Below are 55,824 nucleotides of genomic sequence, written 5' to 3'. Positions count from 1 at the left end.
CCGCCCGACCACGCGGCGGCCGCTGCCGCCGCGCTCGCCGAGGAACTGCAGCGCGTGCGCGACGCCGCGCACGCCGAAGGCCATGCGGCCGGCCACGTCGAAGGCCAGGCGCTCGGCTACCAGGCCGGTTTCGAGCAGGGCCGCGAACAGGGTTTCGAGGCCGGCCAGGCCGACGCCCGCGAACAGTCCGCGCAGCTCGCGGCGCTCGCCGCGTCGTTCCGCGAAGCCGTGTCCGCCGTCGAACACGATCTCGCATCCGAGCTCGCGCAGCTCGCGCTCGACATCGCGCAGCAGGTCGTGCGCCAGCACGTGAAGCACGACCCGGCCGCGCTGGTCGCCGCCGTGCGCGACGTGCTCGCGGCCGAACCCGCGCTGTCCGGCGCGCCGCATCTCGCGGTGAATCCGGCTGACCTGCCCGTCGTCGAAGCGTATCTGCAGGACGATCTCGACACGCTCGGCTGGACCGTGCGCACCGACGCGTCGATCGAGCGCGGCGGCTGCCGCGCGCACGCCGCGACCGGCGAGGTCGACGCGACGCTGCCCACGCGCTGGCAGCGCGTCGCCGCCGCGATCGGCAAGGTGAGCACGTGGTGACGCGCTCGCCCGACGCGTTCGCGCACGACGGCATGACGCCGCTCGAACGCGAGCTCGCGCTCGCGTCGTTCGGGCCGGCGGCCGCGCACGATCCCGCGGACGACGCCACGCCGCACGCCGCATCCGAGGCTGCCGACGCCGCCCCGCGCGCGCCGCACAATCCGCATCTCGCGCACTGGCGCACGCACCTGAACGGGCTCGCCGCGCGCAGCCACCGCGCGCTGCCGCTGCGGCCGTGCGGACGCCTCACGCGCGCGGCCGGCCTCGTGCTCGAGGCGATCGGGCTGCGCCTGTCGGTCGGCGCCGAATGCACGATCGAACTGCCGCCCGGCAGCACGCTGCCGCACGCGGAAGCCGAAGTCGTCGGCTTCGCCGGCGACCGCCTGTTCCTGATGCCGACCACCGACGTCGCCGGCGTCCTGCCCGGCGCCCGCGTGTGGCCGCGCGAAAGCGCGCCCGTCGCCGATCCGCTCGCGGGCGCGAAGCGGCTGCCGGTCGGCTGGGAGATGCTCGGGCGCGTCGTCGACGCGTCGGGCCGCCCGCTCGACGGCCTCGGCCCGCTCGCGTCGAAAGTCGATGCGCCGCTGTCGGCGCCGTCGATCAATCCGCTCGATCGCGAGCCGATCCACCACGTGCTCGACGTCGGCGTGCGCGCGATCAACGCGCTGCTCACCGTCGGCCGCGGCCAGCGGATGGGCCTGTTCGCCGGCTCCGGCGTCGGCAAGTCGGTGCTGCTCGGCACGATGGCGCGCTATACGAGCGCGGAAGTGATCGTGATCGGCCTGATCGGCGAACGCGGCCGCGAAGTGAAGGAATTCATCGAACAGATCCTTGGCGAGGACGGGCTCGCGCGCTCGGTCGTCGTCGCGGCGCCGGCCGACGTGTCGCCGCTGTTGCGGATGCAGGGCGCCGCGTACGCGACGTCGCTCGCCGAGTATTTCCGCGACCAGGGCAAGCACGTGCTGCTGCTGATGGATTCGCTGACGCGCTATGCGATGGCGCAGCGCGAGATCGCGCTGGCGATCGGCGAGCCGCCCGCGACGAAAGGCTATCCGCCGTCGGTGTTCGCGAAGCTGCCCGCGCTCGTCGAGCGCACCGGCAACGGCCCCGAAGGCGGCGGCTCGATCACCGCGTTCTACACGGTGCTGACCGAGGGCGACGACCAGCAGGACCCGATCGCCGATTCGGCGCGCGCGATCCTCGACGGCCACATCGTGCTGTCGCGTACGCTCGCCGAGGCCGGCCACTATCCCGCGATCGACATCGAGGCGTCGATCAGCCGCGCGATGACCGCGCTGATCGACGAAACGCATCTCGACCACGTGCGGCAGTTCAAGCAGATGCTGTCGCGCTACCAGCGCAATCGCGACCTGATCGCGGTCGGCGCCTACGCGCCCGGCCGCGACGCGCAGCTCGACCGCGCGATCGCGCTCTACCCGCGCATCGAAGCGTTCCTGCAGCAGGGCTTTCGCGAATGCGCGCCGTTCGCATCGAGCCTCACTGCGCTCGATGCGCTGTTCGACGCTTACGGAGGCTGATCCCGATGGCCCACGGCTTTCCCCTTCAGCTGCTGCTCGACCGCGCGCAGGAAGACCTCGACTCGGCCGCGAAGCAGCTCGGCGCAGCGCAGCGCGACCGCACCGCGGCGGCCGAACAGCTCGACGCGCTGCTGCGCTATCGCGACGAATACCACGCACGCTTCGCGCAATCCGCGCAAAGCGGGATGCCGGCCGGCAACTGGCGCAATTTCCAGGCGTTCATCGACACGCTCGATGCCGCGATCGCGCAGCAGCGCAGCGTGCTCGCCGCGGCCGAAGTCCGCATCGACGAGGCGCGCCCGAACTGGCAGCAGAAGAAGCGTACCGTCGGCTCGTATGAAATCCTGCAGGCGCGCGGCGTCGCGCAGGAAGCGCAGCGCGACGCCCGGCGCGAACAGCGCGACGCCGACGAACACGCCGCGAAGATCCTGCGCATGCGGGCCGACGCGGCCCGCTCGTCGTAACCGACCACCGCCTTCGAACGAGAGAACCGTCATGCCTCCCCTGCCCCTGCTCGGCGCGCTGCTCGACACCGCCGGCGCCGCACTCAAGGTCGCCCGTGGCTCGGGTGCGTCCGCCGCCGGCGCCGATGCGGCCGCTGCCACGAGCGCCGTGCCGTTCGCTCAGACGCTCAAGCAAAGCGTCGCCACGCGCGGCGATACGGCCAACGCCGGTACGCCGGACGCGTCGACCAGACCGGCTTCGTCGAAGCCGGCCGCCGGCGCGAAACCGTCCGGCACCGACGACGACAAGGCGACCGACGACACGCCCGCGAACGCCGCCACCGCCAACCCCGACGCCGTCGCCCTCGCGGCCGCCGCGGCCGTGCAGGCGCAACTGCAGGCGCGCCCGGACACCGCGACGCCGGCCGACGCGGCGACCGCCGCCGCGGCCGCCACCACGCAAAAGACGGCCGTGTCCGGCCAGCCGGACGCCACGGCGACGCTCGCCGATCATGCGGCCAAGGACGCGACCGCGCAGCCGACCGACCCGGCATCGAGCCGCGACGCGCTGCAAGCGGCGCTCGCCAAGCTGACGGGTGGCGCGGGCGCGATCACGATGCCGGCGACCGGCACGAGCGCCGCCGCCACGCCGACGACGCCGGCAGCGACCGCGTCGAACGCCGCCGCCCCGCTGACACCGAAAGTGCCGACGTTCGACCGCACGCTCGCCGACGCGAAAGGCGCGCTCGCCACCCAGCCCGCGCCGACCCAGGTCACGCCGCAAACGCTGCAGGCCGACGCGAACGCGCAGTCCGGCGCCCAGCACGCGCTCACGGCAGCCAGCAACGCGACGGCCCCGGCCGCCAGCGCGACGCTCGCGGCGGGCGCCACGGCTGCCGCCGCCGCGCAGGCGAACCTGCAACTGTCGCCGGCCGCCGGCGCGATCGCCGCCGCCAACGCACACGCGCTCGCGCCGCACGTCGGCACGGCCGACTGGACGGATGCACTGAGCCAGAAAGTGGTGTTCCTGTCGAACGCGCACCAGCAGAGCGCCGAGCTGACGCTCAACCCGCCCGATCTCGGGCCGCTGCAGGTCGTGCTGCGCGTCGCGGACAACCATGCGCACGCGCTGTTCGTGTCGCAGCACGCGCAGGTGCGCGACGCGGTCGAAGCCGCGCTGCCGAAGCTGCGCGAAGCGATGGAAGCAGGCGGACTCGGGCTCGGCAGCGCAACCGTCAGCGACGGCGGCCTCGCGTCGCAGCAACAGCAGCCCAACCCGCAGCAGACTTTCGCCGGCGGCCAGTCGTCGCGACGCGGGAACGGCGGACCGTCAGCCGTCGATGCACCTGTCGACGCCGCGCAATCCGCACCGGTCGCCGCGCGCGCGAGCCGCGCCGGCCTCGTCGATACGTTTGCCTGAGCATGGCCGCTGCCGTGCCGTGCGCGCGCCGCGCCTAGCGGCCGTGCACCGCGGTAGCCGCCTCGCCGCGCGGCACACCGCCGCGGCGCGCCGCGACGATGAAGTCCGCCGCGCGTTCGCCGATCATCACCGACGGCGCATTCGTGTTCCCGCCCACCAGCGTCGGCATCACCGACGCATCCACCACGCGCAACCCGTCGACGCCGCGCACGCGCAGTTGCGGATCGACGACCGCGCGCGCATCGGAGCCCATCCGGCAGGTGCCGACCGGGTGATAGATCGTGTCCGCATGCGCGACGATCGTCGCGCGCAACTCCGCTTCGCTCTGGTCCGGCCGCGTGTACAGCTCGCGCCCGCCCTGCGACGCGAGCGGCGCCTGCGACAGGATGCTGCGCATCGCCTGCGCGCCGCGCACCAGCAGGTCGAGATCGCGTGAATCGCTGAAGAAGCGCGGATCGATCAGCGGCGCGTCGCGCGCATCGCCGCTCGCGAGCGCGACCGTGCCGCGGCTGAACGGCCGCAGCGCGCACACGTGCAGCGAATAGCCGAAGCCCCAGTGCATCTTGCGGTTGTGGTCGTCGACGAGCGCCGTGCAGAAATGCAGTTGCAGGTCGGGACGCGCGAGCGACGGATCGCTCTTGATGAAACCGCCGGCCTCCGCGACGTTGCTCGTCATCATCCCGGTGCGGCTCGAGAAATAGCGCGCGAGCGCCGGCGTCATCTTCGCGATGCCGCGCACGCACACGCCGACCAGCTCCGACGAATTCACGCGCGTGTTGATGATGAAATCGATGTGGTCGATCAGGTTCGTGCCGACGTCCGGCGCATCCTGCACGACCGCGATCCCGTGGCGGCGCAGTTGCTCCGCCGGGCCGACTCCCGAACACATCAGCAGTTGCGGCGAATTGAACGCGCCGGCCGACAGGATCACTTCCGCGCGCGCGCCGAGCGTCTCGACCCGCCCGTTGCGCGACACCACGACGCCGACCGCGCGCTTGCCGTCGAAGCCGACGCGCAGCACCGTCGCATCCGTGAGCACGTGCAGGTTCGGCCGGTTGCGGCCGTAGATATACGCGCGCGCCACGCTGCAGCGCGAACCGTCGCGATGCGTGACCTGATAGAAGCCGACGCCTTCCTGCGTCGCGCCGTTGAAGTCGTCGTTCAGCGGATAGCCGGCGGCATGCGCGGCCTGGATGAATCGTTCGGAGAACGGATTGCGAAAGCGCAGATCGGAAACGGTCAACGGGCCGTCCGCGCCGTGCCACGCGTCGGCGCCGCGTTCGTTGCCTTCCGCGCGGCGGAAATACGGCAGCACGTCTTGCCAGCCCCAGCCCGTCGCGCCGAGCTGCGCCCACTCGTCGTAATCGCCCGGGTGGCCGCGCGTATAGATCATCGCGTTGATCGCGCTCGAGCCGCCCATCCCGCGCCCGCGCGGCTGGTAACCGCGCCGCCCGCCGAGGCCCGGCTGCGGCACCGTCTCGTAGCCGTAGTTGGTGCCGAGCTTGAACGGCACCAGCGCCGCGATGCCGACCGGCATGTTGACCAGCAGGTTGCGCTCCGTATGCGAGCCGGCCTCGATCAGTGCGATCGTCGCATCGGGGCAGGCATCGGCGAGACGGCCGGCCAGGCTCGAGCCGCCCGAACCGCCGCCGACGATGATGTAGTCGTATTGCATGTCACGTCTCCGTCGTGTCATGGAAGGCGCGCCGGCACCGCCGCGCGACCGCGTCCCCTCTTGTGTTCGGGCATTGTAGGAATGGCCGTCCCGTGCGCGGCGCGCGGATTCAAGAGCGATTCCTCTAAACGCCCGCGTGAACTAAATTTAAGATGTATCGAATCGCTTCGCGCGATGCACCGGCCACGAGAAGCCGACTCGTCGCGAAACGGGAGGAACGACGATGCAGCGCCAGATCCTGCAGGCCGCGTGTCGACCGGGTGATCCGGAGGTCACGCGCGCGGCCCGCATTTCATTTCAAACGGCGGCCTGCGCGACGACGTACGGCGTCATGCGCGCAGTCGGTGGAAATCGAACGGCACGCGCCATCGCCGACCGTTTGGACGGTGTGTCGACGTCGCTGCACGATGAGCGGCGACGGGTCGTCGCGTACCCGTCGCGCGGCCCTGCTGCGGTGCACCGGCAGGCGTGCGCGCAATGGCAACGCGCGCCCGCTCGTCACCGTATCGGATCGTGCGCGCCTGCCGTGCGGCGCACTTTTCGGACGGGGACACCGTCGCGCGGATACGACGCTTGCCGCATACCGCAACCGGCTTTCGAACACCCGTCGCATCCGGCCCCGTGCCGCGCGACCCGCATCACCCGATCCGCGTCGCCGCGCTCGCCGAGCGTGCGCGTGCGGCGTGACGGCCGGCCGATCAGCCAGGCCCAACTGGAGGAGACGACATGAAGAACGACCTGCCCGAACTGGCCCCGCAAGCACTGCCGTCGGTCGATGCGCTGACGTCGCTGCTGCACGACCAGCGCGCGGCGTACCTGCGCGCACCGTACCCGGCATGGGACACGCGTGCGCAGCACCTGCGCGCGCTGCGCACGATGCTGATCGATCACGCGGATGCGCTCGCCGACGCGATCAGCGCCGATTTCGGCCATCGCGCGAAGCAGGAAGTGCTGCTGTCGGAAATCTGGATGGCGAAGGAAGAGATCGACGACGCGCTGAAGCACGGCAAGCGCTGGATGAAGCCGATCCGCAAGCCGATGAACAAGTGGCTGCGCCCGGCGCGCGCGAAGGTGATTCCGCAGCCGCTCGGCGTGGTCGGCATCGTCGTGCCGTGGAACTATCCCGTGCTGCTCGCGGCGGGCCCGCTGATCTGCGCGCTCGCCGCCGGCAACCGCGCGATCATCAAGATGTCCGAACTGACGCCGCGCACGTCGGCGCTGTTCGAGCAGCTCATCGGCAAGACCTTCACGCGCGACCACGTCGCGGTCGTGAATGGCGACGCGGAGATCGGCGCCGCGTTCAGCGCGCTGCCGTTCGATCACCTGTTGTTCACCGGCTCGACGCAGGTCGGCCGCCACGTGATGCGCGCGGCCGCGGACAACCTCACGCCCGTCACGCTCGAGCTCGGCGGCAAGTCGCCGGCGATCGTCGGCCCGAATGCGCGCTTCGACGCGGCCGTCGATGCGATCGTCGCCGGCAAGACGCTGAACGCCGGCCAGACCTGCATCGCGCCCGACTATGTGCTGCTGCCGCGCGGGATGGAAGGCGCGTTCATCGAACGCGCGCGGACCCGCTTCGCGAAGCTGTATCCGGACCTGTCGGCCAACGGCGACTACACGACGATCGTGTCGCCGCGCCACTACGCCCGCCTGCAGCAACTCGCGAGCGACGCGCAGGCGGCCGGCGCGCAGTTGCATCCGCTGTCCGATGCGCAGTCCGATCCCGCATCGCGCCGCTTCGTGCCGTGCGCGCTCACGCAGGTGCCGGCCACGTCGCAACTGATGCAGGAGGAAATCTTCGGGCCGCTGCTGCCGCTCGTGCCGTACGAGCGGCTCGACGAAGCGATCGCGTACGTCAATGCGCGCCCGCGTCCGCTCGCGCTGTACCTGTTCGACGAGGATGGCGGCACGATCGACCGCGTGATGCGCGAAACGATCTCGGGCGGCGTCTCGATCAACGAAACGCTGATGCACATCGCATGCGGCAGTTTGCCGTTCGGCGGGGTCGGGGCGAGCGGCATGGGTGCGTACCACGGCTACGATGGCTTCGTGACGTTCTCGAAGATGAAGCCGGTGCTCACGCAGGCGCGCCTGAACGCGCGCAACCTGCTCGCGCCGCCGTACGGCAAGCGCTTCGCCGCGCTGATCAAGCTGATGCTGAAGTTCTGAGCCGGACGGGCCGCGTCGCGGCCCTGTCCAACCTGCCGCGCGGCAGGGATGCCGCGCGCGCAACGGTCACACGGGCCAGAGCGGCCCTTCCTGCATCGCGCCGATCTGCTCGCGCAGTTCGAGCACGCGCGCTTCCCAGTAACGATGCGTGTTGAACCACGGGAACGCGGCGGGAAACGCCGGATCGTCCCAACGCCGCGCGAGCCACGCCGCGTAGTGGATCAGCCGCAGCGTGCGCAGCGCTTCGACGAGATACAGCTCGCGCGGCTCGAATTCGCAGAAATCCTCGTAGCCGGCGAGCAGGTCCGCCAGCGCGCGCGACGCGCCTTCGCGATCGCCCGGCAGCAGCAACCACAGATCCTGCACGGCCGGCGCCATCCGGCTGTCGTCGAAGTCGACGAAATGCGGGCCGGCATCGGTCCACAGCACGTTGCTCGGATGACAGTCGCCATGCGTGCGCAGCAGGCGAATCTCGCCCGCGCGCTCGAACGCCGCCTCGACGCCTTCGAGCGCCAGCGCGACCGCGGTCTCGTACGCCGGTCTTACGTCATCCGGAATGAAATCGTGCGCGAGCAGGTAGTCGCGCGGCTCGTAGCCGAACGTGCCGATGTCGAGCACGGGACGCGCGACATACGGCTGCGTCGCACCGACCGCATGAATGCGGCCGATGAAGCGGCCGAGCCATTCGAGCGTGTCGCTGCGGTCGAGATCGGGTGCGCGCCCGCCGCGCCGCTCGAAGATCGAGAAGCGGAAACCGTCGAACGCGTGCAGCGTGCGGCCGTCGAACGATCGCGCGGGCACCGCCGGAATCTCGCGCGCGGCGAGTTCGGCGACGAACGCATGCTCTTCGAGAATCGCGTCGTCCGACCAGCGCGCCGGGCGATAGAACTTCGCGACGACCGGCGGGCCGTCTTCGATACCGACCTGGTAGACGCGGTTTTCGTAGCTGTTGAGGGCAAGCAAGCGCCCGTCGGTGCGCAGGCCGGCCGGCATCAGCACGCTGTCGAGCGCGTCGAGCACGCATTCGGGCGTGAGGCCGGCGAACGGCGGGCTGGCGGGAGAAGCGGGAGCGGAGGTGGCGTCTGTCATGCCCCGCATTGTGCCGCCTGCCGGACCGAAAGACGAGCGTCCGGTGCGATGGGTGCTTAGTGAAGCGCCGCGCCGGCCGGCAGAACGGATTCGCCGGTGTCGATCAGGTCCTCGAGAAAGAACGGCTCGGTGTTGAGTTCTTTCGACTCACCCGGCACGCCCGCGTACCAGGTCACCATGGCCATGTCGCCCAGGATGCGCTGGACGATGCCGCGCGCGCCTTTCGGCACCGCGATATGGGTAGTGCAGACGATCGACCCGATATGCATGATGGTTCCCCACTCTTGAATCTTGAAACCCGGCCCGCTGGCGAGCCGGCAAATGCCCGATCCGCGCCGCTCTCGGCGGAGCGTTGCGCGTGATCCCATTGTTCACGGTTTATCGAAGCGCGAAAAGAAGAAGAAGCAGGCGAAGTGCCGCGAATTCGTCGAATGTCTCCAATCAACCACTGCGTCGGGCACGTACTTGCCCGCCCGGTTACCCCCATCATACCCTGTCGAATGTGACTGACCACCGAAACGGTACCGCGCCACCACACGCCCATGATTGACGCAACGCGCGTGCCGCTTCGCTTCGCCGCTGCCGAATCATCGGAACACTGCACGCGACCGACCGGAATCACGTCGCGTGCGTCGCATGTCGATCGCTTTCCACCGTTCGTCGAATGCTTGCGTGCGTACCGGCATCGGCCTGCATCGACGCACGACGCCGCTCGCGATATGCAGCCGCCGACAAGAGTTGCGCTCGAAGGCTGCCTTGCGGTACCTTAAGCTTTCATTCGCGTTCAACCGCACTCCGACACGATGTATCCGCTCACGTCCGCCCTCGCAAAATCCCGGCCGCAGTTCGACTCGCGGCCGCAGGCGTGCGTGCATCCGTCGGTCCTTCCTCCTCCTGTCGCACCGCCGCTCGTCTGCGCTGCGCCGCCCCCTCCGGCGGCACGCGCCGGCTGACTCGCCGGCTTTTCGTTTTCGTCTTCCCTTCGCGCCGTGGGCTGCAGGTGCGTGCGTCATGACGCACGGCACGTTGCCGCGCGCGCGGATGGAACGTTTCGATCCGTTCGACAGGTGGATTCACATGGTTTCGTTCAAACGCGCGCTGGCCGCGCATGGCGCGACGTCGCTCTTCGTACTGCTGTGGAGCAGCGGCGCGATCTTCGCTGAACTCGGTCTGCGTCACGCGTCCGCGTTCGCCTTTCTCACCGCCCGTTTCGCGCTCGCATCGCTCGTGCTGCTCGCGCTGGCGTTCATGCGCAAACGCTGGCTGCCGCCGCGCGGCGAGCGGCGCATGGCCGCGCTGACCGGCTTGCTGATGATGGGCGGCTATTCGATCTTCTATCTGCTCGCACTCGAGCGCGGCATCGCGCCCGGGGTGCTCGCGACGATCCTCGGCGTGCAGCCGATCCTCACGCTCGCGATCGTCGAGCGTCGCTGGCAACCGGTGCGCATCGCGGGGCTCGCGCTGTCGCTCACCGGCCTCGCGCTCGTCGTGGGCCGCGGCGTGAGCGGCGGGACGGGCGGCCTGTCGGCGGGCGGCATCGCGTGCGCGCTGACGGCGCTCGTCGCGCTGACCGTCGGCTCGCTGCTGCAAAAGCGCGTGCGCGCGGCGCCCGCCGACGTGCTGCCGCTGCAGAACGCGATCGGCCTCGCGCTGTGCGTCGCGATCGTGCCGTTCCGGCCGGTGTCGTTCGACATCAGCTGGGCGTTCGTCGTGCCGCTGCTGTGGCTCGGCATCGTGATTTCGGTGATCGCGCAACTGCTGTTCTACCGCTTGATGCAGCGCGGCGATCTCGTCAACGTGACGAGCCTGTTCTATCTCGTGCCGGTCGTCACCACGCTGATGGATGCCGTGTGGCTCGGCAACCGGCCCGAGCCGCTCGCGCTCGCCGGCATGGGCGCGATCATCGCCGGGCTCGCGCTCGTGTTCCGCGCGCCGGCCGGCCGCCCGCAACCCGACCGCGCCTGAGCGGCGGGCCGCCGCGCCCACGGGTGCGGCGGCCCGTATCGGACACATACGACGATTCCGCGAAAATCGAAAGGAACGGGAAAGATACGCGCAAGGCGTTCGTCTTGTTCGCACGAAAAACGCGTGATTCGCGGGGCTTTCTACTGATTTTTAATGGTTCGGATAGCGAAAAACGCCGCCGGTTGCCTATACTCGAATTGACCGGCCTGCTCGTAACGGGCCGGACCAACTAGAAACACCCGGCATGGGGCCGGGGTGAGCGCACGCGTGCCGTTTCAGGCCGATATCCCGCAGGGATGGAGCCGCCCAGGCAAGCACCGAAGCGCCCACTTCGGCCGACACTGGAGACACGCATGACGACCTATTTCACGATCGGCGACTTCATCCTGTTGATTCCGATGGCGCTGGCCGGAGCGCTATTTCTCGGCGCGGTACCGTGCGCCACCCAGTTCCGTCACAACCTGCTGCGCGTACTCGGCGTCATTCTCGGCGTCGGCGTCGCGGTATTGCTCGTTGAAGGCCTGCCTGCGCTGATCTAGCGCCTCGCCGTGCGCGACGCCCATCGCTGCACCGCAGCGATGGGCCGCATCGCGTGTGCGGCGACGATACGGCACACGATATTTCGCATCCCGTATCGACTTCCGGTCAGATCGCCTGATCGGTGGACGGCTTTTCCCACAGATTGATGCCGCCTTCCGTCGCGTAACGATCGATCTCCGCGAGTTCCTCCGCCGAGAATTCGAGGTTCTGCAACGCACCGACGTTCTCGCGCACCTGCTCGGCCCGGCTCGCGCCGATCAGCGCGGAGGTCACGCGGCCGTTACGCAGCACCCACGCCAGCGCCATCTGCGCAAGGCTCTGCCCGCGCCGTTCGGCGATCGTATTGAGCTTGCGCACGTGCTCGAGGTTGTCCGCACTCAGGTGCTCCTGCTTCAGCGAGCCGCCGCCCGGCTTGTTCACGCGCGCGTCGGCCGGCACGCCGTTCAGGTACTTCGACGTGAGCAAGCCCTGCGCGAGCGGCGTGAACGCGATGCTGCCCGCGCCGACGTCGTCGAGCGTACCGAGCAGATCCTCTTCGATCCAGCGGTTCAGCATGTTGTACGACGGCTGGTGAATCAGCAGCGGCACCTTGTATTGCGCGAGCAGCGCGGCCATCTCGCGCGTCTTCGCGGCCGAATACGACGAAATGCCGATGTAGAGCGCCTTGCCCTGCTGCACGGCCGACGCCAGCGCGCCCGCCGTTTCCTCGAGCGGCGTGTGCGCGTCGAAACGGTGCGAATAGAAGATGTCGACGTAGTCGAGCCCCATCCGCTGCAGGCTCTGGTCGAGGCTCGCGAGCACGTACTTGCGCGACCCGCCGCCGCTGCCGTACGGCCCCGGCCACATGTCCCAGCCGGCCTTCGTCGAGATCAGCAGCTCGTCGCGATACGGCCGGAAATCCTCCTTCAGCAGCCGGCCGAAGTTGGTTTCGGCGCTGCCGTACGGCGGCCCGTAGTTGTTCGCGAGGTCGAAGTGGTTGATGCCGAGGTCGAACGCGGTGCGCAGGATCTCGCGCTGCGTCGAGATCGGCGTCGAATCGCCGAAGTTGTGCCACAGGCCGAGCGACAGGGCGGGCAGTTTGAGCCCGGACTTGCCGCAGGTGCGGTATTGCATGCCGGCATAACGTTCGGAAGCTGCTTCGTAGGCCATGAGTCTGTTCCGTCAGGACATCGGGGAAAGGGACGCGCGCCGGCCACGCCAATGACGCGACGGCGGCGAAGGAGTCATACGACGACTATGGTAGCGAAAGCGGCCGGATCACGCACGGCGGCGCGACGATGGACGCGACCGCGGCGCTCGCCTACACTGCGGCGTCTCGAATCACCGTTTCAGCGAGGTTGGTATGTCCCGGGTCATCTCGGTTGCACTGCTCGTCGGCGGCGTCGTGCTGCTGTATTTCGGCGGCCAGTCGTTCCATTCGATCAACGACAACGTGTCGCGCTTCTTCACCGGTTCACCCGCGACGAAGACGATCCTGCTGATCGCCGGCGGCGCCGTGGCGTCGTTCGTCGGCCTGATCGGCCTCGCGATGCCGGGCGGCAAGCGCTGATCGCGCCGCAGCGCGACGCACGTACGACTCGCGTCACGCGCGCGGGCCGCATCAAACGAAACGGGCGGCCTGGCCGCCCGTTGCTTCCTTCCCGTTCGCCCGCGATGCACCGCATCGCCTGCGCATCGCGACGGCGCCGCCGGAGCGGCGCCTAGAACTGCACTTCCGGCTTCGACGCCGAGCGCGTGCCGGGCACCGGCCGGTTGCTTGCGCCGTGGTACGTGTACACGAGCGAGAACTTCACCTGGTCGGAACGGTTCTGCCCCGCCGAATGCAGCGTGTTGCAGTGGAAGAACACGACGTCGCCCGTCTGCAGCGGCGGACAGGTGGCCGCTTCGATCATCCTGCGGTTCTCCGGCACATCACTGCGGAAGAATTTCGCGTCATCGAACGCTTCCGGCCCGAATTCGGCCGTATGCGAACCCGGCACGAGCCACAGCGCACCGTTCTCGTTGGTTTCGGGCCCGAGCGCGAGCCACACCGACACCATGTCCGGGCGCTCGAACGCCCAGTAGCGGAAATCGCGATGCCAGCCGGTCAGGCTACCGTACGCCGGATGCTTCGTCATCATGCAGTTGTGATGCGCACGCGACAGCACCGGCTCCTCGCCGAAATACGCGCGCATCCACGCGCCGATTTCGGGCGCGATCGCGCGCTCGGCAAACGCCGGATCCCGCGAATACGCGTCGAGCAGCCGCCGCACCGTATGCCCGCCCGGCGCGTGCTTCGATTCGGGCGCGCCCGGGTAGCGCAGGTCGGCCTCGAACTCGATCGGCTCGGCGGCCTCCCGCAACTGGCGCTCCGCGATCTGCCGGAGCGCCGCGCACTGCGCTTCGCCGACGAGGCCGCGCGCGACGACGAAGCCGCGCTCGCGCAATTCCGCGACTTGCGCGCGGATCGATTCCGACTGCAATGGAGACGACATGGGATGCCAGACGTTTATTGTGTGAATGTGACGATTGTAAATCGGCGCCGGATACCGCGAACAGCACCATTGTCGTGCGCAGGGGCATGCCAATCGCGGATTTGACCCAGCTCAAGGGAACTGTGCGGCGCGGCACCTGCCTGAGCGACAGGCGGTATGCGGCACACGCCTTGCGGCACAAGGGTTTATCGCGACTTTTGCCCGTCATGATTCCCCTGTAGCCTGACGCGGCCTGTCAATTCTGGCGGGCGCGGCGCGCAACGGGTTTCGGTAAGATCCGTTGTGCCATCCGAGGCCGTTCATACCAGTGCGCTCTTCAGGGCGCCACCCATACAAGCGAAGCATCGTTCACATGCCATTCCGTCTGACTTCCCGTTTCAACCGCGCTGCGAAGCGCGTCGTGCCGTCCGCTCCTGCCCGCTCGCTGCGCCATCACCGCGCACGCACGCAGGCGCTGGCCGAGCGTACGCACACGCACAGCCGGCTGGACGGCATCCGTGCGTGGTTCCACGCGTTTTTCTCGATGATGAGCGCGCAGGCGTTCGCCCGCCGCGCCGGCCTGCGCTCGCTGCTGCAGAAGCCGTCGTCGCTGCGCGCGCTCGCGCTGCGCCGCACGCTCGGCCCGCAGCGCCGCGTCAACCGCCCGCGCCGCCTTGCCGCGAGCAACGGCTGGTTCGGGTTCGGCGCGCGCTGAGCGAGTGTCTGGCGGGCACGGCCCGCCCCGATCGCCGCCATTGCTTCGACGATCGAAACCCATAAAAAAACCCCGGCTTGGCCGGGGTTTTTCATTTCGGGCGGACGACGCTTACGCGACGCGTGCCGTCGGCTCCACGCCGGCCGCTTCGGCCAGTGCGAGCGCCTTGTCGGTCGCTTCCCACGAGAATTCCGGCTCTTCGCGACCGAAGTGGCCGTAAGCTGCCGTCTTCTCGTAGATCGGGCGCAGCAGGTCGAGCATCTTGATGATGCCCTTCGGACGCAGGTCGAAATGCTCGCGCACGAGCTTCGTGATCACCGCATCCGACACGCGGCCCGTGCCGAACGTGTTGACCATCACCGAGGTCGGCTCGGCCACGCCGATCGCGTACGACACCTGGATCAGCGCGCGCGACGCGAGGCCGGCGGCGACGATGTTCTTCGCGACGTAACGGCCGGCATACGCTGCCGAACGGTCGACCTTCGACGGATCCTTGCCCGAGAACGCGCCGCCGCCGTGCGGTGCGGCGCCGCCGTACGTGTCGACGATGATCTTGCGGCCGGTCAGACCGCAATCGCCCTGCGGGCCGCCGATCACGAACCGGCCGGTCGGGTTCACGAGAAACTTGATGTCGCCCTTGATCAGGTCGGCCGGCAGCGTCGGCTTGATGATTTCCTCGATCACGGCTTCGCGCAGCGCGGGCAGCTCGATGTCCGGTGCGTGCTGCGTCGACAGCACGACGGTGTCGATCGAATCGGGCTTGCCGTCGACGTAGCGCACGGTGACCTGCGACTTCGCGTCCGGACGCAGCCATTGCAGGCGGCCGTCGCGGCGCAGGCTGGCCTGGCGCTCGACGAGGCGGTGCGACAGGTAGATCGGCAGCGGCATCAGTTCCGGCGTTTCGTCGCACGCATAGCCGAACATCAGGCCCTGGTCGCCCGCGCCTTGATCGAGGTTGTCGTCGTGTGCACGATCGACGCCCTGCGCGATGTCCGGCGATTGCTTGTCGTACGCGACGAGCACTGCGCAACCCTTGTAGTCGATGCCGTAGTCGGTGTTGTCGTAGCCGATGCGCTTGATCGTATCGCGCGCGATCTGGATGTAGTCGATGTTGGCCGTCGTGGTGATTTCACCGGCCAGCACGACGAGACCCGTGTTGCACAGCGTTTCCGCCGCAACGCGGGAATATTTGTCTTGCTCGAGGATGGCGTCGAGAATCGCGTCCGAGATTTGGTCCGCGACCTTGTCCGGATGGCCTTCGGAGACGGATTCGGACGTGAAGAGATAATCGTTTGCCACTTTTTCAGGCTCCTGTGTGGTTACGGTTGGTTTCACGTAGCCAGCTTCGTTGGGCCTGAAGCGGCGACGCTTTAGCGGATTACCAGGACCGGGCAGCGCGTGTCGCGCCAACCGGCTTCGCCCCGCAAGTTGTCAGTTAACTCGGCGAAGCCCGTATTATAGCGGCTTTCCTGAATTGTCACAGAGCGCCGCCCGTGCTGCATCTTCCGCTGTCTTACCACCCTGTTCGCAACGTGCCGGCCAGCCGGCCCTACGGAGATTCCGCATGCTAGGCCGCCTCGGCACGCACCTCGCCATCGGCTTGCTGAAGCTGCTCGCCCTGCTGCCGTACGGTCTGACCGCACGGTTCGGCGATGGCCTCGGCTGGCTGCTGTATCAGATCCCCAGCCGGCGAAAGCGCATCGTACATACGAATCTGAAACTCTGCTTCCCGGACTGGAGCGACGAGCGGCGCGAGGAAGTGGCGGGCCAGCATTTCCGTCATGCGATCCGCAGCTACGTCGAGCGCAGCGTGCAGTGGTTCGGCTCGGAGAAGAAGCTCGCGAAGCTGATCCAGGTGGACAGCGCGGTCGATCTCACCGATCCCGACCTGCCGCCGACGCTGTTCCTCGGCCTGCACTTCGTCGGCATCGAGGCCGGTTCGATCTGGCTCAACCGTTCGCTGCATCGCCGCTGCGGATCGCTGTACCAGCCGTTCTCGAACGCGGTGCTGGAGGAAGAGGCGAAGAAGGCGCGCGGGCGCTTCGACGCCGAGATGGTCGGCCGCGCGGACAGCGCGCGCGTCGTGCTGCGCTGGCTGCGCGACCGCAAGCCGGTGATGCTCGGCGCGGACATGGATTACGGGCTGCGCAACTCGACGTTCGTCCCGTTCTTCGGCGTGCCGGCCTGCACGCTGACGGCCGTCGGCCGGCTCGCGAAGACGGGCCGCGCGCAGGTCGTGCCGTTCATCGGCGAGGTGCTGCCGAACTACAAGGGCTATCGTCTGAGGGTATTCAAGCCGTGGGATCACTACCCGACCGGCGACGACGATCTCGACGCGCGGCGGATGAACGAATTCCTCGAGGAGCAGATTCCGCTGATGCCCGAGCAGTATTACTGGGTGCACAAGCGCTTCAAGACGCGCCCGCCCGGCGAGCCGAGCCTGTACTGACCCTGCCGCGAAACATGCGCGGGTGCGCCGTCATGTGCGTGCCTGCGCTCTCGCCGCCTTCGGCGCCCTTTGCGCGCCCGCCTGCCGCACCGCCCTCCTGTCGATCCGGCCGCTCGTCGTTCGCGCGGCCAGTCGGCCAATCGGCAGATTGCGCCCCTTCCATCTGCACGACGGACACGCGGCCCCGCCCGCGCAGGACGCCCCTGTCGGCTGCATGTATCATTTGCGGTTGAGATCAGCACGACGAACGAGGCTGCCCCGGCATGGCCGCCGGCCGTCCGTGTCGTGCCGACCGCCTCGTTCGCCATGGAATTCCGGACCCAGTGAAACTCTCGTTCACCAAGATGCACGGCGCGGGCAACGACTTCGTCGTGCTCGACGGCTATTCGCGCGCGCTGCCGCCGCTCACCGACGCGCAGGTGCGCGCACTCGCCAACCGCCATTTCGGCATCGGCGCCGACCAGTTGCTGCTGGTCGAGAAACCGACCGTCGACGGCGCGGATTTCAAGTACCGGATCTTCAATTGCGACGGCGGCGAGGTCGAGCACTGCGGCAACGGCGCGCGTTGTTTCGTGAAGTTCGTCAGCGACCGCGGCCTGACCGACAAGCGCAGCGTGCGCGTGCAGGTCATGAAGGGCCTGATCACGCTGACGCTGCAGGACAACGGCGAAGTCGTCGTCGACATGGGCGCGCCCGTGTTCGCGCCGGCGCAGGTGCCGTTCGACGCAGCGGGGCTCGACGGCCGCCAGGAAGGCCGCGACACGCTGTGGCCGCTCGACGTCGGCGGCGCGACGCGCTGGATCTCGACGGTGTCGATGGGCAATCCGCACGCCGTGCAGGTCGTCGACGATGCCGAAGCGTATCCGGTGCTGGAAGAAGGCCCGCTGATCGAGCGTCATGCGCGCTTCCCGCAGCGCGTGAACGCCGGCTTCATGCAGATCGTGTCGCGCCGCGAAGTGAAGCTGCGCGTGTACGAACGCGGCGCGGGCGAGACGCTCGCGTGCGGCACCGGCGCATGCGCGGCGGTCGCGGCCGGCATCCGGCGCGGCCTGCTCGATTCGCCCGTGACCGTGCACACGCACGGCGGCACGCTGACGATCGGCTGGGACGGCGCGCGCGACGAAGCCGCCGCGCTGATGATGGCCGGCCCCGCCACGACCGTGTTCGAAGGCGAGATCGACCTGAACGCCTGACCCTGCAACGTCCTTGATAACTGAACGCTCCAGCCACATGAACGATCGTGAAGTCGCCGACTACCTGCTCGCCAACCCCGAATTCTTCGCGCAGCACGCCGAGCTGCTCGCGACGATCCGTCTCGCGAACCCGCACGGCAAGGCCGCGATCTCGCTGCAGGAGCGGCAGATGGAGATGTTGCGCGACAAGAACAAGCACCTCGAGCGCCGGCTCGCCGAACTCGTGCGCTACGGCCACGAGAACGACAGCCTGTCCGCGAAATTCAGCCGCTGGACCGCGCGCGTGATCGCGGAGCGCGATCCGTACGCGCTGCCGCGCACGATCGCCGACGGCATCGCCGACGTGTTCGACGTACCGCAGACGGCGCTGCGCGTGTGGGACGTCGCCGACACCTACGCGCAAGCCGACTTCGCGCGCCAGGTCGGCGAGGAAGTGCGCCTGTTCACGAACGGCCTGTCGACGCCGTACTGCGGTGCGAACACGGGCTTCGAAGCCGCCCAGTGGCTCGCGCCCGCGCTCGCCGCCCCGGCCGCGAGCGCCGCGGAAGGCACCGAAGCCGCGCCGGCCGGCGACGGCTCGGCCGCGTCGGTCGCACTGCTCGCGCTGCGCGCGCCGCTCGCCGGCAACGATGCGCCCGCGTTCGGCCTGCTGGTCCTCGGTTCGCCCGATCCGCGCCGCTTCCACGACGGGATGGCCACCGACTTCCTCGCACAGATCGCGACGCTCGCGAGCGCCGCGCTCACGCGCCTGCTGCCGCACTGATCCGCCGCACGCGATGACCGACGATCCGATCGCCGCCTACCTGTCGAACCTGAAGCACGTCAGGCAGCTGTCGGAACACACGCTGCGCGCGTACACGCACGAACTCGACGAACTGAAGAAGCTCGCGGCCGGCCGGCCGCTCGACGCGCTGACCGCCGCCGACATGCGCGGCGCGGTCGCCCGCGCGCATGCGGGCGGGCTGTCCGCGCGCTCGATCTCGCACCGGCTCTCCGCGTGGCGCGCGTTCTACCGCTGGCTCGCGCAACGCATCGAGATGCCCGCGAACCCGGTGGCCGCGGTGCGCGCGCCGAAGCGCCCGAAAACGCTGCCGAAGGCGCTGTCGGTCGACGACGCATCCGCGCTGATGGACGCGCCGCTCGCCGGCACGACCGAAGGCATCCGCGATCACGCGATCCTCGAGCTGTTCTATTCGTCGGGGCTGCGCCTCGCCGAGCTGATCGGGCTGGACGTGACGTACACGCAGGCCGACGGCTACCGCTCGGCCGGCTGGCTCGATCTCGCCGAAGCCGAAGTCACCGTGCGCGGCAAGGGCAACAAGGAGCGCAAGGTGCCGGTCGGCCGCAAGGCGATCGACGCGCTGAACGCGTGGCTCGCGGTGCGCGGCGAATTCGTGAAGCACGATCCGCATCCGTTGTTCGTGTCGGTGCGCGGCAACCGGATGTCGCCGGGCGTCGTGCGCGAGCGCGTGAAGCGCGCGGCGCTCGCCGCCGGCATCCCCGCCAACGTCCACCCGCACGTGTTGCGCCACTCGTTCGCGACGCACGTGCTGCAGTCGAGCGGCGACCTGCGCGCGGTGCAGGAACTGCTCGGCCACGCGAGCGTCGCCGCGACGCAGGTCTATACGTCGCTCGACTTCCAGCATCTCGCGAAGATTTACGACAGCGCGCATCCGCGCGCGAAGAAGCGCGACTGACGCGCGTCCCGTGTTACCCGCCACGCGCGGCGGCCGGCACCGGCCGGCGCCGCGCCCGGCCCATTTCGATCTCATCATGCAAACCGTCACCCTCAAGCCGTCCAAGGAAAAATCGCTGCTGCGCCGCCATCCGTGGATCTACGCCAATGCGATCGACCGCGTCGACGGCAAGCCCGCGCCCGGCGCGACCGTGCTCGTGCGTGCGCACGACGGCCGCTTCCTCGCGCGCGGCGCGTACAGCCCGCAGTCGCAGATCCGCGTGCGGGTGTGGAGCTTCGACGAGCACGAGCCGATCGATCACGCGTTCTTCAAGCGCCGCGTGCAGCGCGCGGTCGCGCACCGCACGACGATGGTGTCGGGCACGGGCGCGGTGCGGCTCGTGTTCGGCGAAGCCGACGGGCTGCCGGGGCTGATCGTCGACTACTACGTCGCGGACACCGCCGAGGCCGGCGCCGCGCCGCGCGGCCAGCTCGTCTGCCAGTTCATGGCCGCGGGCGTCGAAGCGTGGAAGGACGCGATCGTCGCGGCGCTCACCGGCGCGACCGGCTGCCCGAACGTGTACGAGCGCTCGGACGTGTCGATCCGCGACAAGGAAGGGCTCGAACAGACGACCGGCGTGCTGGCCGGCGACGCGCCGCCCGCGACGCTGATCTCGAACGAAAACGGCGTGCGCTATCACGTCGACGTGCCGAACGGCCACAAGACGGGCTTCTACGTCGACCAGCGCGACAACCGCGCGCTCGTCGCGCAGTACGCGACCGACCGCGACGTGCTGAACTGCTTCTGCTACACCGGCGGCTTCTCGCTCGCGGCGCTCAAGGGCGGCGCGAAACGCGTCGTGTCGATCGACTCGTCAGGCGATGCGCTCGCGCTCGCGCAGCAGAACGTCGTGGCCAACGGCTTCGACGCCGAACGCGCGACCTGGCTCGACGCCGATGCGTTCAAGACGCTGCGCCGCCTCGTCGACGAAGGCGAACGATTCGACCTGATCGTGCTCGATCCGCCGAAGTTCGCGCCGACCCGCGACAGCGTCGATCGCGCGGCGCGCGCGTACAAGGACATCAACCTGAGCGGTTTCAGGCTGCTGCGTCCGGGCGGCCTGCTGTTCACCTACTCGTGCTCGGGCGCGATCGACATGGACCTGTTCCAGAAGATCGTCGCGGGCGCGGCCGCCGACGCGAAGGTCGACGCGCGGATCCTGAAGCGGCTCGGCGCGGGCGTCGATCATCCGCTGCTCGCCGCGTTCCCGGAAGGCGAATATCTGAAGGGCCTGCTGTTGCAAATCGTCTGATCGCCCCGATCTTGGCGGACACCCGGTCCGCCAGCTCCGCCTGTCGGGCCGCGCCTCGCCCCTGTCGTCCGGACGATGGGCGAGGGCTTGACAGGTATGTTTCAATGGATGGTTGTGCGCCCCGGCTCGCAGCGCGAGGGCGCGACGCACATCCTGGTTTTGACCCCGATTCACGAACCACAGGCGACCGACATGGCCACTCCCGTCACCATCCTTACCGGCTTCCTCGGCAGCGGCAAGACGACGCTGCTCAAGCGCATCCTGAACGAACAGCACGGCATGAAAATCGCCGTGATCGAGAACGAGTTCGGCGAAGAGAACATCGACAACGAAATCCTCGTGCAGGATTCGAACGAGCAGATCATCCAGATGAGCAACGGCTGCATCTGCTGCACGATCCGCGGCGACCTCGCCCGCGCGCTCGGCGATCTGGCCGCGAAGAAGCGCGAAGGCAAGCTCGACTTCGACCGCATCGTGATCGAGACGACCGGCCTCGCGAACCCGGGCCCCGTCGCACAAACGTTCTTCATCGACAGCGAAATCGCCGACGATTTCCTGCTCGACGCGGTCATCACGCTGGTCGACGCGAAGCACGCGAACGCGCAGCTCGACGAACACGAAGTGGTGCAGCGCCAGGTCGGTTTCGCCGACCGCCTGTTCATCACGAAGTCGGACCTCGTCGACGACCAGACCGTCGCGGGCCTGAAGCACCGCCTGATGCACATGAACCCGAAGGCCGCGATCAAGGTCGTGAATTTCGGCGAAGCGGACATCAAGGAAATCTTCGACCTGCGCGGCTTCAACCTGAACGCGAAGCTCGAGATCGATCCCGATTTCCTCGCCGAGGACGATCACGCGCACCACCACCACGATCACGACCATGATCACGATCACGCGAATTGCGACCACGATCACGGCCAATGCGCGCACGATCACGACCACGGCCACCACAACCATCACCACGCGCACCACGACGACAAGATCAAGTCGTTCGTGTACCGCAACGACCGCCCGTTCGATCCGAACAAGCTGGAAGACTTCCTCGGCGGCATCCTGCAGATCTACGGGGAGCGCATGCTGCGCTACAAGGGCGTGCTGTACATGAAGGGCGTCGACCGCAAGGTCGTGTTCCAGGGCGTGCACCAGATGATGGGCAGCGACCTCGCGGCGAAGTGGCTGCCGGTCGAGAAGAAAACCAACAAGATGGTGTTCATCGGCGTCGACCTGCCGCAGGACCTGATCACCGACGGCCTCGACGCCTGCCTCGCCTGACCCGCGCGGGCGCCTGCCGCACCCCGCTGCCGGCCGCCTTCGCAGGCGGCTGCGGCAGCCGCGCGACGCCTTTTCCGGGCAGGGTTTCGCCGTCATCGCTTTTTCGCGATTTGCGCGTTATATTTTCTAGATATTGGCGCGGCCGACGGGGATCGACCCGATACGGCGGCCGCTTGCGATTCAGTTACAATACGTGCCCGCTGGAGTACGGCAACAAACAGGCCCGGTTCTTGCTGAACCAGTTTTCCGGGCATCGCAACCGCGCCGGATCGCCCATCCGCCTCCCGGCCGCGGCCGATGCGATCTGCCGCGCAGCACACCGGTTCGCAGCGCGCGCAAATCCGCGCCAGGCCTATCCTGGTATTTGAGAACCGGTTTTCCAGAGGCTTTCGGCCCCGCGGCGGCAAATCGCAAATGATTGCAAGCGCGGTTGCGGGTAATCCCAAAGTGCAGGCAATATCTCTTGATTTGCCGCACATTGAAGAAGCAAGCAGATGACGAAGAAACTCTTGACCGAAGCCGAAATCCTGAAGATGAGCGACAAGGATTACATGAATGAGGATCAGCTCGCCTTCTTCAAAAATCGGCTCGAACAGTTGCAGGCGGACATCCTCAAGAATGCAGGCCAGACGACCGAGAACCTGCGCGAGACGGTGATCGTCCCCGATCCCGCCGACCGCGCGACGATCGAGGAAGAGCACGCGCTCGAGCTGCGTACGCGCGATCGCGAACGCAAGCTCCTCAAGAAGGTTCAGCAGTCGCTCGCCCGCATCGATTCCGGCGATTACGGCTGGTGTGAGGAAACCGGCGAGCCGATCGGCATTCCGCGCCTGCTCGCGCGCCCGACCGCCACGCTGTCGCTCGAGGCGCAGGAGCGCCGCGAGCTGCGCCAGAAGCTGTTCGGCGACTGATCGAGCGGTATTCCGCTCAGACACGCTGCTTCCCGAAAGCGCGCGGCCTGCCGCGCGCTTTTTGTTTTCCGGCACCGGTTCCCGGCTGCCGGCCGATTTGCCTCCCCCTCTTGATATCCCGGCGCCCGCCCTAAAATGAAACGGACGCGCGCCGGGCCGCTCCCCGGCGCACTGCGGATTCACGCGGCGGCGCGTCGCGCCGCCCGACTCTTCCCCGTTTTTCTCAAGGAACGCAGATGGAGCAATTTCACGGCACGACCATCGTTTCGGTCCGGCGCGGCGACAAGGTCGCGCTCGGCGGCGACGGCCAGGTAACCCTCGGCAACATCGTCATGAAGGGTGGCGCGCGGAAAGTGCGGCGAATCTACAACAACCAGGTGCTGGTCGGATTCGCGGGCGGCACCGCCGATGCGTTCTCGCTGCTCGACCGCTTCGAGGCGAAGCTCGAGAAGCACCAGGGCAACCTGACCCGCGCGGCCGTCGAGCTCGCGAAGGACTGGCGCACCGACCGGATGCTGCGCCGCCTCGAGGCGATGCTGATCACGGCCGATGCCACCACCACGCTCGTGATCACCGGCAACGGCGACGTGCTCGACCCCGAAGGCGGCATCTGCGCGATCGGCTCGGGCGGCGCGTACGCGCAGGCCGCGGCCCGCGCGCTCGTCGAGAACACCGACCTGTCGCCGCGCGAAATCGTCGAGAAGTCGCTCGGGATCGCCGGCGACATGTGCATCTACACGAACCACAACCGCATCATCGAAACGATCGAGTAAGGACACCCCATGAGCACCATGACCCCTGCCGAGATCGTCTCGGAACTCGACAAGCACATCATCGGCCAGGCGAAGGCGAAGAAGGCCGTCGCCGTCGCGCTGCGCAATCGCTGGCGCCGCCAGCAGGTCGCCGAGCCGCTGCGCCAGGAAATCACGCCGAAGAACATCCTGATGATCGGGCCGACGGGCGTCGGCAAGACCGAAATCGCGCGCCGCCTCGCGAAGCTCGCCGACGCGCCGTTCATCAAGATCGAAGCGACCAAGTTCACCGAAGTCGGCTACGTCGGCCGCGACGTCGACAGCATCGTGCGCGACCTGATCGAGATCTCGGTCAAGCAGACGCGCGAAGCCGAAATGCGCAAGGTGCGCAGCAAGGCGACCGACCAGGCGGAAGACCGCATCCTCGACATCCTGCTGCCGCAACCGCGCGCGGTGGGCTTCGGCGGCAACGCCGAGCACGCGAACGACGACAACAACGCGACGCGCCAGACCTTCCGCAAGCGCCTGCGCGAAGGTCAGCTCGACGACAAGGAAGTCGAGCTCGACCTCGAGCAGCCGTCGGTCGGCATGGACATCATGGCGCCGCCGGGGATGGAAGAGATGACCGAGCAGATCCGCTCGATGTTCTCGAACCTCGGCAGCGGCAAGAAGCAGCGCCGCAAGGTGAAGATCAAGGAAGCGCTGAAGCTGCTGACCGACGAGGAAGCGGCGAAGATGCTGAACGAAGAGGAAGTGAAGACGAAGGCCGTGCAGAACGTCGAGCAGAACGGCATCGTGTTCCTCGACGAGATCGACAAGATCACGTCACGCAACAACGAAGGCAGCGGCGGCGAAGTGTCGCGCCAGGGCGTGCAGCGCGACCTGCTGCCGCTCGTCGAAGGCACGACGGTCAACACGAAGTACGGGATGGTGAAGACCGATCACATCCTGTTCATCGCCAGCGGCGCGTTCCACCTCGCGAAACCGAGCGACCTGATTCCCGAACTGCAGGGCCGCTTCCCGATCCGCGTCGAGCTCGATTCGCTATCGGTGAACGACTTCGAGGCAATCCTCGTCGCGACCGACGCGAGCCTCGTCAAGCAGTACCAGGCGCTGCTCGCGACCGAAGACGTGCAGCTCGAATTCGCCGACGACGGCATCCGGCGCCTCGCCGAGATCGCGTTCGCGGTCAACGAGAAAACCGAGAACATCGGCGCGCGCCGGCTGTACACGGTGATCGAGAAGCTGCTCGAGGAAGTGTCGTTCTCGGCGGGCAACCACGCCGGCGAGCGCGTGACGATCGACGCGAAGTATGTCGACCGCGCGCTCGGCGAAGTGTCGCAGGACGAAGACCTGTCGCGCTACGTGCTGTAACGCGCGCGGCGCCGAATGAGAAGCGGGCGGCCCCTTCGGGGGTCGCCCGTTTTCGTTGGTGCGCCGCTTACTGCCGCACCGGCTTCTTCGCGAGCTTGCGCTGCAGCGTGCGGCGGTGCATGTTCAGCGCGCGCGCGGTCGCCGAGATGTTGTTGTTGTTCTCGGCCAGCACGCGCTGAATGTGCTCCCATTCGAGCCGGTCCACCGACAGCACGACCGGATTCTCGAGCGCTTCTTCGGCCTGCACTTCGGTCGCGTTGGTCTGCAGCGCGGCCAGGATCGACTCGACGTTCGCCGGCTTCGCGAGATAGTTGTCGGCGCCTTCCTTCACGGCCTGCACGGCGGTCGCGATGCTCGCGTAGCCGGTCAGCACGAGAATGCGCGCATCGGGCTGCAGGTCGCACAACGGTGCGATCAGGCTCAGCCCCGAATCCTCGCCGAGATGCAGGTCGACGGTGATGAACTGGAACTTGCCGCCCGCGGCGAGCCGGAGCGCCGCCTCCTTGTCGTGCGCCTGCTGGACCGCGTAACCGCGGCGCTCGAGGCCGCGCGCGAGCGTGCCCGCGAACACCTCGTTGTCGTCGATCACCAGGAAATTGTTCTCGCTCATGGGGTTTCTCCGTCTACGTGTTGGTTGAGGCCGCCGGCATCGCGACGCGCACGACCGGCAGGCGCAGCACGGCCCGCGTGCCGCGCCCGGCCGCGGCGCCGGCCGGGCGGCTGTCCGGCGTGCCGGCTGGCCGTTCGGCTGCCGGTGCACCCGTGCGTGATCCCGCGCGTTGTCCCGAGGCCGCCGCCGCGTGGCCATTTGCCGCACCGCCGGCCCGCCCGTTGCCGCCCGCCGCGCGCGGCGTGACATCGGACAGTTCGATCTCGCCGCCGAGCCGCGCGGCCGCACTGAACGCGAGATACAGGCCGACGCCGTGCCCGCCCTGCGTGCTGTCGACCGGCATCGCGCCGAGCGATTCGCGCAGCGCGGCCGGAATGCCCGGCCCATCGTCGCATACCTCGAATTCGATTTCGTCGGCCGCGCGATCGTGCGCGACCTTCGCGGCAAGCGTCACGCGCTGCGGGCTCGCGCGCGCGGCGTTGTCGAGCAGGATCGTCAGGATCTGGCCGGCCGCGACCGTATCGTCGAGCGCGACGCCGGCCGGGCGCGCGCCGAGCAGTTCGAACTGCACGTGCGGATGCCGCAGGCGCCAGTGCTCGACGAACGTGTCGAGCCAGTCGTCCACCGGCTGGCGGCTCGCCGGCGCGCTCGCGCGGCTGCGCAGGCGCGCGAGCGCCGACGTGCACAGCGTCATCTGTTCCTCGAGCACCTTCAGGTCGGCCTCGTAGCGCGCCAGCCCAGGATCGGCGCGCGCCGCGTCGCGCAACTCCTCGGCGAGCATCGCGATCGTCGACAGCGGCGTGCCCATTTCATGCGCGACGGTGGCGGCCTGCACGCCGAGCGCGACCGCCCGCTCGTCGCGCAGCAGATGCGCCTGCGCCTCGCCGAGCGCCGCGTCGCGCTGGCGCAGCGCATTCGACATGCGCGCGACGAACCACGCGATCAGCCCGACGCTGACCATGAAGTTCGCCCACATGCCGGTACGGTAGTAATCGAACAGGTTCGCCGGGTTATCCATGTTGAGCGGCACCGAGTCGAAGCCGAGCGCCGCGTAGCAGGCGACCGCGAACGCCGCGAGCCAGATCATCAGGTGCCACGGCAGCACGGCCGCCGCGATCGCGAGCGACGGCAGGTACAGCGACACGAACGGGTTGGTCGTCCCGCCCGACAGGAACAGCAGCGCGGACAGCGCGCCGAGGTCGACCCACAGCTGGCCGAGCAGCTCGAAATTGGTCTCGGGCCGCGCACGCAGCACGCGCACCCAGGTCAGCGCGTTGAAAACGATTTCGAGCGCGATGACCATCAGCATCGCCGGCAACGGCAGATGCACGCCGAAATAGGTCTGCACGACGCCGATCGTCACGAGCTGGCCGATGATCGCGAGATTACGGAGCCAGAACAGGTGACTGAGGTTGACGCGCCCGGTGGTGGTGATTCGTTGCATCCGAGCAGTTTACCCGTTTAGCGCCCGGCGCCTCTAGCGGGGCCGGATCGGCGCACGCGAACGGGCGAGGCGCGTGCGTGGTGCGGCACCGTCAACCGGCCGCGCCGGCCATGCGCTGCGCGATCTCGTCGGCCAGGCACTCGGGGCACCGGCACCGCGCGCCGGCCGCGGGCGGCGTACCGCCGGGCGGCACCGGCATCGACGCGCACCAGCAGTCGAACGGCTGCGTGTGCGCGCCGCAGTCGAAGCCGCGCCCGCAGCGCGGGCAGCGCGCACGGCGCGGAGCGGAACGGGCGTCGGCGGCGGAATCGGTCATGGCGCAATCGCGGAAGCGGGCGGGACATCGCCCCACGCGACAAGCATAGCGCGGCGGCCGGATTTTGCACGTCGGCCGCCTGGCCACGCTCCACCGCAAACGCGCGCGCGCCAGCCCGCCGGTGCCGCCCGCGCGGTGCCGCCCGAATCGCGCCGCGCCATAGCCGGCGGGCCGCCGCGTGCGATGCCGCGGCGCGCCGCCGGTGTTCCGATCGGCCCAAAAACCCGATGCTGCGCTGCGCCACTCCTGTACAATTCGGCCTGTTTCAACCGTTCCCAGCCAGAGCCGCCGCCATGTCCGAGCCCATCGACCTCTCGCAGATCGCCCCCACGCTGAAAGCAGAAATCCTCGCGGAGGCGCTGCCGTACATCCGTCGTTACCACGGCAAGACCGTGGTCATCAAATACGGCGGCAACGCGATGACGGAAGAGCGGCTCAAGCAGGGCTTCGCGCGCGACGTGATCCTGCTGAAACTGGTCGGCATCAATCCGGTGATCGTCCACGGCGGCGGTCCGCAGATCGATCACGCGCTGAAGAAGATCGGCAAGGCCGGCACCTTCATCCAGGGCATGCGCGTCACCGACGAAGAGACGATGGAAGTCGTCGAATGGGTGCTGGGCGGCGAAGTGCAGCAGGACATCGTGATGCTGATCAACCACTTCGGCGGCCACGCGGTGGGCCTGACGGGCAAGGACGGCGGCCTGATCCACGCGCGCAAGCTGCTGATGCCGGACCGCGACAACCCGGGCCAGTACATCGATATCGGCCAGGTCGGCGAAGTCGAGGCGATCAACCCGGCGGTCGTGAAGGCGCTGCAGGACGACGCGTTCATCCCGGTGATCTCGCCGATCGGCTTCGGTGAAGACGGCCTGTCGTACAACATCAACGCGGATCTGGTCGCGGGCAAGCTCGCCACGGTGCTGAACGCCGAGAAACTGCTGATGATGACCAACATCCCGGGCGTGATGGATAAGGACGGCAACCTGCTGACCGACCTGTCCGCGCGCGAGATCGACGCGCTGTTCGAGGACGGCACGATCTCCGGCGGCATGCTGCCGAAGATCTCGTCGGCGCTCGACGCCGCGAAGAGCGGCGTGAAGTCGGTGCACATCGTCGACGGCCGGATCGAGCATTCGGTGCTGCTGGAAATCCTGACCGAGCAGCCGTTCGGCACGATGATCCGCTCGCATTGAGCGCGCGCCGCCCGCCTGCCCGCCCCGACCTGCCGGCCCCGCTGCGGCGCCGGCGCATCTCGCGCAGCCGGCCGCGCGCCGGCGCGCCGGTCTGGTTGTTCGATCTGGACAACACGCTGCACCACGCATCGCATGCGATCTTTCCCGAGATCAACCGTGCGATGACGCAATACATCATCGACGCGCTGCAGGTCGGGCGCGCCGAAGCCGACCGCCTGCGCACCGGCTACACCGAGCGCTACGGCGCCGCGCTGCTCGGTCTCACGCGCCATCACCCGATCGACCCGCACGATTTCCTGCGCGTGGTCCACACGTTTTCCGACCTGCCCGCGATGGTGCGGGCCGAGCGTGGCCTCGCGCGGATCGTCGCCGCGCTGCCGGGCCGCAAGCTGATCCTGACCAACGCGCCGGAAAACTATGCGCGCGCGGTGCTGCGCGAGCTGGGCATCGAGCGGCTGTTCGAGCGCGTGATCGCGATCGAGCACATGCGCGACCGCCGCACGTGGCGCGCGAAGCCCGATCACACGATGCTGCGCCGGACGCTGCGCGCCGCGCACGCACGGCTCGCCGACGCGATCCTCGTCGAGGATACGCGCGGCCACCTGAAACGCTACAAGCGTCTGGGCATCGGCACGATATGGATCACCGGCCACTTGCCCGGCCATCTGCCGGCGACCGGACGTCCGCATTATGTCGACCAGCGCATTCGTTCGTTAAAATCGCTGCGACTGGGCACACGATCGGGGCGACAAAAATGCAGCCGACTTACCCGCAGGACCAAGCCGTAACGGAAGGCCAGGCCACACCCTCGCGCCCGCGCCCGAAGCCAGGCGAGCGCCGCGTCATGATCCTGCAGACGCTCGCGGCGATGCTCGAGGCCCCGAAACCCGAGAAAATCACCACCGCCGCGCTCGCGGCCCGGCTCGACGTGTCGGAGGCCGCGCTGTATCGGCACTTCACCAGCAAGGCGAAGATGTACGAAGGGTTGATCGAGTTCATCGAACAGGCGCTGTTCGGGCTCGTCAACCAGATCGTCGCGAAAGAGCCGAACGGCGTGCTGCAGGCCCGCACGATCGCGTTGACGATGCTCAATTTCGCCGCGAAGAACCCCGGCATGACGCGCGTGCTGACCGGCGAGGCGCTGGTCGGCGAGGACGAGCGGCTCACCGAGCGCGTGAACCAGCTGCTCGACCGGATCGAGGCGACCGTCAAGCAATGCCTGCGCGTCGCGCGTACCGAGGCGAATGCGCCGCAGGACGGCGCGACGCCGTTCGTGCTGCCCGCCGACTACGATCCCGGCGCCCGCGCGAGCCTGCTCGTCAGCTACGTGATCGGCCGGTGGCATCGGTTCGCGAAAGGCGGGTTCCAGAAGCCGCCGGGCGAGCAGGCCGATGCGCATCTGCGGCTGATCCTGCAGTGACCGACGCATGACGGCGCGCCCCGCCATGCGCCCGAATCCGGGCCTCGCAATTTCCGCTATACTTTGCCGACTGTCGCCCCACGGGCGGCAGGTCGGAAGCGCGCCGATTTGCTGACTCGATTGCGGGCGCGCGAACCGGCCAGGGCGTGGCTGTGCGTTCGCCCTGGCGGTTCACTACAAATGCGGCTAAAGAGGTCGTCAGCCGCGCACCTTCGCCTCCGCGCATCGCCGACACCATTTAGCCGCCCAGTCATAAGGCGGAACGAATGGAATCGATCGGCATCGTCGCTCCACAGACCATGCACTTCGCCGAACCGCTGCGCTTGCAAAGCGGCAGCGTGATCGGCAACTATCAGCTCGTCGTCGAGACGTACGGCGAGCTCAACGCCGCGCGCTCGAACGCGGTGCTCGTCTGCCACGCGCTCAACGCGTCGCACCACGTCGCCGGCGTCTACGCGGACGATCCGCGCAGCACCGGCTGGTGGGACAACATGGTCGGCCCGGGCAAGCCGCTCGACACCAACCGCTTCTTCGTGATCGGCGTGAACAACCTCGGCTCGTGTTTCGGCTCGACCGGACCGATGAGCATCGATCCGTCGACCGGCAAGCCGTACGGCGCGAAGTTCCCGGTGGTCACCGTCGAGGACTGGGTGCATGCGCAAGCGCGCGTCGCCGACGCGTTCGGCATCGAGCGCTTCGCCGCGGTGATGGGCGGCAGCCTCGGCGGCATGCAGGCGCTCGCGTGGAGCCTGATGTATCCGGAACGCGTCGCGCACTGCATCGACATCGCGTCGACGCCGAAGCTGTCCGCGCAGAACATCGCATTCAACGAGGTCGCGCGCTCGGCGATCCTGTCCGATCCCGATTTCCACGGCGGCGACTACTACGCGCACGGCGTGAAGCCGAAGCGCGGCCTGCGCGTCGCGCGGATGATCGGCCACATCACGTACCTGTCCGACGACGACATGGCCGAGAAATTCGGCCGGGCGCTGCGCCGCGCCGACGGCGCGCTCGACGCGTACAACTTCAGCTTCGACGTCGAGTTCGAGGTCGAGTCGTACCTGCGCTACCAGGGCGACAAGTTCGCCGACTACTTCGACGCGAACACCTACCTGCTGATCACGCGCGCGCTCGACTACTTCGATCCGGCGAAGGCGTTCGACGGCAACCTGACGGCCGCGCTCGCGCACACGCAGGCGAAGTACCTGATCGCGAGCTTTTCGACCGACTGGCGCTTCGCGCCCGCGCGCTCGCGCGAGATCGTGAAGGCGCTGCTCGACAACAAGCGCACGGTCAGCTACGCGGAAATCGATGCGCCGCACGGCCACGATGCGTTCCTGCTCGACGATGCGCGTTATCACAACCTGATCCGCGCGTATTACGAACGAATCGCCAACGAGGTAGGAGCATGAACCAGCAAGCGCTGAATTCCCTGTCCGCGCGCGCGGACTTCCGCGCGATCGCGCGCTGGGTCGAGCCGCGTGCGACCGTGCTCGACCTCGGCTGCGGCGACGGCTCGCTGCTGTCGCTGCTGATGGAAGAGCTGGACGTCACCGGCTACGGGATCGAGCTGAACGACGCGGGCGTGCTCGCGAGCACGAAGAACGGCATCAACGTGATCCAGCAGAACCTCGAGGACGGCCTGCGCCTGTTCGAGGACCACAGCTTCGACATCGCGATCCTGTCGCAGACGCTGCAGACGATTCACCAGACCGCCGCGATCCTGCGCGAAACCGCGCGGGTCGGGCGCGAATGCATCGTGTCGTTCCCGAACTTCGGCTACTGGGCGCACCGGCTGTCGGTGCTGCGCGGCCGCATGCCGGTGTCGAAGTCGCTGCCTTACCAGTGGCACAACACGCCGAACGTGCGGGTGCTGACGATCAAGGATTTCGAGGCGCTCGCGCCCGAGGTCGGCGTCACGATTCTCGACCGCATCGTGCTGCACGAAGGCCAGCCGATTCGATGGGGAGCGAACTGGCGTGGTAGTCTTGCTGTCTACCGCGTCAAGCGCAGCTGAGCCGGGGGGCCGTTGACGGAAGCTCCGGTCCGCACGCGCGAGCGGTCGCCCCTCGTGCGCCGCTCGCGCCGCCTGCGCTGCCGCCGCCATCAGTCAACGCTACCCAGTTCCAGTCCATGTCGAAAACGCCACACGAGGCGCCCGCACTCACCGCTCACGAGGATCACCCCGGCTGGCGAGCCTATCTGAACACGCACATGCTGATCTGCGTGTTCCTGGGCTTCACGTCGGGTCTGCCCCTCTTCACGCTCGTCTACCTCGTGCAGGCATGGCTGCGCTCCGAAGGCGTGAACCTGAAGGAAATCGGCCTGTTCGCGCTGATCCAGTTCCCGTATACGTGGAAGTTCCTGTGGGCGCCGCTGATGGACCGCTACATCCCGCGCCTGCCCGGCTGGCGGCCGGGCCGCCGGCGCGGCTGGCTGCTGCTCACGCAGCTGCTGGTCGCGGGCGCGATCGCCGCGCTCGGCTTCGTGTCGCCGCGCGACTCGATCTGGACGGTCGCCGCGCTCACCACGCTCGTCGCGTTCTTCGGCGCGAGCGCCGACATCGTGATCGACGCGTACCGCCGCGAGCTGCTGCGCGACACCGAGCAGGGCCTCGGCAACGCGGTGCACGTGAACGCGTACAAGCTCGCCGCGCTGATCCCCGGCTCGCTGGCGCTGATCCTGTCCGACCACATGCCGTGGGACGCCGTGTTCGCGATCACCGGCGCGTTCATGCTGCCGGGCATCCTGATGACGCTCGTCGTGCGCGAGCCGGAAGTGGTCGGCGCGCCGCCGCGCAACCTGCGCGACGCGATCGTGCTGCCGTTCCGCGAATTCATCCAGCGCGACGGCTGGGCCGGCGCGCTGCTCGTCATCGCGTTCATCTTCCTGTACAAGATCGGCGACACGATGGCCACCACGCTGTCGACGTCGTTCTTCCTCGACATCGGCTTCACGCGCACCGAGATCGGCATCGTCGCGAAAACCACCGCGCTCGTCGCGAGCGTGCTGGGCGGCATCATCGGCGGCATCTGGCTCGTGAAGATCGGCATCGGCCGCGGGCTGTGGATCTTCGGCGCGCTGCAGCTGGTGTCGACGCTCGGCTTCGCGTGGCTCGCGCAGCTCGGCCCCGGCTCGCCGGTGCTCGCGATGCTGTACGACTTCACCGTGTCGACGAGTCACGCGATCGCGTCCGCGCTGTCGGTGTTCGGCATCGCCGTCACGCCGCAATTCAGCCCGATGACGGTCGCGCTCGCGATCGTCTACGGCTTCGAGACCTTCACGACCGGCCTGACGATGGCCGCGTTCGTCGCCTATATCGCGAGCACGACCGACCCGCGCTATACGGCCACGCAGTTCGCGCTGTTCACGAGCCTCGCGTCGGTGCCGCGCACGCTCGCGTCGGCCGCGAGCGGCTTCATCGTCGCGAAGATCGGCTGGTTCGACTACTTCATCGTGTGTACCGCGCTCGCGATTCCCGGCATGCTGCTGCTGTTCAGGATCGCGCCGTGGAACGGTACCGCACGCGACGGCGAGGCGAGCCGTGCGCAGTAACCGCCTGCATCGTCTCGCCCGCGTCGCGGCTGCGTTGAGCATCGGCGCCGCAGCACTGGCCGCGATGGACGCCTGCGCGAGCGACACCGGCGCGACCGCGGCGGGCTCCGCGCCGGCGACGCCGCCCGCGCCTGCGACGGCGGCCGCGCCCGCCGCGCCGTCCATCGCGGAAGGCGCGCAGCCGACCGGCGCCGCGGCGCCCGCGAAGGCCTATACGCCGACGCCGCAGCAGGTCCGCTACGGCAACGCGATCGCATTCCGCACGCTGATCCCGTCGCCGCTGCTCGAACAGCTCACCGCGAACGAATACGCACAGATCGTCCAGGCGGCCGCCGACAGCAACCGGCTGCTGAGTGCGAACCAGCCGCGCGTGAAGCGGCTGCGCGCGATCGTCGCGAAGCTCGCGCCGTATTCGGTGAAGTGGAACGACCGCGTGAAAAGCTGGGCCTGGGACGTGAACGCGATCCGCTCGCGCGACATCCGCCTGACCTGCCTGCCGGGCGGCAAGGTGCTCGTGTACGGCGGCATGCTCGATCGGGTGCGCCTGAACGACGACGAGCTCGGCGTGCTGCTCGCGCACGGCATCGCCCATGCGCTGCGCGAACACGCGCGCAGCAACTTCAGCGTGACCTCGCAGACGTCGCTGCGCGCGGCCGCGCTGCCGCCGCTGTTCGGCGTCGGCGATCCGCTGCCGCAGGCGCTGAACCTCGGCGAGCGCCTGCAATCGCTCCACTACGACCCGACCGACGAAACCGAGGCCGACGTGATCGGCGGCGACATCGCCGCCCGCGCGGGCTTCGATCCGCGCGCGGCGATCACGCTGTGGGACAAGCTCGCGGTCGCGACCCGCGCGAACAAGGCGTCGGGCTTCATCTACACGCATCCGTACAGCAGCGCGCGCCGCCAGGACCTGCTGAACCGGCTGCCGGACCTGATGCCGCTGTACGCGAAGGCAACGGGCAAGCGCGTCGAATCGCTGCCCGACTACGCGGGCATCAGCGCGCAGCGGCGCAAGATCGTGCGGCGCTGAACCGCCGCGCGGCGCCGGGACGCTACGCGTCCACGTCGGCCATGGCCGGGCGCACCCCGCTGTCGCGCATCCAGCGCACTTCGTCTCCCGGGCTGCGGCCGAACAGCCGCTTGAACTCGCGGCTGAACTGCGACGCGCTCGCATAGCCGACCCGCGCGGCCGCCGCGCCGGCGCCCAGCCCGTCGCGCACCATCATCAGCCGCGCCTGGTGCAGCCGCGCGGTCTTCACGTACTGCATCGGCGACGTCGCCGTCACGTGCTTGAACTGCGCGTGAAACACCGCGAGGCTCATCCCGGCTTCGCGGGCGAGCGTCTCGACGTCGAGATCGGCCTTCAGCTCCGCATGGATGCGCCGCAACGCCTTCGCGATGCGACCGAAATGATGCTGCTGCACGAGCGCCGCGCGCATCGCGTCGCCCTGCTCGCCAGTCAGCACGCGATACGCGATCTCGCGCATGATCGCCGGCCCCAGCACCCGTGTGTCGTGCGGCGACGCCAGCGCTTCGAGCAGGCGCACGACGGCATCGGCCAACGGCGCGTCGAGCGGCGTCGAATAGACGCCGAGCGGCTCGCTGACCGCCGCGCCGAGCGTCTCGTCGAGCAGGATCGCGAGTTCGGCGATCACCGCGAGATCGACGCGGATCGAGATCGCGAGAAACGGCTCGTCCATGCTCGCGAAGGTCTCGCATTCGAACGGCAGCGGCACCGACAGCACCAGATACTGCTGCGCGTCGTACACGAACGAGCGGTCGCCGAGATAGCCGAGCTTGCGCCCCTGGCACACGACGATGATGCTCGGCTCGTACAGCACCGGCATGCGCGGCGCCGGATGGGTCACACGGATGAAGCGCACGCCGTCGAGCGCCGCGAGCGTGTCGCCCTCGTTCGGCGCGAGGCGCGTGTGCAGCTCGATCATGCGGCGCTGCAGGCGCTCGCCCGCGTCGGCCAAAAGGGGTTGGAAGCTCATCGGTACGGCCCTGTCCGGCAAGAGAATCTGGCTCGCAATGTAGCACCTTGGACGCATTTTGACGGCTGTTCGCGGGCAATTCGAGAGGAATAGGCAAATCTTCCAGACCTTCGTGTATTTCGCCGCGGCGCCGCGCTCCTTACGATGACGTCCTGTCTCGCCGCATCGCCACATGATGCGACGGCAGTCTGTTTCGCCGGATGTTTTCCGGACAAGGAGCCCTTGCATGAGTACGACCTATGCCTACGCGGCGACCGATGCGCAGTCGCCACTCGCCCCGTTCGAATTCCAGCGTCGCGCGCTGCGCGACCTCGACGTCCAGATCGACGTCCTCTACTGCGGCGTCTGCCACTCGGACCTTCACCAGGCGCGCAACGAATGGCGCAACACGATCTACCCGGTCGTACCGGGCCATGAAATCGTCGGCCGCGTGACCGCGACCGGCCCGCAGGTGTCGCGCTTCAAGGTCGGCGAGCTGGTCGGCGTCGGCTGTCTCGTCGATTCGTGCCGCACCTGCGCGAGCTGCGAAGAAGGCCTCGAGCAGTATTGCGAGAACGGCTTCGTCGGCACCTACAACGGCCAGGACCGCGTGACGGGCGACATCACGTACGGCGGCTATTCGACGCAGCTCGTCGTCGACGAGGCGTTCGTGCTGCGCGTGCCGGACACGCTCGACCCGGCCGGCGCCGCGCCGCTGCTGTGCGCGGGGATCACGACCTATTCGCCGCTGCGGCAGTGGAACGTCGGCCCCGGCAAGAAGGTCGGCATCGTCGGTCTCGGCGGCCTCGGCCACATGGGTGTGAAGCTGGCGCGCGCGATGGGTGCGCACGTCGTGCTGTTTACGACGTCGCCGTCGAAGATCGAGGACGGCAAGCGGCTCGGCGCGCATGAAGTCGTGATCTCGAAGGACGAAGCGCAGATGAACGCGCACCTGAACAGTTTCGACTTCATCCTGAACACGGTCGCCGCGCAGCACGACCTGAATCCGTTCCTGCACCTGCTCAAGCGCGACGGCACGATGACGCTCGTCGGCGCGCCGGAGCACGACCATCCGTCGCCGCAGGTGTTCAACCTGATCTTCAAGCGCCGCCGCCTCGCGGGTTCGCTGATCGGCGGGATCGCGGAAACGCAGGAAATGCTCGATTTCTGCGCGGAACACGGGATCACGTCCGATATCGAGACGATTCCGATGCAGCAGATCAACACGGCCTACGAGCGGATGCTGAAGAGCGACGTGAAGTACCGGTTCGTGATCGACATGGCGTCGCTCAAGCAGTAAGCGCCGCCCCAAGCGAAACGGGCCGCCTGTCGGAACAGGCGGCCCGTTTTGCATCCGGCGACCGGAATGAATGGCCCGGCGGCTGCGCGCGCGGCGCAGCGCCGGCCATCACTTCTGGTAGTCGTAGTCGACCGTCAGCGGCGCATGGTCGCTGAACTTGATGTCCTTGAAGATCGACGTGCTTTTCGCGGTCCCGGCCACGCCCGGCGTCGCGATCTGGTAATCGATCCGCCACCCGACGTTCTTCGCGTACGCCTGGCCGCGGTTGCTCCACCACGTGTACTGCTCGGGACGCGGGTCGAGCGTGCGGAACACGTCGACGTAGCCGACGTCGTCGAACAGCTTCGTGAGCCACTCGCGCTCTTCCGGCAGGCAGCCCGAGTTCTTCTGGTTGCTCTTCCAGTTCTTGATGTCGATTTCCTTGTGGACGATGTTCACGTCGCCGCACAGGATCACCTCGCGCTTCTTCTTCAGCGCCGCGAGGTGCGGCATGAATTCGGCCATGAAGCGGTACTTCGCCTGCTGGCGCTCCTCGCCGCTCGAGCCGGACGGCACGTACACCGACACGACCGACAGCTTGCCGTAGCGCGCCTCGACGTAACGCCCCTCGGGATCGAATTCGCTGCTGCCGAAACCGATGATCACGTCATCGGGCTCGCGGCGGCTGTACACGCCCGCGCCGCTGTAGCCCTTCTTCTCGGCGTGGTGGAAATAGCTCTTGAAGCCGTGCGGCTCGACGAATTCGGCCGGCAGGTCGTCGGCCGATACCTTGATTTCCTGCACGCACACGCAATCGGCGTTCTGTTCGCCGAGCCAGTCAAAGAAGCCCTTCTTCGCGGCGGAGCGGATGCCGTTCAGGTTGGCGGTGATCACTCGCATCATGTCGGGTTCCGTTCAGTTCGATATTTTTACAGGGGGCAGCTTAACGGATCTTCACGCCTTCGAGCTCGGGCTTCGGCGGCGGGAATTCCAGCTTCATGTCGGTCATCGTGCGCAGCAGCAGCTCGGCGATCATCACGTTGCGGTGCGTCTTCGAATTCGCCGGGATCACGTACCACGGCGCATGCTCGGCCGACGTCGCGGCGAGCGCGTCGCGGTACGCGGACTGATACGCGTCCCAGTGCTTGCGCGCGTCGAGATCGGCGATGTCGAATTTCCAGTGCTTGGTCGGATCGTCAATGCGCGCCTGCAGCCGCGCGCGCTGCTCGTCCTTCGAAATGTGCAGGAAGCACTTGACGATCGTCGTGCCGTTCTCGAACAGCATCGTCTCGAAATCGCGGATCTGCCGGTAGCGGCGCTCGCACTCCTTGTCGCCGATCGCGCCGAGCACGCGCGGCACCAGCACGTCCTCGTAGTGGCTGCGGTTGAAGATCGCGAGCTCGCCGGCCGCCGGCACTTGCGCATGCACGCGCCACAGGAAGTCGTGCGCGGCCTCGATCGGCGTCGGCGCCTTGAACGGCACGATGCGCAGGCCGAGCGGATCGACCTCGCGAAACACCGCGCGCACGGTGCCGTCCTTGCCGCTCGTATCCATCCCCTGCAGCACGAGCAGCACGCGCTTCTTCTGCTGCGTGTGCAGGCGCTCCTGCTGCACGTCGAGCTCGGTCGACACGACCGACAGCCGTTCACGGTCGGCCTCCTTCGAGCCGGACGAAAACGGCTTCGCGGCCGGGTCGAACGCGTCGAGCCTGAATGCGGCGGCTTCCTTCTCGCGCGTGCTGTACGGCACGCGGAAATCGTCGAGCGACGGTTGTTTCGCCATTCGTTCCTCCGTTGGACGGTGCGATGCATACGATAACGCATCCACCAAACGCGACGGGCCGCCCCGAACTGGTCGGAAGCGGCCCGTCGTCAAGCGCGGTTCAGGCGCGCGCGCATGCTCAGCCGAGCTTCTTCTTCAGCAGCTCGTTGACCTGCTGCGGATTGGCCTTGCCCTTGGTCGCCTTCATCGCCTGGCCGATCAGCGCGTTGAACGCCTTTTCCTTGCCCGCGCGGAATTCCTCGACCGACTTCGCGTTCGCCGCGAGCACTTCGTCGATGATCGCTTCCAGCGCGCCGGTGTCGGAGATCTGCTTCAGGCCCTTCGCGTCGATGATGCGGTCGGCCGCACCTTCGTCGGTCGCCTTCTCGTCCCAGATCGTCGCGAAGATTTCCTTCGCGATCTTGTTCGAGATCGTGCCGTCGGCGATGCGCTGCAGCAGCAGCGCGAGCTGCGCGGCCGAGACGGGAATCGCGTCGATCTCGATGCCGTCGCGGTTCAGTTGCGACGACACGTCGCCCATCAGCCAGTTCGCGGCGATCTTCGCATTCGCCGCGCCGGCCTTCGCGACCACCGCCTCGAAGTACGCGGCCATCGCCTTGCTCGACGTCAGCACGCCCGCGTCGTACGCGGACACGCCGTACTCGTCGACGAAGCGCTGCTGCATCGCGGCCGGCAGTTCCGGCATGCCGGACTGCACGCGCTCGATCCAGTCCTGGCCGATCACGAGCGGCATCAGGTCGGGATCGGGGAAGTAGCGGTAATCGTGCGCGTCTTCCTTGCTGCGCATCGAACGCGTCTCGCGCTTGTCCGGATCGTAGAGGCGCGTTTCCTGCACGACTTCGCCGCCGTCCTCGATCAGCTCGATCTGCCGACGCACTTCGTAGTTGATTGCTTCCTCGAGGAACCGGAACGAGTTCAGGTTCTTGATTTCCGCGCGCGTGCCGAACTTCTCCTGGCCGACCGGGCGCACCGACACGTTCGCGTCGCAGCGGAACGAGCCTTCCTGCATGTTGCCGTCGCAGATGCCGAGCCACACGACGAGCCCGTGCAGTGCCTTCGCGTACGCGACGGCCTCGGCCGCGCTGCGCATTTCCGGCTCGGTGACGATCTCGAGCAGCGGCGTGCCCGCGCGGTTCAGGTCGATCCCGGTCATCCCGGCGAAGTCTTCATGCAGCGACTTGCCCGCATCTTCCTCGAGGTGCGCACGGGTCAGGTTGACCGTTTTCTCGTACGCAGCCTTGCCGGCCTTTTCGTTGGCCGGCACCTGGATCGTGATCTGGCCGCCCTGCACGACCGGAATCTCGTACTGGCTGATCTGATAGCCCTTCGGCAGATCGGGGTAGAAATAATTCTTGCGCGCGAAGATGCTGCGCGGCGCGATGGTCGAGCCGATCGCGAGACCGAAGCGGATCGCCCGCTCGACCGCGCCGCGGTTCAGCACCGGCAGCACGCCCGGCAGCGCCAGGTCGACCGGGCACGCCTGCGTGTTCGGCTCGGCGCCGAACTGCGTCGATGCGCCCGAGAAAATCTTCGAGACGGTCGACAGTTGCGCGTGCGTCTCGAGACCGATAACGACTTCCCACTGAGTAGCCATGTGCTTACACCCCTGCCGGAACTTGCTTGTGCCAGTCGGTCGCGCGCTGGAACGCGTCGGCGACCTGCAGCATCCGGGCTTCGTTGAAATAGTTGCCGATGATCTGCAGGCCGACCGGGCGCTGCGCGTTCGCGCCCGCGCCGAAGCCGCACGGCACGCTCATGCCGGGCAGACCGGCGAGGCTCACCGACAGCGTGTAGATATCCGCGAGATACATCTGCACCGGATCGTCGCCCTTCGCGCCGAGATCCCATGCGACCGTCGGCGACGCCGGGCCCATGATCACGTCGCAGGACTTGAACGCTTCCTGGAAATCGTTCGCGATGATGCGGCGGATCTTCTGCGCCTGCAGGTAGTACGCGTCGTAGTAGCCGTGCGACAGCACATACGTGCCGACCAGGATCCGGCGCTTCACTTCAGGCCCGAAGCCTTCGGCGCGCGACTTCTTGTACATGTCGAGCAGGTCGCCGTACTGCGCGGCGCGGTGGCCGAAACGCACGCCGTCGAAGCGCGACAGGTTCGACGACGCTTCCGCCGGCGCGATCACGTAGTACACGGGGATCGACAGCTCCGTCTTCGGCAGCGACACCGGCACGAGCGTCGCGCCGAGCGCTTCGTATTGCTTGAGCGCCGCGTCGATCGTCGCGCGCACGTCGTCGGCGAGGCCGGCGCCGAAATACTCGTTCGGCAAGCCGATGCGCAGGCCGGCGAGCGGCTTGCCCGCGTCGTTGCCGGCCGCCCACGGCTGCCCGAGGTGGCGCGTGAAGTCTTCGTCGTCGCGCTCGAGGCTCGTCGAGTCACGCTCGTCGAAGCCGGCCATCGCGTTCAGCAGCAGCGCGCAGTCGGACGCGCTCTGCGCCATCGGGCCGCCCTGGTCGAGCGACGACGCGAACGCGATCATCCCGTAGCGCGACACGCGGCCGTAGGTCGGCTTGATGCCCGTCACGCCCGCGAACGACGCGGGCTGGCGGATCGAGCCGCCGGTGTCGGTGCCGGTCGCGGCCGGCGCGAGGCGCGCGGCGACGGCGGCCGAGCTGCCGCCCGAGCTGCCGCCCGGCACCGCGTTCGTGTCCCACGGGTTCTTCACCGCGCCGAACGCGGAATTCTCGTTCGACGAGCCCATCGCGAACTCGTCCATGTTGGTCTTGCCGAGCGTGACCATGCCGGCCGCCTGCAGGCGGGCGACGACGGTCGCGTCGAACGGGCTCTCGTAATTCGCGAGCATCTTCGAGCCGGCGGTCGAGCGCCAGCCGCGCGTGACGAACACGTCCTTGTGCGCGATCGGCAGGCCGGTCAGCGCGCCGCCCGCGCCGCGCGCGAGTTCGGCGTCGGCGGCTTTCGCCTGCGCGAGGGTGAGGTCGGCGTCGACGTGGACGAACGCGTTCAGGTCGCGCGCGGCGTCGATCCGTTTCAGGTAGTGCTGCGCGAGCTCGACGGCCGAGCATTCCTTGGCGGCGAGCGCGGCGCGCAGTTCGGTCAGGCTTTTTGCGTGCATTGAGTGGTTTTCCTGGGAATTCTGGGTCGCGCGCGGCGCTGGACGGCCGGCGCGCTTGTCATCGAATGCTTACTCGATCACCTTCGGCACGAGATAGAGGCCGTCCTGGACGGCCGGCGCCGGACGCTGGTTGTCGTCGCGATTGACGACTTCCGTCACGGCGTCGTCGCGCAGGCGCTGCGCGACTTCCTGGATCTGTTCGATCGGGTGGGCGAGCGGCGCGATGCCGGCGGTATCGACCGCCTGCATCTGCTCGACGAGGCCGAAGAATTCATTGAGCTGGCCGAGCATGTGCTCGGCGTCGGCGTCGGCCATTTCGAGTCGCGCCAGGTGCGCGATGCGTTTCACATCGGTCAGGGTCAGGGCCATGCGATCACCGGAAAAACAAGGCTGCGCAGTGCATCGAAAGCAGCACTGCGGCGGGGGGTTGGAGGGTGCGATCCCACCCTCAAAAATCGGGGCCGAAGCGGCAAAAATACCGCCCGTTTCGATTCAAATACCGTGAAATTATAAGGTATCATTACGCGTTCGACCCAAACCCGGCAGCCTTTTCCCGCACCGTTTCGCCCCACTTCGGCAAGCCGTGCGTGCTTCGTGCGATCCCCGGTAGACATCACTCGCAGCTTCGTGCGCCGCGGCGGCCGCTTCCGCCACGCTTCCCGAGGCTGTTATTTTTTCCGCTGCCGCCCTCAGCGCTCGCTATGCAGGGCCGGCCCAGAGCGAAACAGGATTCTGAATGTTCGGTTTTTTGCGCAGCTACTTCTCCAACGATCTCGCGATCGACCTCGGCACCGCAAACACCCTGATCTACATGCGCGGCAAGGGCATCGTGCTCGATGAGCCGTCCGTCGTGTCGATCCGCCAGGAAGGCGGCCCCAACGGCAAGAAGACGATCCAGGCGGTCGGCAAGGAAGCCAAGCAGATGCTCGGCAAGGTGCCGGGCAACATCGAGGCGATCCGCCCGATGAAGGACGGCGTGATCGCCGACTTCACCGTCACCGAGCAGATGATCAAGCAGTTCATCAAGACGGCCCACGAGTCGCGCATGTTCTCGCCGTCGCCGCGCATCATCATCTGCGTGCCGTGCGGCTCGACCCAGGTCGAGCGCCGCGCGATCAAGGAAGCCGCGCACGGCGCCGGCGCGTCGCAGGTCTACCTGATCGAGGAGCCGATGGCGGCGGCGATCGGCGCGGGCCTGCCGGTCTCGGAAGCCACCGGCTCGATGGTCGTCGACATCGGCGGCGGCACGACCGAAGTCGGCGTGATCTCGCTCGGCGGCATCGTCTACAAAGGCTCGGTGCGCGTCGGCGGCGACAAGTTCGACGAGGCGATCGTCAACTACATCCGCCGCAACTACGGGATGCTGATCGGCGAGCAGACCGCCGAGGCGATCAAGAAGGAAATCGGCTCCGCGTTCCCGGGCTCCGAAGTCAAGGAAATGGAAGTGAAGGGCCGCAACCTGTCGGAAGGCATCCCGCGCAGCTTCACGATCTCCAGCAACGAAATCCTCGAAGCGCTGACCGATCCGCTGAACCAGATCGTGTCGTCGGTGAAGATCGCGCTCGAACAGACGCCGCCGGAACTCGGCGCCGACATCGCCGAACGCGGGATGATGCTGACGGGCGGCGGCGCGCTGCTGCGCGACCTCGATCGCCTGCTCGCGGAAGAAACCGGCCTGCCGGTGCTCGTCGCGGAAGATCCGCTGACCTGCGTCGTGCGCGGTTCGGGCATGGCGCTCGAGCGCATGGACAAGCTGGGCAGCATCTTCTCGTACGAGTGATCGCCCAGTGATCGCCTAGGCATTCCCGTTTGATATGACGCACCCGCGGCGTGGCCGGATCGCTCGTTCAGAACGAACCGCCGCGCCGTTTGCGCGTCTGAGCATTATTTAACCGATCACACGCGCCCGGCGCCGACCATGGAATACAGTCCGCCGCCCCTCTTCAAGCAAGGTCCGCCCGCGCTCGCGCGGCTCATCTTCTTCGTCGCCCTCGCCATCGCGCTCCTCGTGTCGGACGCGCGCTTCAGCACGCTCGAAATCGTGCGCGGCGTGCTCGGCACGGTGCTCTACCCGCTGCAACGCGCGGCGCTCGTGCCGCGCGACCTGTTCATGGGCGCGGCCGACCTCGCCGTCACCGGGGCGGCGCTGCGCCACGAGAACGACGATCTGCGCAAACGCAACCTGCAACTGTCCACGCAGGCCAACCAGGCCGCCGTGCTCACGCAGGAAAACGCGCATCTGCGCGCGGTGCTCGAACTGCGCCAGCACATCGCGACGCAATCGACGCCGGTCGAGATCCAGTACGACACGAGCGATCCGTTCACGCAGAAGATCGTGGTCGGGCAAGGCTCGCAGCAAGGCATCCAGGACGGCTCGCCCGTCGTCAGCGAGGACGGCGTGATCGGGCAGGTCACGCGCGTGTTCCCGCTGCAATCCGAAATCACGCTGGTCACCGACCGCGATCTCGCGATTCCCGTGCAGGTGCTGCGCACCGGCCTGCGCAGCGTGATCTACGGCACGCCGAAGGGCGATTCGCTCGACCTGCGCTTCGTGCCGACGAGCGCGGATCTCGTCGCCGGCGACGAACTCGTCACGAGCGGCCTCGACGGCGTCTATCCGCCCGGCCTGCCGGTCGCGAAGGTCGTGCGCGTCGACAAGCTCGCCGATACCGCGTTCGCCCGCGTGACCTGCGCGCCGGTCGCGGCCGTGCGCGGCGCGCGCCAGATGCTCGTGCTGCATTACCGGAACGACATCCCGCCGCGCCCGGCCGAGCCCGATCCCGCGGCCGAGAAGAACGCGAAGGGCAAGAAGGGCAAGGCCGCCGCGAAGGCCGAGAAAGCCGACAAGGCCGACGCGAACGCGAAGCCGGCCGCCGCGGCCCCGCCCGCCGGTGCGAACCCGGCGCCGGCCCCTGCCGCGCCGGCCAAGCCCGCCGCCGCGCCCGCGAAGCCCGCTGCCGGGCAATCAGGAGCCCAGCGATGAACCGCCCGCAATACATCCTGCAGCCGGTCAATCCGTACTTCATCGTCTTCAGCCTCGCCGCCGCGTTCCTGCTGAACCTGATGCCGTGGGGCCGCCTGCCCGGCGTGCCCGACTTCGTCGCGCTCGTGCTGCTGTTCTGGAACATCCACCAGCCGCGCAAGGTCGGGATGGGCGTCGCGTTCGCGCTCGGCATCCTGATGGACGTGCACGACGCGGGGCTGCTCGGCGAGCATGCGCTCGCCTATACGCTGCTGTCGTACGGCGCGATCACGATCCACCGCCGCGTGCTGTGGATGCCGATCGGCGTGCAGGTGCTGTACGTCACGCCGCTGCTCGTCGTCGCGCAGCTCGTGCCGTTCGTGATCCGCCTGCTGATGGGCGCCGCGTTCCCCGGCTGGCGCTACCTCGTCGACGGTTTCGTCGAAGCCGCGCTGTGGCCGATCGCGAGCCACCTGCTGCTGATGCCGCAACGCCGCCCGGTCGACCCGGACGATACGCGCCCGATCTGAGCCGGACCGACCTTGAATACCCGCCGCCCCCACGCCCGCCGCGCGCCGCGCTCCGGGGCGGCACCTCGCCCGCGTCCGCGCGCGGGCCAGATTGCCCTTAAATGACCGAATTCAACGACACCCAACAGCAGCTCTCGAAGTTCCGCCTGCGCGTCGCGGCGGCGGGCGTGTTCGTGTTCGTCTGCTTCGGGCTGCTCGCGAGCCGCTTCTTCTATCTGCAGCTGATGCAGCACGGCAAATACGCGCTGCAGGCCGAGGAAAACCGCATCTCGGTCGCGCCGATCGTGCCGAACCGCGGGATCATCACCGACCGCAACGGCGTGATCCTCGCGAAGAACTACTCGGCGTACACGCTCGAGATCACGCCGTCGAAGCTCGACGACACGCTCGACAACACGATCGACAAGCTGTCCGAGATCATCCCGATCGACGCGCGCGACCGCCGCCGCTTCAAGAAGCTGCAGGAAGACTCGAAGAACTTCGAGAGCCTGCCGATCCGCACGCGGCTCACCGATGCCGAAGTCGCGCGCTTCACCGCGCAGCGTTTCCGCTTCCCCGGCGTCGACGTGCGCGCGCGGCTGTTCCGCCAGTACCCGCTCGGCATGACGGCCGCGCACGTGATCGGCTATATCGGCCGGATCTCGAAGCGCGACCAGGATCGCATCGACGCGATGAGCGACGACAACGACAGCGACCAGGAGCACTACGACCCGCGCCGCGACGCGAACAACTACAAGGGCACCGACTACATCGGCAAGATCGGCGTCGAGCAGAGCTACGAAACCGAGCTGCACGGGCTGACCGGCTTCGAGGAAGTCGAGGTGACGGCCGGCGGCCGGCCGGTGCGCACGCTGTCGCGCACGCAGGCGACGCCCGGCAACAACCTCGTGCTGTCGCTCGACATCGGGCTGCAGCAGGTCGCCGAGCAGGCGTTCGCCGGCAAGCGCGGCGCGCTCGTCGCGATCGAGCCGAAGACGGGCGACGTGCTCGCGTTCGTGTCGTCGCCGAGCTTCGACCCGAACTCGTTCGTCGACGGCATCGACCAGCAGACCTGGAACGAGCTGAACAACTCGCCCGACAAGCCGCTCCTGAACCGCCCGCTGCACGGCACCTACCCGCCCGGCTCGACCTACAAGCCGTTCATGGCGCTCGCGGGCCTCACGCTCGGCAAGCGCACGCCGGGCTGGGGCTTCCAGGACCCGGGCTACTTCACGTTCGGCGGCCACACGTTCCGCAACGACGTGCGCTCGGGCCAGGGCTGGGTCGACATGAACAAGGCGATCATGGTGTCGAACGACACCTACTTCTACATGCTCGCGCGCGACCTCGGCGTGAACGCGATCGCGAACTTCATGAAGCCGTTCGGCTTCGGCCAGATCACCGGGATCGACATCCAGGGCGAGGCGCGCGGGATCCTGCCGTCGACCGACTGGAAGAAGAAGGCGTTCAAGAAGGCGGCGCAGCAGAAGTGGTTCGACGGCGAGACGATCAGCCTCGGAATCGGCCAGGGCTACAACTCGTTCACGATCCTGCAGCTCGCGCACGCAACCGCGACGCTCGCGAACAACGGCGTCGTGATGAAGCCTCACCTCGTGAAGGAAGTCGAGGATCCGATCTCTCGCGCGCGCCACCTGACCGTGCCGAAGGAAAGCGAGGTGATCCCGCTCAAGCAGGCCGACATCGACGTCGTGAAGCGCGGGATGGAGAACGTGATCGAGAACCCGTCCGGCACCGCGTACAAGGTGTTCCGCGGCGCGCCGTACCTCGCCGCCGGCAAGACCGGTACCGCGCAGGTGTTCTCGCTGCAGGGCTCGAACTACAAGGGCCACCTGCTCGCCGAACACCTGCGCGACCACGCGCTGTTCATCGCATATGCGCCGGTCGACCATCCGCAGATCGCCGTCGCGCTGGTCGTCGAAAACGGCGGCTGGGGCGCCCAGGCCGCCGGCCCGATCGCGCGTCGCGTGCTCGACTACTACCTGGTCGAGCGCCAGAACCCGAAGAACGAAGCCGCGGCCGTGGCCGCCGCGGCGTCGGCCACTGAGCCGGTGAGCGCGCCGGTGGTCGGCGACACATCCAAGCCGGCCACGATCGCGGCCGGCTTCACCGCACTGCCGCAGCCGGTCGTGCCGTCGGCGGCCAGCGCGGCCGAAGCGGCATCCGCCGCATCGGGGGCCTCGGGCGCCAGCGCCACGGCGCCGGCCGACACGAGCGCCGCGGCGCCGATGGCCGCGAGCCTGCCGCCGATCCGGCGCCCGCACCGGCCGCGCCGGCCCGCCAGCGACGCGCAGCCGGTCGTCGCCACGCCGCGGGACGACAACCATCGTGCGACGGCCCCCGCGAAAGCGGCGGACGCCGGCACCGCTCATTAACGGAGAAAGGCATGCAATTCGACAAGCGCGCCTGGCTCGACAAGATCAAGCAGATGTTCGCGGGCTTCGACCGTCCGCTCGCCCTCATCGTGTTCCTGCTGCTGTGCGTCGGCATCGTCACGCTGTACAGCGCGTCGATCGACGTGCCGGGCCGCGTCGAGGACCAGTTGCGCAACATCCTGCTGACGTTCGTGCTGATGTGGGTGATCGCCAACATCCCGCCGACCACGCTGATGCGCTTCGCGGTCCCGCTCTACACGTTCGGGGTCACGCTACTGATTGCCGTCGCGCTGTTCGGGATGACCAAGAAGGGCGCGAAGCGCTGGCTGAACGTCGGCGTCGTGATCCAGCCGTCCGAAATCCTCAAGATCGCGACGCCGCTGATGCTCGCGTGGTACTACCAGCGCCGCGAAGGCGGGCTGCGCTGGTACGACTTCATCGCCGCGTTCGGGATCCTGCTGGTGCCGGTCGGGCTGATCGCGAAGCAGCCGGACCTCGGCACGGGCCTGCTCGTGTTCGCGGCCGGCTTCTTCGTGATCTACCTCGCCGGCCTGTCGTTCAAGCTGATCGTGCCGGTGCTCGTCGCGGGCGTGATCGCGGTCGGCTCGATCGCGGTGTTCGAGGAACGCATCTGCCAGCCTGAAGTGCAGTGGCCGCTGATGCACGACTACCAGAAACACCGGGTGTGTACGCTGCTCGACCCGACGTCCGACCCGCTCGGCAAGGGCTTCCACACGATCCAAGCCGTGATCGCGATCGGCTCGGGCGGCGTGCTCGGCAAGGGCTACCTGAAAGGCACGCAGGCGCACCTCGAATTCATTCCGGAAAAGCACACCGACTTCATCTTCGCGGTGTTCTCGGAGGAATGGGGGCTCGCCGGCGGGCTCGTGCTGCTGACGCTGTACATGGCGCTGATCGCGCGCGGGCTCTACATCGCCGCGCAGGGCGCGACGCTGTTCGGCCGGCTGCTCGCGGGCTCGCTCACGCTCGCGTTCTTCGTCTACGCGTTCGTCAATATCGGGATGGTGAGCGGCGTGTTGCCGGTCGTCGGCGTGCCGCTGCCGTTCATGAGTTACGGCGGCACCGCGCTCACGACGCTCGGCATCGCGATCGGGATGATCATGAGCGTCGGGCGGCAGCGGCGGTTGATGAAGAGTTGACCGCGCGGCCTGCGCTGCGGCACACGACAACGGCGCCTGCGGGCGCCGTTTTGCATCGGGCGGACCGAATGCAGCCGCTTACTGCGGCGGCGCGTGCGGTTTGCCTGGCTCCGCGCCGGTCCCCGATGCCGGCCCCGGCGCCTTCAGCCGCGCGCTCAGCTCCTTGAATTTCATCCCGGCCGTCTCGTCGCCCTGCGCGGCCGCCGCCGCGTAGTACGCGCGTGCGATGTTCAGGTTCTGCGCGACGCCGTCGCCGCCGCGCTCGTAGAACGACGCGGTCACGTACTGCGCGGTCGGCTCGCCCGCGTCGGCGGCCTGCTTGTACCACACGAACGCCTGCCGGTTGTCGCGCGGCGTGCCGCGCCCGTCGAGGAACTGGTTCGCGAGCGACAGCTCGGCCTGCACGTGCCCCTGCTTCGCGGCCCGCAGGAACCAGCGATGCGCTTCCGCCGGATTGCGCGCGACGAACTCGCCATCGTCGAACATCCGGCCATACACGTACTGCGCATGCGACATGTTCGCTTCCGCCGCGCGCTTGAGCCAGCGCAGCCCTTCGTCGACGTTCGCGGTCACGCCTTCGCCCGTCAGCAGCATCATCGCGTAGTTGAACTGCGCGAGGCGATCGCCGCGCTCGGCCGCATCGTGGAATTGCACCAGCGCCGCGCGATAGTCGCCGGCGTTGTAGTCGGCGACCGCCGATTGCGTCTCGCGCGACGGGTCGGGCTTCGCTTGCGGCGCGCCCTGCGCGACGGCCGCCGCCCACACGGCCCACAGGCCGACCATCGCCCCGATCCGCGTGCGCCCGCGGCACGCACCGTCTGCGCCGTTCATGACCGTACCTCCTGCAACGCCTGCCGCGTCGCGCGCAACAGCCAGCTCACGTCGGCCGACACCGTGATCATCCGGTAGCCGGCCTCGCGATACTGGCGCGCGGCCGCCGTGTCGCCCGCGAAGATGCCGACCGCGACGCCCGCCAGCTTGCCGGCCGCGAGCACGCGCGCCATCGCGGTCTCGACGTCCGGGTGGCGGATATCGCCGAGATGCCCGAGGCTCGCCGCGAGATCGGCTGGGCCGACGAACAGGCAATCGACACCGGGCGTCGCCGCGATCCGCTCGACTTCGTCGACGCCGCGCGCCGATTCGACCTGCACGATCACCGCGACTTGCGCATTCGCCGTCTGCAGGTAGTCGCGGCGCATGCCGAACGCCGCCGCGCGCACCATGCCCGCGACGCCGCGCAGCCCGTCCGGCGATTCGGGCGACGGGAAGCGCGTGAGCCGCACCGCGTGCGCGGCATCGTCGGGCGTCTCGATACACGGAAACATCAGCGTGCGTGCGCCGGCGTCGAGCGCACGCTTCACGAGCCACGGCTCGCGCGCCGGCACGCGCACGACCGGCTCGCTCGGCAGGTGCGCCGCGGCGATCGCGCGCAGTTGCGACGCTACATCGCGACTGTCGTTCGGCGCATGCTCCATGTCGATGCAGAGCCAGTCGTAACCGGCATGCGCGAGCGCTTCCGCGGCCGAGTCGCTGCCGAGCGACAGCCACAGGCCGTACAGCGGCTCGTCGCCGTCGCGCAGGCGTTGTTTGAGGGAATTGGTGAGCGTGCTCATCGATACGGCCTCCGGAACGGAACGGCAATCGAACGGGACAAGCAACTGGCGAAGCGGAAAGCGGCATGCGCGCCGCCGGGCAACCGAAGCACGGCGGCGGCGGCAGATCACGCCCCAGAGAACGTGAGTCGGCCCGGGACGACCGATCTGACAGCGCAGGCCGCGCAATGGCTCACGCGCGCGCTTTTCCGTGCCGCACGACGATCATAGCGCGGCCGGATGCGCGATGCGGGAACCGACGGGGGAAGCCGTACCGGCGCGGGACGCGGCGGCTGGCGACGACGGGCAGCCCGCGCCGAACGGCGGGGCTGCCGGGAAAGGCAGAATCAGCGGCCGGGCTGGCGCTCGACGTCGGCCCAGCAGTTCGGCGTTTCGTACAGACGCACGCGCTCGAGGCGCAGATTCACGCCGTAGTGCGCGTCGTACACGTTCGCGAGCAGGTCGAACGCGATCGCCGCGAGGTTCTCGACGGTCGGGATCCGGTCGATCACGACCGTCTTGTGGTCGGCCATCTGCTCGAGGAACGACCGCACGACCTCGTCGCGCGCATAGACCAGGAACGCGTGATCCCACTTGCTGACGAGGTGCTCCATCGCGAGCGCCTTCACGTCGGCGAAATCCATCACCATGCCGCGGTCGGGCGCCCCCTCGGTATCGACGAGATCGCCGCGCAGCGTGATTTCGAGCACGTAGCGATGGCCGTGCAGGTTCCTGCACTGGCTGCGGTGATCGGGGATGCGGTGGCCCGCGTCGAATTCGAGTTTTCGGGTAATCAGCACGATGTCAAAAGCCGTGGCTCAGGGAATGTTCAGATATTTGTGGGTCTGCATCGACAGCCGCCACTGCGGATGACGCTTGCACCAGTCGATCGCGAGCTTCGTATTGAGGTCGCGCGACGGGCCGTCCATCGGCTGGACCAGGAAATACTCGAAGTCGAGCTTCGCGTAGTCGGCCAGCCGCTGGTTGTCCTGCGGCACGACGACCTTCAGTTCGTTGCCCTTCGTGACGACGAGCGGCGCATCCGCCTTCGGGCTCACACAGATCCAGTCGATCGATTCGAGCACCGGCAGCGAACCGTTGGTTTCGATCGCGATCTCGAAGCCGGCCGCATGCAGCGCGTCGACGAGCGGCTGGTCGAGCTGCAGCATCGGCTCGCCGCCCGTGCAGACGACGAAGCGGTGCGCTTCGCCCTCCGGCCACAGGCCGGCGATCGTCGCGACGAGCGCGGCGGCGTCCTTGAACTTGCCGCCGTTCTCGCCGTCGGTGCCGACGAAGTCCGTATCGCAGAAGCGGCACACGGCCTCCGCACGATCCTCTTCGCGGCCCGACCACAGATTGCAGCCGGCGAACCGGCAGAACACGGCCGGCCGGCCCGCATTCGCGCCCTCGCCCTGCAACGTGTAGAAAATTTCCTTGACCGCGTAAGTCATCGTCCTTCGTCCGGCTCGCGCCGCTCGTTGTCGATCAGAATCCGTTGTCCATCAAGCGCCGCCGGCGCAGCCGCGTCACAGCGGCGCTTCGGTCACCCGCTCGCCCTTCAGGTAGGCCTCGTAGCCGCGCTTGCGCAGCTTGCAGGCCGGGCATTCGCCGCAGCCGAAGCCCCAGTCGTGCAGTTCCGCGCGTTCGCCCACGTAGCAGGTGTGCGTCTCGACGCGGATCAGTTCGACGAGCGCGTCGCCGCCGAGCTGTTCGGCGAGCTGCCAGGTCTGCGCCTTGTCGAGCCACATCAGCGGCGTCTCGAGCACCATGCGCGTATCCATCCCGAGATTCAGCGCGACCTGCAGCGCCTTCATCGTGTCGTCGCGGCAGTCCGGATAGCCCGAAAAATCGGTCTCGCACATCCCGCCGACCAGCACGCGCAGCCCGCGCCGATAGGCGATCGCCGCGGCGATCGTCATGAACATCAGGTTGCGGCCCGGCACGAACGTGTTCGGCAGGCCGTTGGCCGTCGTCTCGATCTCGATCGTGCGCGTCATCGCGGTATCGCTGATCGCGCCGAGCACCGACAGGTCGATCATGTGATCGTCGCCGAGCCGGTCCGACCACGCGGGAAACTTGCGCTTCAGCGCTTCGCGCACGCCTTCGCGGCACTCGAGTTCGACGCGATGACGCTGGCCGTAGTCGAAGCCGAGCGTCTCGACCGTCTGGTAGCGTTCGAGGGCCCATGCCACGCACGTGGCGGAATCCTGCCCGCCGGAAAACAACACGAGCGCGCCGTCTTTAGCGTCTGTCCGAATCACCGTGATACTCCGTGAATGTGTAGGCTCGCGTCGCACTGCGCCCCGAGGCCGGCTGCCGCCGGGCGGCCCGACGCGGCCGGCCTGTGCCGGCTCGACCAGTATAGGCAGCGCGCTCGGCCGCGAATGCGGCGGCGCGCTTATACCGCTCATCGCACGGCATCGTTGCCGCGCGCCACGGCAAGCGCACCGCGAGCAGCCTGCCATGCGCATGAAGCGATGCGCTAAGTCATTGAGCGGGCACGGATTTTATCATGCCCCGGCGAATGCTGCCGGGCCCGCGGCCCACGACACGCGATACCCACCACAAACGAAAAACCCCAAGAACCTTCCGATTCTTGGGGTTTTAAATGCTGGTGGCCTGGGACGGAATCGAACCATCGACACGCGGATTTTCAATCCGCTGCTCTACCAACTGAGCTACCGGGCCAACGAAGAATGAAAGTATATCGAGCTATTCGCCCCCGAGCAAGTGCTTTCGCAAAATATTTTACAGCGCGCCTTCGGACGGCTTCTTGCCGAGCTCGACGCCGAGTTGCTTGAGCTTGCGATACAGGTGCGTGCGCTCGAGGCCCGTCTTCTCCGCGACGCGCGTCATGCTGCCGTTCTCGCGCGCGAGGTGATATTCGAAGTACGCGCGCTCGAACGCATCGCGCGCTTCGCGCAACGGGATGTCGAACGGGATCGCGGCCGTCTGGCCCGCGAGGCCGAGCGCCGACGCCATGTCGTCGCCGAGCGTCGGCAGCGCCGCCGCGGACGCGACCGCCGCCGGCCCCGCGGCCTGCCCGCCGCCCGCCTTCGCCGCCGCGTTCGCGGACACCGGCGCCGCGCCGCGGGCGAGACCGTGCTCGACCGACTTCAGCAGCTTCTGCAGCGCGATCGGTTTCTCGAGGAAATCGAGCGCGCCGATCTTGGTCGCCTCGACGGCCGTATCGATCGTCGCGTGCCCGGACATCATGATCACGGGCATCGTCAGCAGCCCCTGCGCCGCCCATTCCTTGAGCAGCGTGACGCCGTCGGTATCGGGCATCCAGATATCGAGCAGCACGAGATCGGGCGCCTGATTCAGCCGGTATTCCCGCGCGGCCTGCGCGTTCTCCGCCGCCTCGACGACATGTCCTTCATCGCTGAGGATCTCCGAGAGCAATTCCCGGATGCCCATTTCATCATCTACCACCAGGATGGTTGCCATTTACGCTGCCTTTGTCTGCTCACTTGCTTTTGTCTTGGCGGGTGTCGTCCCGTCCTGTGCGCCCGGTTCGGCGCCTGGCGTATCGCTCGCCATCTGCAGGAAGAGGATCGACACCTGCGCACCCTCGACGGTCTCGCCGTGCATGCGATTGCGCAGATCGATCCGCGCGCCGTGCTCGTCAACGATTTTCTTGACCGTGGCCAGCCCGAGCCCCGTGCCCTTCGCCTTGGTCGTCACGTAAGGCTCGAACGCACGGGTCAGGATGCGTGCCGGAAAACCGGGCCCGTTGTCGGACACGGTAAGACGTACCGCGACGCGCGTTTTGCCCTCGGCGTCGGGGTCGCCATATTCTACTGTCTTGGTTTCGATCAACACACGCGGATGCGCGGACTCCGCGACCGAATCCTGCGCATTCTGCAGCAGGTTGTGAATCACCTGGCGCAATTGCGTCGCGTCGCCGCGAATCACCGGCAGCGACGGCGCGAGCTCGGCGACGATCGGGCTCTTGCCCTCGCCGACGCCGTACAGCCCGAGCACCTCGCTCGCCAGTTCGTTCAACTGCAGGTTCGCGAGCACCGCCGGCGGCGTGCGCGCGTATTCGCGAAAATCGTCGACCATCCGCTTCATCGCGGCCACCTGGTTCACGATCATCGTCGCGCCGCGCTTGAGCACGTCTGCGTCGGGCGGCGCAAGCTTGTCGGACAGCTTCATCTGCAGCCGCTCGGCCGACAGCTGGATCGGCGTCAGCGGATTCTTGATCTCGTGCGCGAGCCGCCGCGCGACCTCGCCCCACGCGACCGAACGCTGCGCGGAAATCACGTCGGAAATGTCGTCGAACACGACCACGTAGCCGGACGTCTGCGGATCGTCGGCCTGCCCTTCGACCGTCGACACGAGCCGCGTACCGCGTACGAGCAGCGTCAGCGGATCGGTTTCGCCCGGCACCTCGATCGCGAACTGCTGCTGCCAGTGGCCGCGATCGCCGCTGCCGCCGTCGGACGCCGCCTCGCGATCGGCGAACGCCTTGCGCACCATCGCGCCGAACCCGGCGGCCACGCCGATCCGGTCGAGCGTCGTGCCGATCAGCGTGTTGAACGGCTGCCGGAAGATCCGCTCGGCGCCGCGATTGGCCGTCGTCAGCCGGAACTGGCGATCGAGCACGAACACGCCGGCCGTCAGGTTCGCGAGGATGCTCTCGAGATACGTCTTCGAATGCTCGAGCGCGATGCGGTTCTTCTCGACCGCGAGCCGCGCCTCGGACAACTGGCGCGTCATCGCGTTGAACGACTGCGTGAGGAAGCCGAGCTCGTCGCGCGTCTTGATCTCGCGCTTCGGCGTGTAGTCGCCTTCCGTGATCTCCTTCGTGCCCTGCGCGAGCAGGAACAGCGGCCGTGCGAGCTGCTGGCCGAGCGCGAGCGCGAGCATCATCGCGATGAAGGTCGCGAGGAACAGCGCGAGCGTCAGCGTGCCGATGTACATCTTGCGCAGCCCCGTGCGGCCGAGCGACTTTGCCTGGTACTCGCTGTACGCGCGCTGCACGGCGTCCGCGTTGT

General features: G+C 68.0%; 54 protein-coding genes and 1 tRNA gene (1 of these 55 cut by a window edge). 32 read left to right on the top strand and 23 right to left on the bottom strand.

From position 1 onward, the window contains the following. From fliH to H0X95_RS22800, 4 genes are all read left to right on the top strand, one after another. A partial coding sequence (gene fliH / locus H0X95_RS22815; protein ID WP_196446226.1) for a flagellar assembly protein FliH occupies nucleotides 1-594 on the top strand: 594 nt, incomplete at its 5' end. A gap of 32 nt (nucleotides 595-626) precedes the next feature. Continuing rightward, nucleotides 627-2,132, top strand: a complete 1,506-nt coding sequence (fliI, locus tag H0X95_RS22810; protein WP_230878272.1) for a flagellar protein export ATPase FliI — start codon at nucleotides 627-629, stop codon at nucleotides 2,130-2,132. A 5-nt stretch (nucleotides 2,133-2,137) separates the two neighbouring features. Continuing rightward, the gene (gene fliJ / locus H0X95_RS22805) at nucleotides 2,138-2,596 is read left to right on the top strand and encodes a flagellar export protein FliJ (RefSeq protein WP_006489106.1); all 459 of its coding nucleotides are present in this window, start codon (nucleotides 2,138-2,140) and stop codon (nucleotides 2,594-2,596) included. A gap of 31 nt (nucleotides 2,597-2,627) precedes the next feature. Beyond that, nucleotides 2,628-3,995 (top strand): flagellar hook-length control protein FliK, encoded by a 1,368-nt coding sequence (locus tag H0X95_RS22800; protein WP_059720857.1) that lies wholly within the window; start codon nucleotides 2,628-2,630, stop codon nucleotides 3,993-3,995. 34 nt (nucleotides 3,996-4,029) lie between these two features. Here the strand turns inward: H0X95_RS22800 and H0X95_RS22795 are convergent, their stop codons facing one another. Continuing rightward, on the bottom strand, nucleotides 4,030-5,670 hold the full coding sequence (locus tag H0X95_RS22795) for a GMC family oxidoreductase (RefSeq protein WP_196446225.1): 1,641 nt from the start codon (nucleotides 5,668-5,670) through the stop codon (nucleotides 4,030-4,032). Between the two features lie 223 nt (nucleotides 5,671-5,893). On the opposite strand from H0X95_RS22795, the gene H0X95_RS22790 reads away from it, so the two are divergent. Next, nucleotides 5,894-6,400, top strand: a complete 507-nt coding sequence (locus H0X95_RS22790) for a hypothetical protein (RefSeq protein WP_154641146.1) — start codon at nucleotides 5,894-5,896, stop codon at nucleotides 6,398-6,400. Beyond that, nucleotides 6,397-7,839 (top strand): coniferyl aldehyde dehydrogenase, encoded by a 1,443-nt coding sequence (locus tag H0X95_RS22785; RefSeq protein WP_006485442.1) that lies wholly within the window; start codon nucleotides 6,397-6,399, stop codon nucleotides 7,837-7,839. Before H0X95_RS22790 ends, H0X95_RS22785 begins: the two co-directional genes overlap by 4 nt. Nucleotides 7,840-7,905: 66 nt before the next feature. On the opposite strand, the gene H0X95_RS22780 is transcribed toward H0X95_RS22785, so the two are convergent. Together H0X95_RS22780 and H0X95_RS22775 are read right to left on the bottom strand one after the other, a co-directional pair. Continuing rightward, complete coding sequence (locus H0X95_RS22780) at nucleotides 7,906-8,928, bottom strand: serine/threonine protein kinase (RefSeq protein ID WP_006485443.1); 1,023 nt, start codon at nucleotides 8,926-8,928, stop codon at nucleotides 7,906-7,908. Nucleotides 8,929-8,984: 56 nt separating this feature from the next. After that, nucleotides 8,985-9,197: a hypothetical protein gene (locus H0X95_RS22775; protein ID WP_006477514.1), complete on the bottom strand. Its 213-nt coding sequence runs from the start codon at nucleotides 9,195-9,197 to the stop codon at nucleotides 8,985-8,987. 808 nt (nucleotides 9,198-10,005) lie between these two features. Here H0X95_RS22775 and H0X95_RS22770 point away from each other — a divergent pair. Further along, complete coding sequence (locus H0X95_RS22770) at nucleotides 10,006-10,893, top strand: DMT family transporter (protein WP_059720874.1); 888 nt, start codon at nucleotides 10,006-10,008, stop codon at nucleotides 10,891-10,893. A 353-nt stretch (nucleotides 10,894-11,246) separates the two neighbouring features. Next, on the top strand, nucleotides 11,247-11,432 hold the full coding sequence (locus H0X95_RS22765) for a hypothetical protein (protein WP_006482800.1): 186 nt from the start codon (nucleotides 11,247-11,249) through the stop codon (nucleotides 11,430-11,432). A 106-nt stretch (nucleotides 11,433-11,538) separates the two neighbouring features. On the opposite strand, the gene mgrA is transcribed toward H0X95_RS22765, so the two are convergent. Then, nucleotides 11,539-12,582, bottom strand: a complete 1,044-nt coding sequence (gene mgrA, locus H0X95_RS22760; RefSeq protein WP_006482799.1) for an L-glyceraldehyde 3-phosphate reductase — start codon at nucleotides 12,580-12,582, stop codon at nucleotides 11,539-11,541. 193 nt (nucleotides 12,583-12,775) lie between these two features. Between mgrA and H0X95_RS22755 the strand changes: the two genes are divergently transcribed. Further along, entirely contained in the window at nucleotides 12,776-12,982 is a 207-nt protein-coding gene (locus tag H0X95_RS22755) for a DUF3185 family protein (RefSeq protein WP_006482797.1), read from the top strand. Between the two features lie 151 nt (nucleotides 12,983-13,133). Here H0X95_RS22755 and H0X95_RS22750 read toward each other — a convergent pair whose 3' ends face one another. After that, on the bottom strand, nucleotides 13,134-13,907 hold the full coding sequence (locus tag H0X95_RS22750) for a phytanoyl-CoA dioxygenase family protein (protein ID WP_006482801.1): 774 nt from the start codon (nucleotides 13,905-13,907) through the stop codon (nucleotides 13,134-13,136). A 352-nt stretch (nucleotides 13,908-14,259) separates the two neighbouring features. On the opposite strand from H0X95_RS22750, the gene H0X95_RS22745 reads away from it, so the two are divergent. Continuing rightward, nucleotides 14,260-14,601, top strand: a complete 342-nt coding sequence (locus H0X95_RS22745) for a hypothetical protein (protein WP_006492161.1) — start codon at nucleotides 14,260-14,262, stop codon at nucleotides 14,599-14,601. A 111-nt stretch (nucleotides 14,602-14,712) separates the two neighbouring features. On the opposite strand, the gene metK is transcribed toward H0X95_RS22745, so the two are convergent. After that, nucleotides 14,713-15,900, bottom strand: coding sequence for a methionine adenosyltransferase (gene metK, locus H0X95_RS22740; protein ID WP_006482984.1), 1,188 nt, complete (start codon nucleotides 15,898-15,900; stop codon nucleotides 14,713-14,715). A gap of 265 nt (nucleotides 15,901-16,165) precedes the next feature. Here metK and lpxL point away from each other — a divergent pair, with 265 nt between their 5' ends. The 9 genes from lpxL to hslU all read left to right on the top strand — a co-directional run bounded on the left by lpxL (nucleotide 16,166) and on the right by hslU (nucleotide 25,540). Then, on the top strand, nucleotides 16,166-17,050 hold the full coding sequence (lpxL, locus tag H0X95_RS22735; protein ID WP_006482982.1) for a lauroyl acyltransferase LpxL: 885 nt from the start codon (nucleotides 16,166-16,168) through the stop codon (nucleotides 17,048-17,050). Nucleotides 17,051-17,373: 323 nt separating this feature from the next. After that, nucleotides 17,374-18,243: a diaminopimelate epimerase gene (dapF, locus tag H0X95_RS22730; RefSeq protein WP_006482985.1), complete on the top strand. Its 870-nt coding sequence runs from the start codon at nucleotides 17,374-17,376 to the stop codon at nucleotides 18,241-18,243. Nucleotides 18,244-18,280: 37 nt separating this feature from the next. Then, a complete protein-coding gene (locus H0X95_RS22725; protein ID WP_006495540.1) occupies nucleotides 18,281-19,006 on the top strand; it encodes a DUF484 family protein in 726 nt (241 codons plus the stop codon). Between the two features lie 13 nt (nucleotides 19,007-19,019). Then, nucleotides 19,020-19,940 carry a tyrosine recombinase XerC gene (gene xerC, locus H0X95_RS22720; RefSeq protein WP_006483686.1) on the top strand — a complete coding sequence of 307 codons (921 nt, stop codon included), beginning with the start codon at nucleotides 19,020-19,022 and terminating at the stop codon, nucleotides 19,938-19,940. Between the two features lie 76 nt (nucleotides 19,941-20,016). Then, nucleotides 20,017-21,231 (top strand): class I SAM-dependent rRNA methyltransferase, encoded by a 1,215-nt coding sequence (locus tag H0X95_RS22715; RefSeq protein ID WP_059720855.1) that lies wholly within the window; start codon nucleotides 20,017-20,019, stop codon nucleotides 21,229-21,231. A gap of 96 nt (nucleotides 21,232-21,327) precedes the next feature. Continuing rightward, nucleotides 21,328-22,503, top strand: a complete 1,176-nt coding sequence (locus H0X95_RS22710) for a CobW family GTP-binding protein (protein ID WP_171984008.1) — start codon at nucleotides 21,328-21,330, stop codon at nucleotides 22,501-22,503. 494 nt (nucleotides 22,504-22,997) lie between these two features. Beyond that, entirely contained in the window at nucleotides 22,998-23,414 is a 417-nt protein-coding gene (gene dksA, locus H0X95_RS22705; protein WP_006477498.1) for an RNA polymerase-binding protein DksA, read from the top strand. Between the two features lie 236 nt (nucleotides 23,415-23,650). Then, nucleotides 23,651-24,187: an ATP-dependent protease subunit HslV gene (gene hslV, locus H0X95_RS22700; protein ID WP_006483683.1), complete on the top strand. Its 537-nt coding sequence runs from the start codon at nucleotides 23,651-23,653 to the stop codon at nucleotides 24,185-24,187. A gap of 9 nt (nucleotides 24,188-24,196) precedes the next feature. After that, nucleotides 24,197-25,540 carry an ATP-dependent protease ATPase subunit HslU gene (gene hslU, locus H0X95_RS22695; protein ID WP_006495542.1) on the top strand — a complete coding sequence of 448 codons (1,344 nt, stop codon included), beginning with the start codon at nucleotides 24,197-24,199 and terminating at the stop codon, nucleotides 25,538-25,540. 67 nt (nucleotides 25,541-25,607) lie between these two features. Here hslU and H0X95_RS22690 read toward each other — a convergent pair whose 3' ends face one another. The 3 genes from H0X95_RS22690 to H0X95_RS22680 form a co-directional block, all read right to left on the bottom strand. Next, nucleotides 25,608-26,150 (bottom strand): response regulator transcription factor, encoded by a 543-nt coding sequence (locus H0X95_RS22690; protein WP_006483687.1) that lies wholly within the window; start codon nucleotides 26,148-26,150, stop codon nucleotides 25,608-25,610. A 13-nt stretch (nucleotides 26,151-26,163) separates the two neighbouring features. Then, on the bottom strand, nucleotides 26,164-27,594 hold the full coding sequence (locus tag H0X95_RS22685) for an ATP-binding protein (protein ID WP_006495543.1): 1,431 nt from the start codon (nucleotides 27,592-27,594) through the stop codon (nucleotides 26,164-26,166). Between the two features lie 91 nt (nucleotides 27,595-27,685). Then, on the bottom strand, nucleotides 27,686-27,910 hold the full coding sequence (locus H0X95_RS22680) for a cysteine-rich CWC family protein (RefSeq protein ID WP_006495544.1): 225 nt from the start codon (nucleotides 27,908-27,910) through the stop codon (nucleotides 27,686-27,688). Between the two features lie 293 nt (nucleotides 27,911-28,203). Between H0X95_RS22680 and argB the strand changes: the two genes are divergently transcribed. The 7 genes from argB to H0X95_RS22645 all read left to right on the top strand — a co-directional run bounded on the left by argB (nucleotide 28,204) and on the right by H0X95_RS22645 (nucleotide 35,108). Further along, a complete protein-coding gene (gene argB / locus H0X95_RS22675) occupies nucleotides 28,204-29,103 on the top strand; it encodes an acetylglutamate kinase (RefSeq protein WP_006490510.1) in 900 nt (299 codons plus the stop codon). After that, entirely contained in the window at nucleotides 29,100-29,891 is a 792-nt protein-coding gene (locus H0X95_RS22670; protein ID WP_006495545.1) for a pyrimidine 5'-nucleotidase, read from the top strand. The genes argB and H0X95_RS22670 overlap by 4 nt, the downstream gene beginning before the upstream one ends. Continuing rightward, nucleotides 29,858-30,523, top strand: coding sequence for a nucleoid occlusion factor SlmA (slmA, locus tag H0X95_RS22665; RefSeq protein ID WP_012492337.1), 666 nt, complete (start codon nucleotides 29,858-29,860; stop codon nucleotides 30,521-30,523). Before H0X95_RS22670 ends, slmA begins: the two co-directional genes overlap by 34 nt. Nucleotides 30,524-30,789: 266 nt before the next feature. Then, the gene (gene metX, locus H0X95_RS22660; protein ID WP_006484643.1) at nucleotides 30,790-31,935 is read left to right on the top strand and encodes a homoserine O-succinyltransferase MetX; all 1,146 of its coding nucleotides are present in this window, start codon (nucleotides 30,790-30,792) and stop codon (nucleotides 31,933-31,935) included. Beyond that, complete coding sequence (gene metW, locus H0X95_RS22655) at nucleotides 31,932-32,540, top strand: methionine biosynthesis protein MetW (protein ID WP_006484645.1); 609 nt, start codon at nucleotides 31,932-31,934, stop codon at nucleotides 32,538-32,540. The genes metX and metW overlap by 4 nt, the downstream gene beginning before the upstream one ends. A 116-nt stretch (nucleotides 32,541-32,656) precedes the next feature. Further along, entirely contained in the window at nucleotides 32,657-34,078 is a 1,422-nt protein-coding gene (locus H0X95_RS22650) for an AmpG family muropeptide MFS transporter (RefSeq protein WP_006484646.1), read from the top strand. Further along, nucleotides 34,068-35,108, top strand: a complete 1,041-nt coding sequence (locus H0X95_RS22645; protein ID WP_034201229.1) for a M48 family metallopeptidase — start codon at nucleotides 34,068-34,070, stop codon at nucleotides 35,106-35,108. The genes H0X95_RS22650 and H0X95_RS22645 overlap by 11 nt, the downstream gene beginning before the upstream one ends. A gap of 22 nt (nucleotides 35,109-35,130) precedes the next feature. Here H0X95_RS22645 and H0X95_RS22640 read toward each other — a convergent pair whose 3' ends face one another. Next, nucleotides 35,131-36,075 carry an AraC family transcriptional regulator gene (locus tag H0X95_RS22640; RefSeq protein WP_012492335.1) on the bottom strand — a complete coding sequence of 315 codons (945 nt, stop codon included), beginning with the start codon at nucleotides 36,073-36,075 and terminating at the stop codon, nucleotides 35,131-35,133. 226 nt (nucleotides 36,076-36,301) lie between these two features. Here H0X95_RS22640 and H0X95_RS22635 point away from each other — a divergent pair, with 226 nt between their 5' ends. Beyond that, entirely contained in the window at nucleotides 36,302-37,354 is a 1,053-nt protein-coding gene (locus tag H0X95_RS22635; protein WP_006482506.1) for an NAD(P)-dependent alcohol dehydrogenase, read from the top strand. A 108-nt stretch (nucleotides 37,355-37,462) separates the two neighbouring features. Here the strand turns inward: H0X95_RS22635 and H0X95_RS22630 are convergent, their stop codons facing one another. The 5 genes from H0X95_RS22630 to gatC form a co-directional block, all read right to left on the bottom strand. Further along, nucleotides 37,463-38,236, bottom strand: coding sequence for an exodeoxyribonuclease III (locus H0X95_RS22630; protein ID WP_006494378.1), 774 nt, complete (start codon nucleotides 38,234-38,236; stop codon nucleotides 37,463-37,465). Between the two features lie 40 nt (nucleotides 38,237-38,276). Continuing rightward, nucleotides 38,277-39,116 carry a polyphosphate kinase 2 family protein gene (locus H0X95_RS22625; protein WP_048987480.1) on the bottom strand — a complete coding sequence of 280 codons (840 nt, stop codon included), beginning with the start codon at nucleotides 39,114-39,116 and terminating at the stop codon, nucleotides 38,277-38,279. A gap of 118 nt (nucleotides 39,117-39,234) precedes the next feature. Continuing rightward, on the bottom strand, nucleotides 39,235-40,710 hold the full coding sequence (gene gatB, locus H0X95_RS22620) for an Asp-tRNA(Asn)/Glu-tRNA(Gln) amidotransferase subunit GatB (RefSeq protein WP_006482505.1): 1,476 nt from the start codon (nucleotides 40,708-40,710) through the stop codon (nucleotides 39,235-39,237). Nucleotides 40,711-40,714: 4 nt separating this feature from the next. Beyond that, a complete protein-coding gene (gatA, locus tag H0X95_RS22615; RefSeq protein WP_006494379.1) occupies nucleotides 40,715-42,205 on the bottom strand; it encodes an Asp-tRNA(Asn)/Glu-tRNA(Gln) amidotransferase subunit GatA in 1,491 nt (496 codons plus the stop codon). A 69-nt stretch (nucleotides 42,206-42,274) separates the two neighbouring features. After that, nucleotides 42,275-42,574, bottom strand: a complete 300-nt coding sequence (gene gatC / locus H0X95_RS22610) for an Asp-tRNA(Asn)/Glu-tRNA(Gln) amidotransferase subunit GatC (RefSeq protein WP_006477478.1) — start codon at nucleotides 42,572-42,574, stop codon at nucleotides 42,275-42,277. Nucleotides 42,575-42,941: 367 nt separating this feature from the next. Between gatC and H0X95_RS22605 the strand changes: the two genes are divergently transcribed. From H0X95_RS22605 to rodA, 5 genes are all read left to right on the top strand, one after another. Continuing rightward, the gene (locus tag H0X95_RS22605) at nucleotides 42,942-43,985 is read left to right on the top strand and encodes a rod shape-determining protein (RefSeq protein ID WP_004189550.1); all 1,044 of its coding nucleotides are present in this window, start codon (nucleotides 42,942-42,944) and stop codon (nucleotides 43,983-43,985) included. A 138-nt stretch (nucleotides 43,986-44,123) separates the two neighbouring features. Beyond that, nucleotides 44,124-45,188 carry a rod shape-determining protein MreC gene (mreC, locus tag H0X95_RS22600; protein ID WP_006494380.1) on the top strand — a complete coding sequence of 355 codons (1,065 nt, stop codon included), beginning with the start codon at nucleotides 44,124-44,126 and terminating at the stop codon, nucleotides 45,186-45,188. After that, a complete protein-coding gene (gene mreD / locus H0X95_RS22595; protein ID WP_006482567.1) occupies nucleotides 45,185-45,697 on the top strand; it encodes a rod shape-determining protein MreD in 513 nt (170 codons plus the stop codon). Before mreC ends, mreD begins: the two co-directional genes overlap by 4 nt. 101 nt (nucleotides 45,698-45,798) lie before the next feature. Then, nucleotides 45,799-48,069, top strand: coding sequence for a penicillin-binding protein 2 (gene mrdA, locus H0X95_RS22590; RefSeq protein ID WP_196446224.1), 2,271 nt, complete (start codon nucleotides 45,799-45,801; stop codon nucleotides 48,067-48,069). Between the two features lie 11 nt (nucleotides 48,070-48,080). Further along, a complete protein-coding gene (rodA, locus tag H0X95_RS22585; RefSeq protein WP_006482564.1) occupies nucleotides 48,081-49,229 on the top strand; it encodes a rod shape-determining protein RodA in 1,149 nt (382 codons plus the stop codon). A gap of 78 nt (nucleotides 49,230-49,307) precedes the next feature. Here rodA and H0X95_RS22580 read toward each other — a convergent pair whose 3' ends face one another. The 8 genes from H0X95_RS22580 to esaS all read right to left on the bottom strand — a co-directional run. Continuing rightward, nucleotides 49,308-50,060, bottom strand: a complete 753-nt coding sequence (locus tag H0X95_RS22580; RefSeq protein ID WP_059720853.1) for a tetratricopeptide repeat protein — start codon at nucleotides 50,058-50,060, stop codon at nucleotides 49,308-49,310. Continuing rightward, nucleotides 50,057-50,842: an HpcH/HpaI aldolase family protein gene (locus tag H0X95_RS22575; protein WP_059720852.1), complete on the bottom strand. Its 786-nt coding sequence runs from the start codon at nucleotides 50,840-50,842 to the stop codon at nucleotides 50,057-50,059. Before H0X95_RS22575 ends, H0X95_RS22580 begins: the two co-directional genes overlap by 4 nt. Nucleotides 50,843-51,168: 326 nt before the next feature. Next, nucleotides 51,169-51,621, bottom strand: coding sequence for a 6-carboxytetrahydropterin synthase QueD (gene queD / locus H0X95_RS22570; RefSeq protein WP_006482561.1), 453 nt, complete (start codon nucleotides 51,619-51,621; stop codon nucleotides 51,169-51,171). Nucleotides 51,622-51,639: 18 nt separating this feature from the next. Continuing rightward, nucleotides 51,640-52,272, bottom strand: a complete 633-nt coding sequence (queE, locus tag H0X95_RS22565; protein ID WP_006482565.1) for a 7-carboxy-7-deazaguanine synthase — start codon at nucleotides 52,270-52,272, stop codon at nucleotides 51,640-51,642. 75 nt (nucleotides 52,273-52,347) lie between these two features. After that, the gene (queC, locus tag H0X95_RS22560) at nucleotides 52,348-53,082 is read right to left on the bottom strand and encodes a 7-cyano-7-deazaguanine synthase QueC (protein WP_006495384.1); all 735 of its coding nucleotides are present in this window, start codon (nucleotides 53,080-53,082) and stop codon (nucleotides 52,348-52,350) included. A 351-nt stretch (nucleotides 53,083-53,433) separates the two neighbouring features. Then, nucleotides 53,434-53,509, bottom strand: a tRNA-Phe gene (locus H0X95_RS22555). A gap of 60 nt (nucleotides 53,510-53,569) precedes the next feature. Further along, a complete protein-coding gene (esaR, locus tag H0X95_RS22550; RefSeq protein ID WP_006495385.1) occupies nucleotides 53,570-54,271 on the bottom strand; it encodes a response regulator transcription factor EsaR in 702 nt (233 codons plus the stop codon). Then, on the bottom strand, nucleotides 54,272-55,824 hold the 3' portion of the coding sequence (gene esaS, locus H0X95_RS22545) for a sensor histidine kinase EsaS (protein ID WP_034178451.1). It continues 862 nt past the right edge of the window; the window shows 1,553 of its 2,415 coding nt (coding positions 863-2,415); its start codon lies beyond the right edge, outside the window; the stop codon is at nucleotides 54,272-54,274.

It is taken from the genome of Burkholderia sp. 9779_493 (assembly GCF_015712215.1).
Classification (GTDB): domain Bacteria; phylum Pseudomonadota; class Gammaproteobacteria; order Burkholderiales; family Burkholderiaceae; genus Burkholderia; species Burkholderia cenocepacia.
This window is presented reverse-complemented; position numbering and strand designations above follow the sequence as displayed.

Coding starts and splice junctions, on each gene's coding strand:
- fliI (WP_230878272.1), top strand. CDS start 627: ATGACGCCGCTCGAACGCGAGCTCGCGCTCGCGTCGTTCGGGCCGGCG.
- fliJ (WP_006489106.1), top strand. CDS start 2,138: ATGGCCCACGGCTTTCCCCTTCAGCTGCTGCTCGACCGCGCGCAGGAA.
- H0X95_RS22800 (WP_059720857.1), top strand. CDS start 2,628: ATGCCTCCCCTGCCCCTGCTCGGCGCGCTGCTCGACACCGCCGGCGCC.
- H0X95_RS22795 (WP_196446225.1), bottom strand. CDS start 5,670: ATGCAATACGACTACATCATCGTCGGCGGCGGTTCGGGCGGCTCGAGC.
- H0X95_RS22790 (WP_154641146.1), top strand. CDS start 5,894: ATGCAGCGCCAGATCCTGCAGGCCGCGTGTCGACCGGGTGATCCGGAG.
- H0X95_RS22785 (WP_006485442.1), top strand. CDS start 6,397: ATGAAGAACGACCTGCCCGAACTGGCCCCGCAAGCACTGCCGTCGGTC.
- H0X95_RS22780 (WP_006485443.1), bottom strand. CDS start 8,928: ATGACAGACGCCACCTCCGCTCCCGCTTCTCCCGCCAGCCCGCCGTTC.
- H0X95_RS22775 (WP_006477514.1), bottom strand. CDS start 9,197: ATGCATATCGGGTCGATCGTCTGCACTACCCATATCGCGGTGCCGAAA.
- H0X95_RS22770 (WP_059720874.1), top strand. CDS start 10,006: ATGGTTTCGTTCAAACGCGCGCTGGCCGCGCATGGCGCGACGTCGCTC.
- H0X95_RS22765 (WP_006482800.1), top strand. CDS start 11,247: ATGACGACCTATTTCACGATCGGCGACTTCATCCTGTTGATTCCGATG.
- mgrA (WP_006482799.1), bottom strand. CDS start 12,582: ATGGCCTACGAAGCAGCTTCCGAACGTTATGCCGGCATGCAATACCGC.
- H0X95_RS22755 (WP_006482797.1), top strand. CDS start 12,776: ATGTCCCGGGTCATCTCGGTTGCACTGCTCGTCGGCGGCGTCGTGCTG.
- H0X95_RS22750 (WP_006482801.1), bottom strand. CDS start 13,907: ATGTCGTCTCCATTGCAGTCGGAATCGATCCGCGCGCAAGTCGCGGAA.
- H0X95_RS22745 (WP_006492161.1), top strand. CDS start 14,260: ATGCCATTCCGTCTGACTTCCCGTTTCAACCGCGCTGCGAAGCGCGTC.
- lpxL (WP_006482982.1), top strand. CDS start 16,166: ATGCTAGGCCGCCTCGGCACGCACCTCGCCATCGGCTTGCTGAAGCTG.
- H0X95_RS22725 (WP_006495540.1), top strand. CDS start 18,281: ATGAACGATCGTGAAGTCGCCGACTACCTGCTCGCCAACCCCGAATTC.
- xerC (WP_006483686.1), top strand. CDS start 19,020: ATGACCGACGATCCGATCGCCGCCTACCTGTCGAACCTGAAGCACGTC.
- H0X95_RS22715 (WP_059720855.1), top strand. CDS start 20,017: ATGCAAACCGTCACCCTCAAGCCGTCCAAGGAAAAATCGCTGCTGCGC.
- H0X95_RS22710 (WP_171984008.1), top strand. CDS start 21,328: ATGTTTCAATGGATGGTTGTGCGCCCCGGCTCGCAGCGCGAGGGCGCG.
- dksA (WP_006477498.1), top strand. CDS start 22,998: ATGACGAAGAAACTCTTGACCGAAGCCGAAATCCTGAAGATGAGCGAC.
- hslV (WP_006483683.1), top strand. CDS start 23,651: ATGGAGCAATTTCACGGCACGACCATCGTTTCGGTCCGGCGCGGCGAC.
- hslU (WP_006495542.1), top strand. CDS start 24,197: ATGAGCACCATGACCCCTGCCGAGATCGTCTCGGAACTCGACAAGCAC.
- H0X95_RS22690 (WP_006483687.1), bottom strand. CDS start 26,150: ATGAGCGAGAACAATTTCCTGGTGATCGACGACAACGAGGTGTTCGCG.
- H0X95_RS22685 (WP_006495543.1), bottom strand. CDS start 27,594: ATGCAACGAATCACCACCACCGGGCGCGTCAACCTCAGTCACCTGTTC.
- H0X95_RS22680 (WP_006495544.1), bottom strand. CDS start 27,910: ATGACCGATTCCGCCGCCGACGCCCGTTCCGCTCCGCGCCGTGCGCGC.
- argB (WP_006490510.1), top strand. CDS start 28,204: ATGTCCGAGCCCATCGACCTCTCGCAGATCGCCCCCACGCTGAAAGCA.
- slmA (WP_012492337.1), top strand. CDS start 29,858: ATGCAGCCGACTTACCCGCAGGACCAAGCCGTAACGGAAGGCCAGGCC.
- metX (WP_006484643.1), top strand. CDS start 30,790: ATGGAATCGATCGGCATCGTCGCTCCACAGACCATGCACTTCGCCGAA.
- metW (WP_006484645.1), top strand. CDS start 31,932: ATGAACCAGCAAGCGCTGAATTCCCTGTCCGCGCGCGCGGACTTCCGC.
- H0X95_RS22650 (WP_006484646.1), top strand. CDS start 32,657: ATGTCGAAAACGCCACACGAGGCGCCCGCACTCACCGCTCACGAGGAT.
- H0X95_RS22640 (WP_012492335.1), bottom strand. CDS start 36,075: ATGAGCTTCCAACCCCTTTTGGCCGACGCGGGCGAGCGCCTGCAGCGC.
- H0X95_RS22635 (WP_006482506.1), top strand. CDS start 36,302: ATGAGTACGACCTATGCCTACGCGGCGACCGATGCGCAGTCGCCACTC.
- H0X95_RS22630 (WP_006494378.1), bottom strand. CDS start 38,236: ATGATGCGAGTGATCACCGCCAACCTGAACGGCATCCGCTCCGCCGCG.
- H0X95_RS22625 (WP_048987480.1), bottom strand. CDS start 39,116: ATGGCGAAACAACCGTCGCTCGACGATTTCCGCGTGCCGTACAGCACG.
- gatB (WP_006482505.1), bottom strand. CDS start 40,710: ATGGCTACTCAGTGGGAAGTCGTTATCGGTCTCGAGACGCACGCGCAA.
- gatA (WP_006494379.1), bottom strand. CDS start 42,205: ATGCACGCAAAAAGCCTGACCGAACTGCGCGCCGCGCTCGCCGCCAAG.
- gatC (WP_006477478.1), bottom strand. CDS start 42,574: ATGGCCCTGACCCTGACCGATGTGAAACGCATCGCGCACCTGGCGCGA.
- H0X95_RS22605 (WP_004189550.1), top strand. CDS start 42,942: ATGTTCGGTTTTTTGCGCAGCTACTTCTCCAACGATCTCGCGATCGAC.
- mreC (WP_006494380.1), top strand. CDS start 44,124: ATGGAATACAGTCCGCCGCCCCTCTTCAAGCAAGGTCCGCCCGCGCTC.
- mreD (WP_006482567.1), top strand. CDS start 45,185: ATGAACCGCCCGCAATACATCCTGCAGCCGGTCAATCCGTACTTCATC.
- mrdA (WP_196446224.1), top strand. CDS start 45,799: ATGACCGAATTCAACGACACCCAACAGCAGCTCTCGAAGTTCCGCCTG.
- rodA (WP_006482564.1), top strand. CDS start 48,081: ATGCAATTCGACAAGCGCGCCTGGCTCGACAAGATCAAGCAGATGTTC.
- H0X95_RS22580 (WP_059720853.1), bottom strand. CDS start 50,060: ATGAACGGCGCAGACGGTGCGTGCCGCGGGCGCACGCGGATCGGGGCG.
- H0X95_RS22575 (WP_059720852.1), bottom strand. CDS start 50,842: ATGAGCACGCTCACCAATTCCCTCAAACAACGCCTGCGCGACGGCGAC.
- queE (WP_006482565.1), bottom strand. CDS start 52,272: ATGACTTACGCGGTCAAGGAAATTTTCTACACGTTGCAGGGCGAGGGC.
- esaR (WP_006495385.1), bottom strand. CDS start 54,271: ATGGCAACCATCCTGGTGGTAGATGATGAAATGGGCATCCGGGAATTG.